The organism is Microbacterium sp. A20 (genome assembly GCF_004794515.1).
In the GTDB taxonomy this organism is placed as follows: Bacteria; Actinomycetota; Actinomycetes; order Actinomycetales; family Microbacteriaceae; genus Microbacterium.
Window position 1 is genome coordinate 55,928 of sequence record NZ_SSDF01000072.1, and the last position, 54,653, is coordinate 110,580.

Sequence of the window (54,653 nt, forward strand, 5' to 3'; positions counted from 1 at the left end):
GGACCAGCACTTCGCGCTCGCGGTCGGTGAGCTCGGCGAGGGCGGTAGCCGAGCGAGGTGCGCGGGGCCTGCGACCGGCGAACTGCTCGATCATGCGTCGGGTGACGCTCGGCGCGAGGAGTGCATCCCCGTCCGCCACGACGCGAACCGCGTGCACGAGCTCCTCGGGCAGCGCGTCTTTCAGCAGGAATCCGCTGGCGCCGGCCTCGAGGGCGTCGTACACGTAGTCGTCGATGTCGAACGTGGTGAGCATCAGGATCCGGGGGACATGGGCGGCCGGATACGACGGACCGAGAATCCGCCGAGTGGCTTCGATCCCGTCGAGTTCCGGCATGCGCACGTCCATCAAGATCACGTCCGGATCCAGACGCGCCGCCAGGGTGACGGCTTCGGCGCCGTTCGCCGCTTGACCGGCCACCCGGATCCCGTCATGGGCATCGAGCAGTGCGGCGAAACCCGCACGCACCATGGCCTGGTCATCGGCGATGAGGACGCTGATCGTCACGGATTCTCCTTGTCGAGCGAAGTGGCCGTCTCTGCGCCGGAGTCGTCGGCGCTCAGGGGGAGCACGGCCTCCACATCCCAGCCGCCATCGGATGCGGGGCCGGCCGAGAGGCTGCCGCCCAGGATCTCGGCACGCTCGCGCATGCCACGCAACCCGTAGCCGCCGCCGGGGCCGTCGGAGGCACGGGGCGGCGCTCCGTTGTGCACCTGGATGCGGATGCTGCGAGCCTCCGCATGCAGCCGTACGGCGATGCGCGCACCGGGAGCATGTCGCACCGCGTTGCTCAGCGCCTCCTGGACGATGCGGAATGCGGCGATCTGCACCGAGGGCGTCGCGGCGGCAGCGGCTTCCCCACCCTCGAGCACGAGGCCGACCTCGACGCCGGCTCGGCGGATGGTGTCGACCAGCGCCGGGATGTCGTCGATGCCCTGCTGGGGAGCGAGTTCGGCGGTCTGATCCTCGGTGCGCAGCACGCCGAGCATGCGCCGCATCTCGGTCAGCGAGCTGCGGGCGGTCGCGGCGATGTCATCGAACTCGGCGGTCGCCGCGTCGCCGAGCTCCGGGATGCGGTACTTGGCGGTCGACGCCTGCACCTGGATCACGGACATGCTGTGCGCGACCACGTCGTGCAGCTCCCTCGCGATCCGCGTGCGTTCCTCCACGAGCGCACGACGGGCTTCCTCGAGAGCGCTGTGCTCCTTCTCGCGCGTCAGTTCGGCCGCGACGCGCACACGCCCGGCGACGAGCGCGGCGATGAGGAAGGTCGCGGAGGCCACCGCGGTCGTGACGATGAGGTCGGCGGTGGCGCTGGCGGAGGACGCGGGCACGGCCACCATGTCGGGGCGGAGCATGGGCGCCAGCAGGGAGGCGATCGCTCCGAGGATCAGTGCGAAGGCTCCGAGTCGAGCGCCGTGGAGGAACGTGACCACGCCGACGAAGAGGGCGAACGTGAGGAGTGCGGGGACGGACCAGGGCCACGGCGACTGGATCGCGAGTTCCGGCACGACCGTGAGCGGCAGGATGAGCGCCCCCGCGGTGAACAGCCCGATGGCCCATACCGGGCGGCTGATCGCGAGAAAGGGCGAGAAGCACAGCACCGCGCCGAGGATGAACGACAGCGGCAGTGGAGTGCCGGACAGGATGGTCTGGAGCGGCACGAGGATCGAGTACAACGCCACGACCGCCCCACCCAGCGCCCAGAGGGCGAAGGTGCGGCGGCTGATCCGTTGGCGCAACGGTGTGCGCTGTCGTCGGCGTGCCATGCCTGTCATCCTGCCAGTTGCGGCTCGGGTGCGCGGCGGCGCCGGGCCGCGGCGATGCGGTCGATCACGAAGCCGATCACCAGTGCGATGACGATGCCGAGACCGGCGCTGAGCAGTGGCTGGTCCTTGATCCAGGCGCCGGCGAGCAGACCGATCGCCAGGCTGAAGATGCTCCAGCTCGCGCCGGCGATCAGGCTCAGAGGCAGGAAGCGCCGCCACGGGAACCCGAGCGCCCCGGCGGACATGTTGACGGCCACGCGTCCGACCGGGATGTAGCGGGCCCCGAGGATGAGGGTGGCGCTGCGCCGATCGAGGGCCTGCTGCGCGTACGCGAACGTCGCAGCCACGCGGGGGCGCCTCATCCAGGCGAAGCGGGTGGTGCCGAGACTGCGGCCGATCACGAACGCGATGTTGTCGCCGATCGTCGCGCCGATCGCGGCGACTGCGCCCAGGAGCAGGAGGTTCCCGTCGCCCGTCGATGCGGCGACGGCCGCGGCCGCGACGAGCACCGTCTCGCTCGGCACCGGCGGGAAGAAGCCGTCGATCACGGTGACCGCGAACAGGACCAGGTACAGCCATGGGGAGGCGATGGCCTGCATGATGAGCTCGTTGAGGATGTCCACTCCTGCACGCTATGCAGCGCGTACCCGAGCGGTCATCCCTCTGCGGTATCGCCCGCCTCACTCTCCGGGCTGATCTTGCTGACCGCAGCTCCCCGCCACGGCGCTTATACTGGGAGGCTGGCCGATCGGCCGAACACCCTCCTTGAAAGAACGGACGTCCGCTGTGCTTGCCGTGCACGACCTCGAGATCCGCGTTGGCGCGCGCCTGCTGATGGAGAACGTCTCGTTCCGCGTCGCCGACGGAGACAAGATCGGACTCGTCGGCCGCAACGGGGCCGGGAAGACCACGCTCACCAAGGTGCTCGCCGGTGATGTCCTGCCCTCCGGCGGCAGCGTGACGCGCTCCGGCGAGCTCGGCTACCTGCCGCAGGACCCGCGCTCCGGCAACCCTGAAGACCTCGCGCGCACGCGCATCCTCGACGCCCGTGGACTGGGACAGCTGAACCTCGGGATGACCGAGGCGGCACTCGCGATGGGCTCGGACGATCCCGCCGTCGCCGACAAGGCGATGAAGCGCTACGCCCGCCTCACCGAGCAGTTTGAGGCTCAGGGCGGATACGCGGCAGAGGCCGAGGCAGCCTCCATCGCGAACAACCTCTCACTCCCGGACCGCATCCTCGACCAGCCGCTGTCGACGCTCTCCGGCGGTCAGCGTCGCCGCATCGAGCTCGCCCGCATCCTCTTCTCCGACGCCGAGACGATGATCCTCGACGAGCCCACCAACCACCTCGACGCGGACAGCGTCGTGTGGCTGCGTGAGTTCCTCAAGGGCTACAAGGGCGGACTGATCGTCATCAGCCACGATGTCGAGCTGGTCGGCGAGACCGTGAACCGCGTGTTCTACCTCGACGCGAACCGCCAGATCATCGACACGTACAACATGAACTGGAAGAACTACCTGCGCCAGCGGGTGGCCGACGAGGAGCGCCGCAAGAAGGAGCGCGCCAACGCCGAGAAGAAGGCGACGACCCTGCAGCTGCAGGCGGCTCGCTTCGGCGCCAAGGCCTCCAAGGCCGCGGCGGCCCACCAGATGATCGCGCGCGCCGAGAAGCTGCTCGCCGGACTCGACGAGGTCCGTCAGGAAGACCGGGTCGCGAAGCTGCGATTCCCGAAGCCTGCGCCCTGCGGCAAGACCCCGATGATGGCGAGCGGCCTGTCGAAGTCGTACGGTTCGCTCGAGATCTTCACCGATGTCGACCTCGCCATCGACCGCGGCTCCAAGGTCGTCGTGCTCGGCCTCAACGGCGCGGGCAAGACCACTCTGCTGCGCATGCTCGCGGGCGTCGACAAGCCCGACACCGGGCAGCTCGAGCCGGGCCACGGCCTCAAGGTCGGCTACTACGCGCAGGAGCACGAGAACCTCGACGTGACCCGCTCGGTGCTGGAGAACATGGTCTCGGCCGCGCCCCACATCACCGAGACCGAGGCGCGCAAGGTGCTCGGCTCGTTCCTGTTCACCGGCGACGACGTGCTGAAGCCGGCGGGAGTCCTGTCCGGTGGCGAGAAGACGCGTCTGTCGCTCGCGACGCTCGTCGTCTCCTCGGCGAACCTGCTGCTGCTCGATGAGCCCACCAACAACCTCGACCCCGCCTCGCGCGAGGAGATCCTCGGTGCCCTCGCGCACTACGAGGGTGCTGTCGTCCTCGTCTCCCACGATCCTGGCGCGGTGCAGTCGCTCAACCCCGAGCGCGTGCTGATCCTGCCCGACGGCGTCGAAGACATCTGGAGCCAGGAGTACCAGGACCTCATCGAGCTCGCCTAGCAGGGGGCGCGGGCGCGTGTCGGTGACCCGTTGTAGCGTGACGGCATGAGTATGGGTCACATCCGCGCCGTGTGCTGGGACTGGAACGGCACACTGCTCGACGACGCGGAGATCTGCCGTCAGGTGATGAACGCCGTGCTCGAGGAGCACGGTCTCGATCCTCTGACCGATGAGCACACGTACCGATCGGTGTTCCGGTTCCCGATCCGCGACTTCTACGGCTCCGTCGGACTCGGCGACGACAGGTTCGTGGCGGCCGCGACGACCTACCTCGACCTGCTGGCGTCGCGCGTCGGCGAGGCGCCGCTCCACGCCGAAGCGCGTGCCACACTCGCGGCGCTCCACGAACGCGGCATCCGCCAGGTCCTCGCGTCGGCGACCCTTCCCGATGCGTTGGCGCAGCAGATGGCCCCGTACGGTCTGGTCGATGCCTTCGAGGACGTCCTGTCGATCGACGACCCGTATCGAGCGTCGAAGCACGACGTCATCGCGCGGTGGCTGACGGCATCCGACCTCCCGCCGAGCGAAGTGCTCATCATCGGCGACACCAATCACGACCGGGAGATCGCCGACGACCTCGGCACGGAGTTCGTCCACTTCGACGGCGGACACCAGAACTGGTCCGGCGACACCCGTCGGATCGCGACGCTCGGCGAGCTGCTCGACCTGCTGACCCCGATCGCCGATCATCGCGCACTGAGGGAACTCGCCTGAACGATCCGGCGCGTGACCGCTGGTCCCGTGGCATAGTCGGGAGCATGTCGACAGAGCGGGATCTCCTTTCGTCAGAGCTCAGCCGGTGGCTCCGGGCTCAGCCCGCGCTCACCGGCGCGGCTCCGCAACTGGTACTCGCCGATCTTCCTGACGATCCGGTGTCGCTCTTCCTCGACTGGATCGGCACGACGGCCGCCGCGGGCGCTCCCGAGCCGCACTCCGCCACCCTGGCGACGGTCGATGACGACGGCGTGCCGGATGCGCGCACACTCATCCTCAAAGACGTCGATGAGCGTGGATGGGCCTTCGCCGGACCACGGTCGTCTCGAAAGGCTGCGCAGATCGCCGCGCAACCTGCGGCGGCGTTGAACTTCTGGTGGCAGCCGCTCGTGCGGGCGGTGCGGGTCCGCGGACGGGTCCAAGAGGGGTCAGCCGCGGAGAGCGCAGCAGACCTCGCCGCGCGCTCCGCGGCCGCCCGTGAGGGTGTCAGACCAGGGGAATGGGTCCTCTGGCGGATCATTGCCGCACGAGTCGAGTTCTGGCAGGGATCGCCCGAACGCGATCACACGCGGATCGTCTACGAGCGCACGGAGACGGGGTGGACTTGCGTGGTGACCGGGCGAGGGGCCGACAGGCGAGAGAATGTGAAGGAGCCCGCATGAGCGGTTATCAGGTGGTCGAGATCGGAGCGCTCGATCAGTGGCGCACGCACCACGGCGGATTCGATGCGGCGCGGTCGCGGGATGGTCGCCGAGTCGTCGACCATGAGTTGACCATGCAGTACATCGGCATGACCGCGAATGCGCTCGAGCCCGGCGAAGAGGCCGGCTACTGGCACGTGCACCGGAAGATCGAAGAGGTGTACGTATTCCTCGACGGTCGTGGCCAGATGGGGCTGGATGACGACGTCGTCGAGGTGGGACCAGGGACGGTGATCCGAGTGGGGCAGGGCGTCGCTCGCACCTGGCGTGCGCGGCCGGACAGCATCGGCGAGCTGCGGTGGCTGTGCATCCGCGCGGGCGGCGAGGAGCTGCCCCGCCTGCCGGACGACAGCTCGCGATTGCCCGAGCGGCCGATGCCCTGGATAGATTGACGCGGGAACCGTCGGTCAGCGGACGTCGAGCAGCTCGTCCTCGACGTCGGCGTCGTGGTCCTTGCGCCGCGGAGCCTTCACGGGGGCCGGCGCGCCTTCGACCTCCTCGCGGTGCTTCACGATCTCGGTACGGATGATGTAGCCGATGAAGATGAACCCCATCAGCGCGAACAGGATCCACTGGATCGCGTAGGAGAGGTGGGGGCCCGGGTCGTCGGTGGGGGAGTCGAAGCCACCCAGCGCGCCGGATCCGGCCGGCTCCTCGGACACGACGCGGCCGTAGGCGCTGGTGATCACATCCCCGTCGGTCAGCGCGGCGATCGAGGGCAGATGGATGGTCGGCACCTGTCCTTCCGGCGCGCCGCGACCGGATGCGGGCAGCTGTTCTCCGGGTCGCAGGCGCACCGTCACCTCGGCCTCGCCCGGCGGCGGCGACGGCACCGAGTCGGGCTCAGCACCCTCGCCCGGCGCCACCCAGCCGCGATCCACGATGAACACGCGTCCATCGGCGTCGCGGAACGGCACCAGAACCTCGAAGGCGCTCGTCCCGCCGTGCGGGCGGTTGCGCACCAGGAGCTGCTGGTCGGCGAGGTACTCGCCCTGCAACGTGACGGGGCGCCATTCGTCGGAGGGATCGAGTGCACCGTCCTCGCCGATGACATCGGCCAGCGGAACGGGATCCGCGTCGTAGTTCTGCTCGACGAGTTCGATCTGCGCGGCCCGGGTCTCGTTCCGCTCGAACTGCCAGTTCGACAGGAACACGCACGCGATCGCGAAGCCGATCGCGATGAGCACATACACCGCCCAGCGGGTCAGACGCCGGCTCATGCGGGAACACCGTCGCGGACGATCACCGGGAAGTCCCGTGCGGCCAGGTAGTCGCGGAGGAAGTCGACGTGCTCGTCACAGGCCAACCAGACCTTCTCGCGGTCGGCGGCATGGATGCGAGGATTTCGCCACACCACTTGTCTGGTCGCCGCGCTCCGGCAGCCGGCGCGCGAGCACTCGAGGTCTGTCATCGCTCTTTCGGGCCTTCGTGGATCGTGAACACCTGAGGAGCGGATGGCTCGGACTCGATCGGGGCGGGCTCCGGAGCCTCCAACTCTCGCAGGGGGGACTCGGCTGTGGTCTCGTTGCTGTCGCTTCCGGCGTTCGCGAAGACGACGGCGATGTACGGCAGCACGGCGGCCGCGATCCCGAAGACCCAGGTGTACCAGCCGTACGGCTGCACGAGGACCATGAGCCCGAAGCACACGATGCGGATGGTCATCGTCAACGCATAACGGCGCACGCGATGATCAGCCTCATCCCGCGGAGACTGCGGCAGTGAGGTGACGGCCGGGACTTGACGCGCGTTCTTCACGATGCCTCAAGCCTACGCCGGTGCAGCCCTCCCGGCGTGCCGTTCGGTGACTCAGCTCGAGAACAGGAACGGCAGGCTGAAGACCCCGACGAACAGGAAGCTGATGATGGTGCTGACGATCGTGAACGCGCCGATCGCGACCACCGCGTAGCCGAGGATGAGCCCGGCGATGGCGAGTCCTCGTCCTCCGATCCCCGGCTGACGCTTGATCTGCCCGAGAGCCATGTGGCCCGTGATGACGGCGGCGATCGATGCCAGCACCGGGATGATGGCCCAGATCAGGACGACCCCGGCGATGCCGCAGATGAGCGAGGCGACCGCCAGCGGGCTGGTGGGACGAGAGGCGGCGGCGGGAGACCCCGCGCTCGGGTAGGCGCCGTAACCGGGCTGCACAGGCGGCGGGGCATAGCCGGGCTGAGTGGGCGCCGCCCCGTAGCCGGGCTGTGCGGAGGGCGGAGCGTAGCCGGGCTGCGAAGAGGCCGGGGCGTATCCGGGCTGTGCGGGTGGGGGAGCGTATCCCGGCTGGGGCGCCGCGGCCGGGGCGCCGGATGCCGGATATCCCGGAGGTGCGTAGGTCGGCGCGGCTCCCGGGTGGCTCTGCGTCGGCTGTGGGGCGGGCCGCACTGGGTCGGCGGGAAGTGCCGGAGTGGCCGCGGGCGCGGCGGGTGCGGGCGGCGGTGTCAACGGCGGCTCGCCACCGGGAGAGGGGATGCGGTTGTCGCTCACGATGAAGCCTTTCGTCTCGATCAGGGTTCCAGCAGCGTTCCCGTCTGTCAAACGCCACGACGCGGCCGACCCGGGCGCCCGGGAGCAGTCGGCGGCGGCATGGTCGATAGGATCGATGACGGCCCGGGACCGCGGGCCGACCGGCCAGATCAGGAGTGTCCCCCCATGAGTGCTGAGCGCGTCGTCCTCGTCACCGGCGGCAATCGCGGCATCGGCCGCGCCATCGCGGAGCGCTTCGTGCGCGACGGCTACCGCGTCGCCGTCACGGCCCGCAGCGGCGAAGGCCCGGAGGGGACTCTCACCGTCCGTGCCGACGTGACTGATGCCGCAGCTCTCGACGCGGCGTTCACCGAGGTGGAGCAGCAGCTCGGTCCGGTCGAGATCGTCGTCGCGAACGCCGGCATCACCAAGGACACGCTGCTCCTGCGCATGAGCGAAGACGATTTCGACAGCGTCGTCGCAACGAACCTCGGCGGTACCTTCCGCGTCGTCAAGCGTGCATCGAAGGGCATGCTCCGCGCACGTTTCGGTCGCATCATCCTGATCTCGAGCGTCGTCGGACTGTACGGTTCCGCGGGGCAGGTCAACTACTCCGCTTCGAAGAGCGCGCTCGTCGGCTTCGCACGTTCGATCACCCGCGAGCTCGGCGCGCGGGGGATCACAGCCAACGTCGTCGCCCCGGGGTTCATCGAGACCGACATGACGGCGGAACTCCCGGAAGAGACGCAGAAGCAGTACAAGGCGAACATCCCGGCCGGACGGTTCGCCACCCCCGACGAGGTCGCGGGGGTCGTGACCTGGCTCGCGGGCGACGATGCCGGCTACATCTCCGGTGCGGTCATCCCCGTGGACGGCGGCCTCGGGATGGGGCACTGACCCCACCCTGCGCCGTCAGCGGGTGATCGCCCCGATCAGCAGTTCGGCGAGACGATCGGGAACGGTGAACTGCGGCCAGTGGGCGGAGCTGATCCGGACGACCTCGGCGTCTTCGATCGCGCGATACTCCTCGGCGAACGGTCCCCATTGGTCGATCATGCCCTCGAAGGTCGCCTGGTCGAGGTCCCCCATGAGCAGTGTCACCGGCACCCGGTAGCGCGCGGGGTCGGTGAGGGAGATGCCGTCGGTCGGCACTCGTGCGGGGACGCTGGATGTGAGCGGCGCCGTGCGCGCACGAGTGTCCTCATCGAGGTCGTGCACGTCTTCGTCCTCGAAGAAATCCCAGCCGGGAAAGGGAACGACCCCGTCGACGATCGGGAACTCGCTGATCCCGTTTCCGGGCGGGGGAGGGACGGTGTCGACGAAGATGACGCGGCTCACGCGGTCGGGGCGCGCATCGGCGACACCCCATGCGACGTTGCCGCCTCCGCTGTGGCCGACGACCACGACATCGCCGTCGACCTCGTCGACCGCGGCGACGGCGGCGTCGACCCAGTCGGCGATGCCGATGTCGGAGGTGACAGCCTCAGGCTCACCGAGCCCCGGCATGGTGAGAGCGTGCACGCGGTGCCCCGCCCGTTCGAGGGCGGGGATCACGTCGTCCCAGCTCGAGGCGTCGAGCCAGAGTCCGGGGATGAGGATGATGTCCATGTGCCGACGCTAGCGGCGGGGGCGGACATCCACCAGAGGCCCGGACTACGGCAGGAGTGCGATGACCTCGGACAGGTCCTGCGGTCCGATGACGAGACTCGCGGCCTCGCGGACGGCGGGCTTGGCGTTGAAGGCCAGACCGAGTCCGGCGACCGCCATCATCTGCAGGTCGTTCGCCCCGTCGCCGATCGCGATCGTCGCGTGCGGGGGCACGCCGAGTTCCGCCGCCCATTCCTGGAGCGAAGTGGCCTTGGCCGCCCCGTCGACGATGCCGCCGTCGACGCGACCGGTGAGTTCCCCGTCGGCGATCTCGAGACGGTTGGCGCGCCATCGGTCGACGCCCAGCCCCGGCGCGACGTCGTCGAGGATCTCGTGGAAGCCCCCGGATACGACTCCGACGACGCCGCCGCGGTCGTGGACGGCCGCGGTGAGCTCGTGCACTCCGGGCGTCGGTTCGATCCGTGCACGCACCCGCTCGAACGCGGCGACCGGTACGCCCTGGAGGGCGGCGACGCGGGAGCGGAGGCTCGCGGCGAAGTCGACCTCGCCGCGCATCGCCGCCTCGGTGGCCGCCTGCACCTCCGCGCGGCGACCTGCCTCATCGGCGAGCAGCTCGATCACCTCGTTGCGGATCAGGGTGGAATCGGCATCGAGGACGACGAGGAAGCGCGCGGCGGTCACCCGTCGAGCCTATCGATCACCGGGCGGTCCGACGCGCCGCGTGACGCCGTCAGCGCTCGATGAAGACGCCCTTGCCGACGACCGTGATGCCGGACTCCGTCACGGTGAAACCCCGTGCGAGGTCCCGCTCGCGGTCGACGCCCACCGTGGCCCCGTCGGCCAGCACCACGTTCTTGTCGAGGATCGCCCGGTGGATGCGCGCACCCTGCCCCACGTGGACGTGGTCGAAGACGACGGAGTCCGTGATTGTCGAACCGCCGCCGGCGAGCGTCCAGGGGCCGACCACGCTGCGCTCCAGGTGGGTGCCGGACAGCACCGACCCGAGCGAGACGATCGAGTCGATCGCGTTGCCGATGCGGCCGACCGAGTCGCGCACGAACTTCGCGGGCGGGGAATTGACCGCCTGCGAGTGGATCGGCCACTCCATGTTGTAGAGATTGAACACGGGCAGAGTCGAGATCAGGTCGCGGTGCGCGTCGAAGAACGAGTCGATGGTCCCCACATCTCGCCAGTACGAGCGATCGCGCGGCGAAGACCCGGGGACGTCGTTCTGCTTCATGTCGTAGTAGCCGGCCTCGCCGCGGTCGACGAAGTACGGGACGATGTCGCCGCCCATGTCGTGCCCGGATGTCGGCGACTCGCCGTCGGCCTCGACGGCGGCGATGAGCGCGTCGGCGTCGAAGATGTAGTTGCCCATCGAGGCCAGCACCTCGTGCGGGGAGTCCTCGAGGCCGGCGATGTCGGTCGGCTTCTCCAGGAACTGCTTGATGCGCCCGGATTCGGCGTCGGCGTCGATCACCCCGAACTGCGAAGCCAGCGCGAGGGGCTGACGGATGCCGGCGACCGTCGCCTTCGCACCGGATTCGATGTGCGCCTCGAGCATCTGCCGGAAGTCCATGCGGTACACGTGGTCGGCGCCGATGACCACGACGATGTCGGGCTTCTCGTCGTTGATCAGGTTCATGCTCTGCAGGATCGCATCGGCGGATCCGGAGAACCATCGCTTGCCGAGTCTCTGCTGCGCGGGGACCGAGGTCACGTACGAGTCGAGGAGTGCCGACATGCGCCATGTCTGCGAGATGTGCCGGTCGAGGCTGTGCGACTTGTACTGCGTCAGCACGACGATCTGCCGGAGCCCGGAGTTGATGAGGTTGGAGATCGCGAAGTCGATCAATCGGTACTGTCCGCCGAAGGGCACTGCGGGTTTCGCGCGATCCGCCGTGAGCGGCATGAGGCGCTTGCCCTCGCCGCCGGCGAGGATGATCCCGAAGACCTTCTTTGGAGCGGACATGGCTCCACCATAGATGCGTTCGCGGCCGCTGTACTAGCGTTCAGACATGCGAGTCGAAATGATCACGAAGGAGTACCCGCCCGAGGTCTACGGCGGTGCCGGAGTGCATGTCGCGGAACTCGTCGCCGCGCTTCGAGAGCACGTCGACGTGCGGGTGCGCGCGTTCGGCGCGACGCGCGACGAGCCCGATACCTTCGCCTATCGCACGCCCGCGGAGCTCGCCGGAGCGAACCCGGCGCTGCAGACTCTGGGCACGGATCTCGAGATCGTTTCCGCCATCGCCGACGCCGACCTCGTGCACAGTCACACCTGGTACGCCAACTTCGCCGGTCACCTCGCCTCGCAGCTGCACGGCATCCCGCATGTGCTCACGGCACACAGCCTGGAGCCGCTCCGTCCGTGGAAGGCCGAGCAGCTGGGCGGCGGGTACGCGATCTCCAGCGGCATCGAGCGCCTCGCGTACGAGAACGCCGCCGCTGTGATCGCGGTGAGCGCCGGCATGCGCGCCGACATCCTCCGCAGCTACCCCCAGGTCGATCCTGCGAAGGTCCGCGTGATCCACAACGGCATCGACGTCGAGCGCTGGCGTCCGGTGCAGGACGCGGCCTTCCTCCAGTCGATCGGGATGGACCCCGCGCGACCGTCGGTGGTGTTCGTCGGTCGGATCACGCGGCAGAAGGGGCTGCCGTATCTGCTGCAGGCCGCCCGACTCCTTCCGCCCGAGGTGCAGCTGGTGCTGTGTGCCGGGGCCCCGGACACCCCGGAGATCATGGCCGAGGTGCAGGAGGGAGTGCGGCTGCTGCAGGAGACGCGGGACGGCGTGATCTGGGTCGAGCGGATGCTGCCGCGCGATGAGCTGTCGGCGATCCTCACCGCCGCGACCACGTTCGTGTGCCCCTCCGTCTATGAACCGCTCGGCATCGTGAACCTCGAGGCGATGGCGTGCGGTGCGGCGGTCGTCGGCACCGCGACCGGGGGCATCCCCGAGGTCGTTTCCGACGGTGTCACGGGTCGGCTCGTGCCGATCGAACAGCTGCAGGACGGCACCGGTACGCCGGTGGATCCGGAGCGCTACGTGGCGGATCTGGCTGCCGTGCTCACCGAGGTGGCCATGGATCCTGAGCGGGCGCGGGCCTACGGCGAAGCCGGACGCGAGCGCGCACGGGACGACTTCAGCTGGTCCGCCATCGCGGAGACGACGCGCGCGCTCTACGCGGAGCTCACCGCCTGAGCCGATAGGCTGGAACCATGCCGAGCGCTCTGGAATTCACCGACGTCGTCGTGCGCCGTGAAGGACGCAACATCATCGATCACGTGACCTGGGAGGTCGACGACGATCAGCGATGGGTGATCCTCGGACCGAACGGGGCGGGCAAGACCACGCTCCTGCAGCTGGCCGACACGCTCATGCACCCGACCTCCGGTACCGTCACCGTGCTGGGGGAGACCCTGGGTCGTACCGACGTGTTCGAGGTGCGCCCGCGCATCGGCTTCGCGTCGTCCGCGATGGCCAAGCGCGTTCCCCGTGACGAGACGGTGCTCAACACCGTGCTCACCGCGGCGTACTCGGTGCTCGGTCGCTGGAACGAGAACTATGAGGACATCGACGAGCGCCGCGCGCTCCGCGTCCTCGCGGACTGGCGCCTCGACCACCTGGCGGACCGCACGTTCGGCACGCTGAGTGACGGCGAGCAGAAGCGCGTGCAGATCGCGCGCGCCGTGATGACCGACCCGGAACTCCTGCTGCTCGACGAGCCGACCGCCTCGCTCGATCTCGGGTCGCGTGAAGAGCTGCTGGCGCTGCTCAGCGGGTACGCGTCCTCGCCGACGACGCCTGCGATGCTGATGGTGACGCACCACGTCGAGGAGATCCCGGTGGGCTTCACGCACGTGATGCTGATTCGCGACGGCGCGATCGTCGCGGCCGGACCGATCGCCCAAACGCTCACGGCCGAGGCGCTCACCGACACGTTCGGCATGCCGATCGTGCTCAGCAGTGAAGACGGCCGCTACGCCGCCCGCGCAGCATCCTGATCCAGGTCTGATAGAATCGACCCTTGGTGCTTCCGCACCGCAGACTTCCCTCGTCCCTGGCACAATCCAGGGCAGCAACTAAGGAATCCCATGAAGACTGACATTCACCCCGAGTACAAGGCTGTCGTGTTCCGCGACCTCGGCTCGGGCGAGACGTTCCTCACCCGTTCGACCGTGACCGGCGACAAGACCATCGAGCTGGACGGCGTGGAGTACCCCGTCATCGATGTCGAGATCTCGTCCGCGTCGCACCCGTTCTACACGGGCAAGCAGCGCATCATGGACTCGGCCGGCCGCGTCGAGAAGTTCAACCAGCGCTTCAAGGGCTTCGGCGGCTCGTCCAAGTAACGACTGCCACGAAGAAGGCCCCATGCTCCTCGGAGCGTGGGGCCTTCTTCGTTCGTCTGGCGCTTCGGCTGGTGGTCTCAGACGTCGATGACGATGCGGCCGGCGTCGATGCGGCTCGGCGGGTCACCGGGCGAGGGCGCCGGCGCCGTCCGCTGCGTCTGCCGGTCGCGCTCGAGCGCGGCCTCATATGCTGACGGCATCCAGATCGCATCGAAGGAGCCGCCGAACCCGCCGCCTGCGCCGTCGTACTTCTCTTCTACGGGCTTCCGGGAGAACGTGTGCGCGATGCCGAAGGCGACGAGACCCGGCCCTGCGATGAGGACGATCGCCACATAGGTCCAGCCGAACACCTCGTTCATGACGATAGCGTAAGCCAGATTCAGCGAGAGTCCATCCCCCTCAGGGTGGACATGCTCAGCGGATGCGGCGGCCCTGTGCGAGGTCGATGAGGCGCGACAGCACCGGCCCCGAGCGCAGCCCGTTATGCTCGTGCTCGCTGGTCACCCAGAGCTTCACGTCGGGGAGCAGGCGTGCCGTCTCGAGGGAGAACTCCATCGGCACGTACACGTCGTCGACGTAGACGGCGGCGGCGCCTGTCGCCCCGGACGCGGCGATCGCCTCCGCGTCGTAGATGCTCGGCCATTCGTGCTCCGCGAGCGCGAGGGTGACGTCGCGCCACGGCTGGAACGCGGGGACCGTCTCGGTCCACTCGCGCCGGATGTGCTCACCGGTGAAGAGCGTCGGGTCGTCGCGGAAGTCGGAGGGCTCCGTGCGCTCGGCCGACCATCGCGTGGCGTGGCCGTCGGCATAGCTGGACTCGTGGAACGCGAAGTACAGCGGATTGCGGCCGTCGAAGGGCATCGCGTGCATCAGGTCGTACCGGAAGGCATTGGAGGCGGGATCGCGCTCGAGCAGTGACCAGACGGTCTGCCAGCCGTCGTTCGTGCCGAGGGCCGAGCCCATCGACCGCAACCGCGATCGGGACACGACCTCGCCGTCGGGGAGCACGATGTCGCCGGCATCCACCAGGTCGACGAGCCGTCGCATGGCGTCGCGGTGCTCCGGGAATCGACGGTAGTACCGCTCGGACGCCGTGCGCATCTTCTCGTAGCAGAGCGCATACACATCATCGGGGTGTCGCCCGATCGCGCTGAGGCCTCCCGTGATGAAGACGTCCTGCAACGAGGACGCGTCCGTCGAGAGGTAGGCCAGCGTCGTGAAACCGCCGAAGGACTGCCCGAGCACGCTCCAGGTGGCAGCACCCAGGTGTTCGCGGATCGCCTCGCAGTCACGCACGATCGAGTCGGCGCGGAGATGGGTCAGGTGCTCGGCCACGGCCTCGGCGCCGCGGGCGAGATCGTGATCGCCGACCGGGGTCGATTGCCCCGTGCCGCGCTGATCGAGGAGCACCAGGCGGTAGTGGGCGAGGGCTTCATCCAGCCAGGCCGGCGATGTCGAAGAGTGGAACGGGCGGGGAGCCTCGTGCCCCGGTCCGCCCTGCAGGAAGACCAGATAGGGGAGGGCCTCACCGCCTTCGCGGGCGACCACGCGCGCGAAGATGTCGATGGTGCGGGAGTCGGCGGCGTCGTCCCAGACGAGCGGGACGGTGAGCGTGTGCTCTTCGACGGTGAGATCCAGCAGCTGGCGGACGACGGTGGTCATGGTCACATCACATTCCCGATGTAGGAGTATTTGACGAAGACCTCCGAGGCGATGCCCGACTCCTCGAGCACCCCCTGCACGGCGGTCATCATGTAGTTGGAGTCCCAGCCCATGTAGAGGAAGTGGGATTCGTCGAGCTCGTCCCACTGGCCCTTCCAGGCCATGTCCTGGTAGATCGGTCCGCCGTGGGCGGCGCAGTAGGCGAGTGCAGCGGCCCTCGTGTCGGTCCATGCGCGCCGGAACACCCGGTTGAAGAGATACTTCACGTCGGGCACCTCCCACCGCTCACCGCGGTACTCGACGTAGTCGAACTCGCGTTCCCAGCCGGTGGGCCAGCCGCGCCGGCGCACGGCATCCAGGATCGGGGTCAGACCGTCGTCGTCGATCTCCGGCAGCGCGGGACGCGCCCAGATGCGGATCAGGTCGGACGTGAGCGCGACCGTGCGTTGCGTGATCGCGGCCGTGTTCCACGCGGCGACCTCGGACAGCTCGCGGGTCGCGGGCACCGCGCTGCGGGCGTATGCCTCTGCGCGCTTGACCGGGAACGAGGCGCCGAAAACGCGCTCGGTGAGTGGCTGCTCGAGCAGGGTCAGGTTGCCGAGAGTCGGGGCGAGCGCCCGGTGGCTGTTCTGCTCGTCCTCGGCGTAGTCGCTCCAGGGGCGCTCTCCATCGCCCGACCAGGCGTCGCCGGGGACGGTGGGCACGATGTGCTCGACGTCGAACCCGTCTACGTCGTCGACGCCCTCCAGGCGGCCGAGCACGTACGCGGGGTGGGGGAGTTCGCTGTACTTCAGCACGGCGCTCACGCGCTCGTCGGAGGGGGTGATGCGGGCGAAGGCGCGCGCGAGCGAATCACGACCCTCGCGTCGTGCCCGGCAGAGTCGGGCGATGAGCCGTTCGGCAGGAAGGTTGACCAGCGCGCGGCGGAGGTACAGGGCCTGGATCCACTCCAGCGTCTCGATGAGCTCGACGCGATCGATCACTCCCCGGGCGTGGTCGCTGTAGACGCTCATCACGAGGGGGTACGACGAGCGCCCGAAGGTGTTGACGTGTCGCAGCTGTCGCGCGATCTCGGGATCCTTCTCCCGCGAGGGATCGAGGAGGATGCCGTACACCTCGGCGTAGTGGCGCCACTCGGCCGCATCCGCCTGCAGGTGGGCGACGTCGACGCGGGGGAACGACTGCCGGAACGCGCTGTACACGCCGTGCTCGCCGTTCGCGGCCACCTCCCGGCCCGTGACGAGCACGAGATAGTGCCGCCAGAAAGCGCCGATGGCCTCACCGGTGTGGTGCTCGATCGGCACCCAGAAGCGGGCTTCGACATCGACCTGCTCCGCGTGGCTGAGCCCCATCAGGATGTAGTTGTGGATGAGTTCGTGGTCGCGCAGCGGCTCACCCGTCGAGTTCAGGCTCTCGAAGATCTGCTGGGCGTTCGCCTGGGCTCCGAGAGTGATCGACACGTGCTCGAGCTTCTGCAGCCCGCGCCAGATGAGCGGGACCTCATCCACGTGGATCTGGCTGCGGAAGAAGGCGTAGTTGTCGTCGAAGCGGGACTCGCGATCGGCGTCGTCCCGACGGTCGAGCACGACGGACTCGTACAGGTCGGCCCACGCATCGTGCGGACGCAGCTTGGTGCGGCCGGGTGAGTCGGCGCGGACGAGAACCCGTTCCAGCGCAGCTGCGAGGGCGGCATCGGTGTCGCGGACCGAGTGGTGCAGCGCGGCGACCAGCAGCATCAGCGTGGTGATGCGCTGCTGGCCGTCGATGAGGATCAGGTCGGAATCGGCCGATGTGCCGTCTTCGGCGGAGAGGATCGAGCCGATGAAGTGGCGGTGTGCGTCGTCCTCCCGCGCGACGGCGCGGATGTCGGAGAGGAGGCGTTCGCACCCGCCGATGTCCCAGCGGTACTGCCGCTGGTAGACGGGGACGACGATGGTGGTGGTACCCGCCGCGAGCCACTCGATCGTGTTGACTGCCGTCGCCTCGACGTTGGTCGCGGTGCTCATTCTGGTGTCTCGTCCTCCCATAGCGACGGGTGCCGAGGACTCGCCGGGCGCCCCGATCAGTCTATTCGGTTATCCACGGCCGACCTCCGAAGGGCTCGCGGGCTTCGCTGTTAGGCTTGCCTAATCAGGGCCTGTTAAAACGTGCTGGCCCCCGATGAAAGGAACATGACTCGATCATGGGTTACATCAAGTCCGCTGCCCTCGAGGAAAAGGGATTCGTCGTCCTCGACAGCTACAACCAGGAGCTCGACCCCAAGGAATGGCTCGACATCGAGTACAACGACTGGAAGTCGTCGGGTGACACCCGCTTCGCGCCGCTCGCCAGCGCTTTCGGCGACATCGAGTGCAATGGGTTCTGGAACCACAAGCCGCCGCGCACCGACAAGGACGGCGTCTGGATCGACTCGCAGATCGAGAAGGCTCCGAACCTGACGCGTCGCGCACAGGAGCCCGGCGCCAACGTCGGCCGGTGTCGCGTGATCGAGCTGCAGCCGACCCCGTACGGCGAATGCCTCTACAACCTCCACCAGGACGACAACAACCGTCTGAACCCCGACGGCACCGGCTGGGTGGTCCGCGGCTTCTTCAACCTCACGGACGACAAGGACAGCTACTTCGTCCTGCGCGAGAACCGCACCGACCCGAGCATCGAGTACCGCATCGCCCTTCCGGCCGGCGCGCAGCTCATCGTCGACACGCAGCGTCTGTGGCACGCCGCCACGCACAACGGCACCGAGCCGCGCTACTGCCTCATCACGTCGTGGACCTCGGGCCCCGAGCTCGACGCGTACATCGAGAAGTACCACGGCACCGACGACGTCCCCAACTACGAGGTCGACCAGGAGACGCTCGAGTTCGGCTACGCCGAGCAGGCGCGCAAGGATGCTGCTCGCGCGGCCTACTACGCGGCGAAGGGCCAGCAGGTCAAGCAGGCCATGAGCGAGGCCTGATCCTCCTCTGATCACATCGAAGGCCCCGGTCCCCGTGACCGGGGCCTTCGTCGTGGAATCACATGCTTGTGATTTCCGTCGAACTCCGCGAGAATGGGCCCACAACCGCATATTCTCGCCACTTCGTGGTTCAGGTCGTTGGGGAAGACGCACCTGATGAAACGGAGAGATCATGGCGACGGCTTACGCACGCGGAGTGGTGTTCATCCACTCTGCGCCTCGCGCGCTCTGCCCGCACCTCGAATGGGCGGTGGGTCGCGCTATCGGGCGTGCGGTGAATTTCGACTGGACCGAGCAGCCCGTCCTCGAAGGTGCCCGGCGCGCCGAGTTCTACTGGGACGGCCCCGTCGGCACCGGTGCTGCTCTCGCGACCTCCATCCGCGGGTGGGAGCACTTGCGGTTCGAAGTGACCGAAGACCCCACGCCGCGCAGTGATGGCGGGCGCTGGCTGCACACGCCCGACCTCGGCATCCACTACGCGCAGACGGATGCCGCAGGCAACATCGTCATCGGCGAGGACCGGATCCGCTACGCGATGGAGATCGCCGCGGGGAGTGCGATCGAGTTGCAGCGCGAGCTCGACATCGCGCTGGGATCGGCCTGGGACGAGGAGCTGGAGCCGTTCCGTCATGCCAGCGACGACGCCAGGGTCGTCTGGCTGCACAAGGTCGGCTAGCCGACACCACAGACCGGGAGCGGGGGAGGCGTGAGTATCGGATGCCGGTGAATCATCCCGGACGCTGAGAAGACGTATCCCCGCTTCGCACGACGAGGACCCCGCCCCGGAAACGAGGCGGGGTCCTCGTCGTGCGGAGGTGGGCCGCCGGTCAGATGACCGCGGTGTGCTGCAACTCGTCGGTGTGGGACCGCGCGCCTCCGCGCACATCGTCCCAGGCCAGTGCCAGTCGTTGCATGGCCTCGGCTGTCCGCTCCGGCGGGAGGGTGATGGGGATGCGCAGGCGACGTTCGAGTACTCCTCCGGTGGTGAAGCGGGGGCCCGGGGGCAGGATGACACCGCGCTCACGCGCCGCGAGCGACAGTGAGGTCGAGAGTGGCGCGCCGATGTCGATCCATGCCGAGAGGCCGCCCGGGGTCGGCGGCATCCGGAAACCGGGAATTCCGGAAACGCCGCGCTCCACCGCGTCGCGTCCGGCGAGCAACCTGCGGCGGACATGAGACGTCAGTGCCGGCATGTCGTCGAGCAGTTCCACGGCGATGCACTGCTCCAGCAGGGCGGTACCCAGTTCGAAGGAGGGGCGCACGGCGAGCAGTCGAGCGATCACCGAGCGTTCCGCGCGGATCCAGCCGATACGCATCCCGCCCCAGGCGATCTTCGACATCGATCCGACAGTGATGACGTTCGGCCCGCTCGCGGCCATCGGCGCGGGTGTCCATCCGCGATCGATGTCGAGTTCTGCAGTCGTCTCGTCGACGATGAGGTGGGTGCCGACGTTCCGAGCCGTCGTGACGATCCGCGAGCGCTCATCGTCGGGCAGCGTCGCGCCGGTGGGGTTGTGGAAGTCGGGGATGAGGTATGCGATGTGCGGACGCGACCCGAGGAGTGTCTCGTTCAGATGGCGGGTGTCCCAGCCGTCGACGTCGACGGGCGTGGGCACCAAACGGTAGCCGTGCCGATGCAGCGCTTCGAGCGCGTGCGGGAACGTCGGCTGCTCGACCAGCGCTCGCTCGCCTCGACGTCCGATGGCCGTCAGGATCAGGTTCACCGCGTTGAGTGCCCCCGAGGTGATGATGATCTCGTCCGCGGAGGTCGGGGCTCCGCGATCGCGGAAGCGCTGCGCGACGGCCTCTCGCAGTTCGGGGAGGCCTCGCAACGAGTAGCCGCTGGTGCCGCGCAGGGCAGCGAGGCGGGGAAGGGAACGTACCGTTGCGTCATACAGTCCGGGGGTCGAATCCATCGAGGCGATCGAGAGGTCGATGGCGTCGTCATCGGGCTCCGTGCTCCCCGCATCCTGACCGTGGGGGAGCATCACCCGGGTGCTTCCTCCATGTAGGCGGGAGACATACCCATCGGTCTCGAGCAGTCCGTAGGCGCGAGTGATGGTCGAACGCGAGCGCCGCAGTTCGAGCGCGAGGGCTCGTTCACTCGGCAGACGCTCGCCGACCGTGAGACGACCGTCGAGGATCAGTGCCCTGATGCGATCAGCCAGCGTCATCGCCGTCGCTCCTGCGACATTGTTCGCCCCGAGCTGCTCGACGAGTCGTGATCCCATGCCTCCATCCTGGCGCAAAGTGGTCTGATGTGCGCATGCCACTTTGCGGCGAGTGGATTCGCCTCGGAGCCGGTGCGACGGGCCAGAGTGGAAGGATGCTCCTCCGCTCTGTGTTCCTTCCTGTGGCCGCCGCCAGCCGGCGTGACCTCGTCGAGAGGCTCGTGCAGCTGCTCGTCGGCCTCTTCCTCTATGGCGTGGCGCTCGGCTTCATGGTGCGCGGCGGCATCGGGGTGGCGCCGTGGGACGTGCTGGCGCTGGGCCTCGCCGGCCAGACCGGAGTCGGATACGGCGTGATGACCGTGCTCGTCTCGATCGTGGTGCTGCTGCTGTGGATTCCGTTGCGTCAGCGGGTCGGGCTGGGGACCGTTCTGAACGCGCTCCTGGTCGGCCCCAGTGCCGATCTCGCGCTGTTCCTGATCCCGCAGCCGGCCTCGGTCTGGATCGGCGCCCCCATGTTCGTCTTCGGTCTCCTCCTCCTCGCCTTCGCAACGGGTCTCTACATCGCCGCCGACTTCGGTCCCGGTCCGCGCGACGGCCTGATGACCGGGTTGGTCCGACGCACCGGGTGGGCGGTGTGGCTCGTCCGCACGCTGATCGAAGGCGGCGTGCTGCTCGTCGGCTTCCTCCTCGGCGGTCCTGTGGGCGTCGGGACGGTGCTCTTCGCGTTCGGTGTCGGCCCGCTGATCGGGTGGTTCCTGCCGCGCATCACACGCATCCGCGAAGCGCGCTCGCGCCGGCTCGGGGCGCTGCGCGCCTGACCGCGATCGGAACCAGGTCACGGGCGATCGACGGCCTGCAGACACGAAGAGAGGCCCCCGGAATCCCGAGGGCCTCTCTTCGTGTCTGCAGCGTCAGTCCGCGCTGGCGACGACCAGCACGGCGTTGTGTCCGCCGAACCCGAACGAATTGCTGATCGCGATCTGCGGACCGTCGCCGAGCGGCGTGGCCTCGCCGGAAAGGCGGAACGGGACCGCCGGGTCGGGCTCGGTCATGTTGATGGTCGGGGGAGCGACGCGGTCGCGCAGGGCGAGCAGCGAGAAGATCGCCTCCAGGGCACCCGTACCACCGAGCAGGTGACCGGTGGAGGCCTTGGTCGCCGACACGGGAATCTCGTCGATCCGGTCGCCGAAGACCTTCTTGAGAGCGACATACTCATTCGGGTCACCGACCGGTGTCGACGTGGCGTGCGCGTTGATGTGGGTGACCTGGTCGGCTGTGACGCCGGCCTCTTCGAGCGCCTGCGTGACGGCCCGTGCTGCGCCGTTGCCCTCGGGGTCGTTCCCGGTGATGTGGTACGCGTCGGCTGTGACTCCGCCGCCGAGCACGTAGCCGTAGATCTTGGCGCCGCGAGCCTTCGCGTGCTCCTCGGTCTCGAGGATCAGTGCGGCTGCGCCCTCGCCCATGACGAACCCGTCACGGTCGATCGCGCCGGGGCGTGACGCGTGGGCCGGGTCGTCGTTCCGACGCGACAGCGCCTGCGCCGACGCGAACGAGGCCATCGTGATCGGGTGGATCGCGGACTCGGTGCCACCGGCGATCACGACGTCGGCGAGGCCGTCCTGCAGGTGGTGGAAAGCGTGGATGATCGACTCCGTGCTGGAGGCGCACGCGCTGACGACGGTCTGCGCATAGGCGCGAGCCTCGAACTGCAGCGAGAGGTTGCCCGCAGCGGCGTTCGGCATGAGCATCGGGACCGTCAGCGGCATGACCCGTCGCGGGCCCTTCTCGCGAAGCGTGTCCCAGGCGTCCAGGAGGGTCCAGAGTCCGCCGATGCCGGTGGCGAAGTCGATGCCGAGTCGCTCGGGAGCGACTTCGGGGGAGCCGGCGTCCGCCCACGCCTCGCGGGCCGCGATGAGGGCGAACTGCGACGACGGATCGAGGCGCTTGGCCTCGTGGCGGGGGAGCACCTCTTCCGGGCGCACGATCGCCTCGGCGGCGAAGGTGACGGGCAGCTCGTACTGCTGCACCCAGTCGTGTTCGAGCGTGCGGGTGCCGGACATGCCGGCCAGCAGGTTCGTCCAGTTCTCCGGGGCCGTGCCGCCGATGGCGGACGTGGCGCCGATGCCGGTGACGACGATGCGCTTGGTCATGGGGTGTGGTTCCTTGTCGAACGTCGAAGGGGATGAGAGGGCAGGGCGGAGGATGCCACTCCCGCGCGGTGCGGGGGTGGCATCCTGCCGGGATTACTCCTGGCCCGCGACGATGAAGTTGACGGCGTCGCCGACGGTCTTCAGGTTCTTGACCTCGTCGTCGGGGATGGTGACGCCGAACTTCTCCTCGGCGTTGACGACGATCGTCATCATCGAGATGGAGTCGATGTCGAGGTCATCGGTGAACGACTTCTCGAGGGCGACCTCGGAGGCGTTGATGCCGGTCTCGTCGGTGATCAGCTCTGCGAGGCCTGCGAGGACCTCATCGTTGGTGAAAGCCATGTGGTCTTCCTCTTTCTTGCGGGTTGTATTCGGAACCGTGGAACAGTCTAGAGAAGGTCAGCGCATTCTCAGGGAAGGACGACGACCTGTGCGGCGAACACGAGTCCGGCGCCGAAGCCGATCTGCAGCGCGAGACCGCCGGAGAGCTCGGGGTGCTCGGCCATCAGACGGTGACTCGCCAGCGGGATCGATGCCGCCGAGGTGTTGCCCGTGGTCTCGATGTCGCGGGCGATCACCGTGGTCTCCGGCAGCTTCAGCTGCTTCGCGAACTCGTCGATGATGCGCATGTTCGCCTGGTGGGGGATGAAGGCCGCGATGTCGGAGGGCTCGACGCCCGCCTTGTCCAGTGCCTCGCGTGCGACCTTGGCCATCTCCCAGACGGCCCAGCGGAAGACCGTCGGGCCCTCCTGGCGCAGCGTGGGCCACGGCACCACACCGTCGCGGAAGTCGGTGAGCGTGCCGTTCATCCCGACCGCGTCGGCCTTGGAGCCGTCGGACCCCCAGACGGCGGGGGCGATGCCCGGTGTCTCGCTCGGGCCGATCAGCGCGGCCCCCGCCCCGTCGCCGAGGAGGAAGGAGATGCTCCGGTCGGTCGGGTCGACGACGTCGGAGAGCTTCTCGGTGCCGATGACCAGGGCGTAGCGGGCTGCCCCGGCCTTGATCAGCGCGTCGGCCTGGGCGATCGCATAGGCGTATCCGGCGCAGGCCGCATTGATGTCGTAGGCAGCGGCGGGGTTCGCACCGACGCGGTCGGCGACGATCGCCGAGACCGACGGGGTCTGCTTCGGGTTGCTGATGGTCGCGACGATCACCAGGTCGACCTGGTCGGCCGGCACACCCGACTTCTCGATGGCCTCGGCTGCTGCCGTGGTGGCGAGGTCGATGGCGTCGGTGCCCTTGTCGGCCCGGGCACGGGTGATGATGCCGGTGCGCTGGCGGATCCACTCGTCGCTGGAGTCGATCGGCCCGATCAGGTCTTCGTTCGGAACGGCATTCTCGCCACGGGCGGCACCGTACGAGTAGATGCGCGTGTAGGCGGGGCCGGTGACCTGGGCGAGGGTGACGCTCATGCGGCTTCTCCGTTCAGCAGCGCGACGGCTGCATCGAGGTCTTCAGGGGACTTCACTGCGACGGTCGGAACGCCGCGCAGGCCGCGCTTGGCGAGCCCGACGAGAGCACCAGCGGGCGCGAGCTCGATCACGCCGGTGACCCCGGCGTCGGAGAACGACTGCATGCACAGGTCCCAGCGCACGGGGGAGGAGACCTGGTCGACGAGATAGCTGAGCGCTTGTGTGCCGTCGGCGACAACGGAGCCGTCACGATTGGTCCACAGCGTGATGTCGGGGTTCGCGGGCGCGACGTCGGCGACCGCGTCGCGGAGGGCCGAGACCGCAGAGGCCATGTAGCGCGTGTGGAATGCACCCGCGACCTGGAGCGGGATCACGCGAGTGCCCTTGAGAGGATCCTCAGCGAGAGCCGCGAGGGCCGGAAGCGCGCCGGCGACCACGATCTGACCGCCGCCGTTGTAGTTCGCGGGGAACAGGTCGAGTTCGGCGAGCCGTGCGAGGAGCGCTTCTTCGTCGCCGCCGAGGACTGCACTCATGCCGGTCTGCTCCTGCGCCGCGGCGTCGGCCATCGCGCGACCACGGATACCGACGAGGCGCATGCCTGTCTCGGCATCGATCACGCTGCTCCCGACGAGCGCCGCGATCTCGCCCACCGAGTGTCCGGCGATTCCGTCGGCGCGCCGCCCGGCCTTCTGCACCAGGGCGTCACCGGCGATCAGGGAGGCCGCGACGATCAGCGGTTGCGCGATGCGCGTGTCGCGGATCGTGTCGGCATCCGACACCGTGCCGTGTTCGCGGAGATCGACCTCTGCGGCATCCGAGTACGCGGCGAGGCGCTCGGCCACTCCGTCGAGCTCGAGCCAAGGAGCGAGGAAACCGGGGGTCTGCGAGCCCTGACCTGGGCATACGACGACAATCACCCACCCAGTCTGTCAACGATTGCGGCGGAGCGGTGGATGATCCATCACAAGATTGCGAGAAACCCTTGTGTGTGGCGTACAGATCCGCCGGTCTCAGCGCTGCGGGCGTCGAAGCGGGACCCGTCGCCGCACCTGTTCGGCGGTCCCGATCGAGCCGAGGATCAGCGCTGTCTGCAGGATGAGCGCCTCGCGGGGACCGGTGGCATCCCACCCGATGACCTCGCTCACGCGCTTGAGTCGGTAGCGCACCGTGTTCGGGTGCACGAAGAGCTCGCGGGCCGTCGCCTCGAGGGAGCGGCCGTTGTCGAGGTAGCTCCAGAGCGTCGTGACCAGGTCTGTGGAGTGCGCCTGCAACGGACGGAAGATGCGCTCGATCAGAGTCTGCTTCGCGAGCGGGTCGCCGGCGAGGGCTCGCTCGGGGAGCAGGTCGTCGGCCTCGACCGGGCGGGGAGCGCTGCGCCAGGCGCGGGCCACCGCGAAGCCGGCGAGAGCGGCGCGGGCGCTCTGACTCGCGTCGACGAGGGCCGCGACGGCAGGGCCGAGCACGACGTAGCCCGGTCCGAACGACGGCTCGAGTCGGGTCGCGATCTCCTGGAACCCGAGCTCCTCTTCCTCCCCTTCGGCCCCTTCAGCGCGCGCACGCCCGAGGACGAGGACGAGTCGAGAGCCCTGCACACCGATGAGGACGTCGACGGCGAGCTTCCTGGCGGTTCGGCGGACGAGATCCACATCGAACTGCGGGGGTGTGGTGCCGACCAGGACGGCGACCTCGCCGTGGCCGTGCCAGCCGAGTGCCGCGATGCGGCTCGGCAGTTCCTCGTCGGCTTCGCCGGTGAGGATGGAGTCGACGACGAGGGCTTCGAGCCGGGCGTCCCACAGGCCGCGCGCCTCGGCGGCCCTCGCGTACACGTCGGCCGCGGCGAAGGCGACATCGCGCGAGTAGAGCAGGATCGCCTCGCGGAGATCGTTGCCTCTGCCGGCGACGCGTTCCTCGGTGACCTCGACGGTCACCCGGATCAGCTGGAGCGTCTGCTGGAGGCTGACGCTCCGCAGCAGCTCACGCGGAGCCGCAGCGAAGATATCGGCCGCGATCCATGGCGTGGAGGTGGGGTCTTCGTACCACTGGATGAACGACGTGATACCCGCCTGGGCCACCAGCCCGACCGCGGAGCGGCGGGCTGGTGGCATGTCGGCGTACCACGGGAGGGTGTCCTCCAGGCGCTTGATCGTCACCGAGGCGATATCACCGGAGATCCGGCGCAGCCAGGTGAGCGTCGCGGCCTTGTCCATGCCGGAAGGAGAAGAACCTGTCACCGAGGGCTCAGCTTTCGCCGCCCGCGTTGCCGCTGGTTCCGGCGTTCACATCGTGCAGACGGTACTTCTCGATCGCCTGAGCCGCGAGCGAGCGGTCGACCTTGCCGTCTTCGGCGAGCGACTGCAGCGTGCGGACCACGATCGACGGGCCGTCGATCTTGAAGAAGCGACGAGCGGCTGCGCGGGTGTCCGAGAAGCCGAAGCCATCGGCGCCGAGCGTGGCGAAGCGGTTCGGGACCCACGGGCGGATCTGGTCCTGCACGGCGTGCATGAAGTCGCTGACCGCGACGACCGGACCTTCGGCGCCCTGGAGCTTCTGAGTGAGGTACGCGGTGCGCGGCTCGGCTTCGGGGTGCAGGAAGTTGTGCTCGTCGGCGGCGAGGCCGTCGCGGCGCAGCTCGGTCCAGGAGGTGACCGACCACACGTCGGCGATCACGCCCCAGTCGTTCTTCAGCAGCTCCTGGGCCTCGAGAGCCCAGGGGAGTCCGACACCCGACGCGAACAGCTGTGCGCGGTGGCCCTCGCCCTCGCCGACCGAGACGCGGTGGATGCCGCGGACGATGCCGTCCACGTCCACGTCCTCCGGCTCGGCGGGCATCACGAGAGGCTCGTTGTAGAGCGTGATGTAGTACATCACGTTCGGGTCTTCGTGGTTGCCGCCGTACATGCGCTCGAGACCGGAGCGCACGATGTGCGCGATCTCGTAGCCGTAAGCCGGGTCGTACGAGATCGTCGCCGGGTTGGTGGCGGCGAGCAGGTGCGAGTGGCCGTCGGCGTGCTGGAGGCCTTCACCGGTGAGGGTGGTGCGACCGGCGGTGGCGCCCATGATGAAGCCGCGGGCCATCTGGTCTCCGGCAGCCCACTGAGCGTCGCCCGTGCGCTGGAAGCCGAACATCGAGTAGAAGATGTAGACCGGGATGAGGGGCTCGCCATGCGTGGCGTAGGAGGTTCCGGCGGCGGTGAAGGCCGCGAGTGCGCCGGCCTCGTTGATGCCGACGTGCACGATCTGGCCCTGCGGGCTCTCCTTGTAGGCGAGGAGCAGCTCACGGTCGACCGACGTGTAGTGCTGGCCGTTCGGGTTGTAGATCTTCGCCGAGGGGAAGTACGCATCCATGCCGAACGTGCGCGCCTCGTCGGGGATGATCGGCACGATGCGGTGGCCGAAGTCCTTCGAACGCAGCAGGTCCTTGAGCAGACGGACGAACGCCATCGTGGTGGCGATCTCCTGCGTGCCGGAACCCTTCTTGGGAAGCGCATATGCGGTGTCGTCCGGCAGCGACAGGCCGACGTGCGTCGAGCGGCGCTCCGGCAGGTAGCCGCCGAGTGCCTGACGGCGCTCGAGCATGTACTGGATCGTCTCGTCCTGGGGTCCCGGGTTGTAGTACGGGGGCAGGTACGGGTTCTCCTCGAGCTGCGCGTCCGTGATCGGGATGTGCATCGCGTCGCGGAACGTCTTGAGGTTGTCCAGCGTCATCTTCTTCATCTGGTGGGTCGCGTTGCGGCCCTCGAAGTGCGGACCGAGGCCGTAGCCCTTGACGGTCTTCGCGAGGATGACGGTGGGCTTGCCCTTGTGCTCGGTAGCTGCCTTGAACGCGGCGTAGACCTTGCGGTAGTCGTGGCCACCGCGCTTGAGGTTCCAGATGTCGTCGTCGGAGTAGTCCTTGACGAGGGCGGCTGCGCGCTCGTCGCGGCCGAAGAAGTGCTCGCGGACGTATGCGCCGGACTCGGCCTTGTACGTCTGGTAGTCACCGTCGGGGGTGACGTTCATCAGGTTGAGCAGAGCGCCCTCGGTGTCGCGGGCGAGAAGGTCGTCCCACTCACGGCCCCAGACGACCTTGATGACGTTCCAGCCGGCGCCGCGGAAGAACGACTCCAGCTCCTGGACGATCTTGCCGTTGCCGCGCACCGGGCCGTCGAGGCGCTGCAGGTTGCAGTTGACGACGAAGGTCAGGTTGTCGAGACCCTCGTTGGCGGCGACCTGCAGCTGGCCGCGGCTCTCGACCTCGTCCATCTCGCCGTCGCCCAGGAACGCCCAGACGTGCGACTGGGACGTGTCCTTGATGCCGCGGTTCTCGAGGTACTTGTTCGACATCGCCTGGTAGATCGCGTTGATCGGGCCGAGGCCCATCGACACGGTCGGGAACTGCCAGTAGTCCGGCATCAGGCGCGGGTGCGGGTAGGACGGGATGCCGTGCGGCGCGTGCGACTTCTCCTGGCGGAAGCCGTCGAGCTGGTCCTCGCTCAGGCGTCCTTCGAGGAAGGAGCGGGCGTAGGTGCCGGGGGAGGCGTGCCCCTGGATGAAGATCTGGTCCGCACCGCCGGGGTTGTCGGCACCCTTGAAGAAGTGGTTGAAGCCGACTTCGTACAGAGCCGCCGACGAGGCGTAGGTCGAGATGTGACCGCCGACGCCGATACCAGGGCGCTGGGCACGGTGCACCGTGATGGCGGCGTTCCACCGGATCCAGGCGCGGTAGCGGCGCTCGATCTCCTCGTCACCGGGGAACTCGGGCTCGTTCTCGGGAGCGATGGTGTTGATGTAGTCCGTCGTCGGGACCATCGGCACGCCCAGGTGCAGCTCCTTCGAGCGCTTGAGCAAGCTGAGCATGATCTCGCGGCCTCGGCCGTGCCCCTTGGCATCGACCAGCTCATCGAGGGACTGCTGCCACTCGCCGGTCTCCTCCGGATCGCTGTCGAGGGGGCCCTGGGAATAAGGATCCTGGTCGTGCACGGTCACGGGGCGAACCTTTCGTCAAGCTGGCAGGTCATGCCAAGGAAACGGGAAGCGACACGGGCAGCCTTGTCAGCTGTGCACAACGCGCGCCGCAATCAGCCTATCCCTCTTCTACGACACGGGTGCGCATCGGGTGGCCGATACACTGGGTGCACCAGGGCCTTTAGCTCAGCTGGTAGAGCGCCACGTTTACACCGTGGATGTCGTCGGTTCGATCCCGGCAGGGCCCACATCCTCACCGCGACCCCTGGTGGTCGCCGCCCTGCAGTCCTAGGCTCCCCGCATGGGTACCCTGACCTTCTGCATCAACGTCACCCTCGACGGCTGCGTCGATCATCGGGAGGGGATCGCCGATGAGGAGACTCATCCCCTCTTCACGCGGCTCCTGGATGAAGCTGGCGCGATGCTCTGGGGGCGCACCACCTACGAGATGATGGAGAGCGCCTGGCCGGCGGTCGCCCGCGGAGACGTGGAAGCGGACGCCACGATGCGCGAGTGGGCGGTCAAGCTCGACGCCAAGCCCAAGTACGTGGTGTCATCCACCCGCGAGGACTTCCCCTGGGCCAACAGCCACCGCATCATCGGTGATCTGCGCGAGGGCGTGCAGAAGCTCAAGGACGACACGCCGGCCGGAGTGCTTCTCGGCAGCGCCTCGCTGGCGACCGAACTCGACCGGCTGGACCTGATCGACGAGTACCGGTTCCTGGTCCATCCGCGGATCGCCGGGCACGGCCCGACCCTTTTCGAGGCCGGTCTGCCGAGTACTCGGCGACTCGAGTTGGTTTCCGCGACTCCGCTCCGCAACGGGGCGATCATGACGCACTACCGACGGGCTGATTGACTCCTCGCAGCGAGGAGCGACCTACCTCGACCGAGTCCTCAGCGCAAGGCCTGCGGGCGCTCGCGTCTCCAGCGCGTACCCTCGGATGCACGGCAAGACTCGATGATCGAGGGACGGGGAGGTCTCACACGTGGCGCGACGCATCGTCATCAGCGGAGCATCGGGACTGATCGGTTCAGCGCTCGTGTCTTCGCTCCGCGCTGACGGAATCGAGGTGACGACTCTCGTCCGACGCGCTCCGCGAGCGGAGAACGAGACGCAATGGGAACCGGGGGAGCGCGCCCTCGATCCGGACGTCCTCGCCGGAGCCGAAGCGATCGTCGCACTGGGTGGTGCCAGCGTCGGCCGTCTGCCGTGGACCAAGCGCTACCGTCGTGAGTTGGTCGACTCGCGTCTGCAGGCGACCAGGACGATCACGACCGCTCTCCGTTCCCTGCGGTCCGACGCCCCCGCACTCGTCTCGGCATCCGCCGTGGGCTACTACGGCTCCGCCCCGGGCGAGATCCTCACGGAGGACTCCGCCGCCGGTCAGACCTTCTTGGCGGACCTCACGGTGCGCTGGGAGGCCGAGGCCCGTCAGGCCGAGGACCACACCCGGGTCGCACTGCTGCGCACGGCCCCGGTCATCCACCGGCGCGGCGTCCTCAAGCCCCTCATCCAGCTGACTCGGTTCGGCGTCTCCGGTCCGCTCGGACGAGGGACGCAGATGTGGCCGTGGATCTCGCTCGATGACGAGGTGGCAGCGATTCGTCATGTGCTCGATCACAAGATCACCGGACCCGTGAACCTGACCGGACCCGCACCGGCGTCCGCCAACGACATCGGCCGTGCCCTCGCCACCCGCATGCACCGTCCGTTCTGGCTCCCGGCACCGGCGTGGGCGCTCCGCCTCGCGCTCGGCGACGCCGCGGAGTCGCTGCTGCTGCCGGACGCGGACGTACGTCCCCAGGTGCTGGAGCGCACGGGGTTCCGGTTCGCGCACGCGACCGCGGCTGCCGCCGTCGCGGCGGCGCTCTGAGGTTCTCACGGGACCACCACTCCCGGAGCGGGACCCTCCACTGCAAGACTGAGCGCATGGAGATCATCGAGAACTCGAAGCTCACGGTCGTCGGCGCGGGAAGCGTGGGATCGAGTGTCGCCTACGCGGCACTGATCCGCGGATCGGCGCGCCACGTCGCGCTGTACGACATCGCGACCGAGAAGGTCGAGGCCGAGGTGCTCGACCTCGCGCACGGGACGCAGTTCACCGGTTCGAGCGACATCATCGGGGGAAGCGACATCTCGGTGGCGGCGGGCTCGCACGTCGTGGTGATCACCGCCGGGGCGAAGCAGAAACCGGGTCAGACCCGCATCGAGCTCGCCGAGGTGAACGCGGGCATCATCCGCCGCATGATGCCGGATCTGCTCGAGGTCGCGCCGAACGCGATCTACGTGATCGTCACCAACCCCTGCGACGTGCTGACCGTGATCGCGCAGGAGGAGACCGGGCTCCCGCCGGAGCGGATTTTCGCGTCAGGCACTGTGCTCGACACCTCCCGACTGCGCTGGAAGCTGGGGGAGCGCGCCGGAGTGTCGACCGCCAGCGTGCACGCGTACATCATCGGTGAGCACGGCGACACGGAGTTCCCGCTGTGGTCGCGCGCGACCATCGGCACGGTCCCGATCCTGGAGTGGGAGACGCCGGACCACCCGCGATTCACCCTCGATGAGCTGCAGGACATCGCGGTCGACGTGCGCGATGCCGCATACAAGGTCATCCAGGGCAAGGGCGCGACCAATTACGCGATCGGTCTGTCCAGTGCGCGGATCGTCGAGGCGATCCTCCGCGACGAGCACGCGGTGATGCCCGTGAGCACCGTGCTGCGCGACTTCCACGGACTCGACGGCGTCGCTCTGTCCGTCCCCTCGATCGTGAGCGCGAAGGGTGCGGTTCCGATCCGGAACACCTCGTTCTCGAGCGACGAGCTGGCGCTGCTGCGCCAGTCGGCGGATGCGCTGCAGGCGGCCGCCGCGGATCTGCGCCGCTGAGAGGCACCGGCGCGAACCGGTGCCTCTCGCTCTCACCGGCCGTGCGGATCCGTGCGGTTGAGGGTGGCGACGACCTGGTCGTAGTCACCCCGGGCTTCGCCGTACCGGAGGAACTTCACGCGCTCGACCTGGATCTCCGCCGCATCCGGTTGCGACTCGAACAGCCCCATCACCTCGTCGATGAACTCGTCGAGCGGCATCGCGGCCTCGTTCTCCTCATGCCCGGGCATGAGGGCGGTGCGCACCGCCGGCGGTTCCAGCTCGAGAACCGACACCGTCGTATCCGCGAGCTGCAGGCGCAGAGATTCGCTGAGCATGTGGATCGCGGCCTTGCTCGCGTTGTACGTGGGCGTCACCCGGAGAGGGGCGAAGGCGAGTCCGGAAGAGACCGTCATGATCGTCGCGTCCGGCTGCGCGCGCAGGTGCTCGATGAAAGCGGCGATGAGGCGGATCGGCCCGAGGATGTTCGTGGTGACCGTCTCCTCAGCCGTGGCGAGGAAGCTCGACGGGGCTGTCCAGTCCTCGGTGCGCATGACACCGGCCATCGTGATGAGCACGTTCAGTTCGGGGTGCTCGGCGAGTACCGTGCGTGACGCGTCGTCGATGCTGCCCGCATCCGCCGTGTCGATCCGCACCGTGTGGATGCCGGGATGTTCGGTGGCGATCGCCGTGAGGCGGTCCTGGCGACGCCCGCCCACGATCACCGTGTTGCCACGGTCGTGGAGGCGCACGGCGAGCGCGAGCCCGATGCCGCTGGTCGCACCGGGGATGAAGATGGTGTTTCCGCTGATGTTCATGTCCCCAGCCTCGGCGCCGCCCGGCTGCTGCTCCAGAGAGCGGTCATCCAGGGATCGGCGGTCCCTGGAACGTGCGCCGATGCCGGTGGATACTTCAGGAATGGATCGTGATGCTCTCGCCGAGTTCCTCCTCCGTCGGAGGGAGTCACTGACCCCTGCAGACGTGGGGCTCTCCACGGGCGCGCGCCGTCGTACCGCGGGGCTGCGCCGCGAGGAGGTGGCCCAGCTGGCGATGATGTCGACCGATTACTACACGCGCCTCGAACAGCGGCGAGGACCGCAGCCCAGCGTGCAGATCCTCACCTCGCTCGCCCGTGCGCTGCGGCTGACCGAAGACGAGCGCGACTACCTGTTCCGGCTCTGCGGACACAGTGCTCCTGACCGCGCCCGCGTGACCGACTATGTGCGGCCCGGCATCCTGCGCGTGCTCGATCGACTGCACGACACCCCCGCCTTCGTCGTCTCGCTGCTCGACGAGGTGCTCGTGCAGAACGATGCCTCCCGCGCGCTCGTGGGCGACGCGAGCGCGCTCACCGGGCTCGACCGCAGCGGCATCTACCGGTGGTTCGCCTATCCGGACGATGAGCGGCGCCGGTATCGCGAGGTCGATCACCCCCGACAGGCACGCGCGCTCGTCGGGTCGCTGCGTGCGGCCCACGGCGTGATGGGGGCTCGATCACGAGCGGGTGAAATCGTCGCAGAGCTGACGGCCCGCAGCCCGGAGTTCGTCGAGCTGTGGGACGCGCATGAGGTGAGCCGCCGGTTCGAGCAGCACAAGGTCATGGTGCACCCCGAGCTCGGTGAGATCGAGGTCGACTGTCAGGCGCTCTTCACCGAAGACGAGTCGCAGGCGCTCATCGTGCTCACGGCGGCGCCGGGCAGCGAGGCAGCGAGCAAACTCGAGTTCCTGCGGGTGCTGGGGACCCAGAACGTCTGACCCGACGCCGGTCAGGACTCCTCGTGGGTCCTCGGGTCGGCGTCGAACAGCCGGCCGTCGGGGCGTCCGAGTGCGGTGATCGCAGACACCTCGGCGTCATCGAGCACGATCTCGGCCGCCGCGAGGTTCGCCTCCTGGTGCTCCCGCGACGACGCCTTGGGGATCGACACCGTGCCCCGGGCGACGTGCCACGCGAGGACCGTCTGCGCCGGGGTCGCACCGTGCGCTGCGGCGACCTCATGGATCACCGCCTCGTCGAGCAGCTCCTTGGCACGCCCGAGAGGGCTCCACGCCTCGGTGAGGATGCCGTGCTCGCGGTGGTACGCGAGCTGCTCCTCCTGCGGGAAGTACGGGTGCACCTCGATCTGGTTGACGACGGGGCGCACGCCGGTCTCGCGCTCGATGCGCTCCAGGTGCTCCGGCAGGAAGTTCGAGACGCCGATCTGCCGCACCACCCCACGCGCCTGCGCATCGACGAGTGCTGCCCACGCCTGGACGTACTCGTCCTGGCTCGGGTTCGGCCAGTGGATGAGGTGCAGGTCCGTCGCGTCGAGCCCGAGGCGCGAACGGCTCTCCTCGATGCTGGTGCGCGCCTTCGCGGATGGGTGGTGGCGTCCGGGCAGTTTCGTGGTGACGATGATCTCCGAGCGGTCGACGCCGGACGCGGCGACGCCTCGGCCGACCGATCCCTCGTTCTCGTAGTTGAAGGCCGTGTCGATGAGGCGGTATCCCGCTCCGATGCCCCCGGCGACGGCATCTGCTCCGGCATCGCCGTTGAGCGCATACGTGCCGAGCCCGATCGCCGGGAGGGCGAAGCCGTTGTGGGCGGTGAAGGTGGGGACAGTGGTCATCGTGACTCCTCCGGTGCGTTTCCTCCGAGCGTACGCTGGGGGAATGACAGCGGAGGCGGACATGGCGTCGGATGACATCGTGATCGAGGATGCGGCGCGATGCCCGTGCTCGTCGGGCGATGTGTTCGGATCCTGCTGCGGTCCGCTGCTGCAGGGCGCGCCGGCTCCGACCGCCGAGCGCCTGATGAGGTCGCGGTACACGGCGTTCGGTCTGCGCGACGCGACGCACCTGCTGCGCACATGGCACCCGACGTCGAGACCGCGCACGATCGACTTCGAGCCGGATCTCGAATGGCGGCGACTGCTGGTGCTCGATCGTCTGGCCGGCGGTCCGTTCGACGACCAGGGTGTCGTGGAGTTCGAGGCCCTCTGGAGCCAGGGCACCGAGCGAGGGTCTCTGCATGAGCGCAGCCGCTTCGTCCGCGAGGATCGGCAGTGGTACTACGTCGACGGCGACGTGCGCTGACGGGCGGATGTCGCCGCAGCGACTAGATTTGAGAGCGTGAACGCCAGCCCCGAGAACCAGCGCACCCTGCTCGACATCGCCGACCTCGACCGGCGCATCGCGCAGGCCGAGCGCGCCCGCACCAAGCCGAGCCAGGCGGGGCGGATCACCGAGCTCGTCTCCATCCGTCAGGAGCAGCTCCGCGAGCTCACGACACTCACCGGTACCCGCGACGACGTGCGCACCGAGCTGAAGCGGCTGGAGTCCGATGTGGCCGTGGTCGAGGCGCGACGCAACCGTGACGCCGAACGACTCGCCGCATCGACCAACTCGAAAGACGCGCAGGCGCTCGAGCACGAGCTCGCCAGCCTCGCCCGGCGGCAGAGCGACCTCGAAGATGCCGAGCTCGACGTCATGGGACGGCTCGAAGAGGCAGAGGCCGCGGTCGCAGCACAGCAGGCGCTCCTCGAGACGACCACTTCCGAGGGGTCGGCCCTGACCGCGCAGGCCAAGGCCGATGTCGCCGCGGCGACCGAATTGGGAGCGCAGCTCGCCCGCGATCGGGCAGCCGTGGCCGAGGGCGTCTCGCCGGAACTCCTGGCCGAGTACGCGCGTCGCGCGACGAACAGTGCCGGCGCCGCACTTCTCACCCGCGGCACCTGCGAGGGCTGCCGCATCCTGCTTCCCAGCACCGATCTGAACGACATCCGCCGCGCGGCGGACGACCTCGTGGTCTCCTGCCCCGAGTGCGGCTGCATCCTCGTGCGCACCGAGGAATCCGGGCTCGCATGAGCGGTGCCTGCGCCCGCCACCGATGACAGCGCCGGCGTCGGGCATCGAACGACGAATCGCGCTCATCTCCGTCGGTCCGCAGGAGTATGTCGCGATCGAGCTCGACGCGGATGACGAGGAGCAGAACCGTACGTCTCTGCGTGCCGAGGAGCTCCCGGGGTGGGTCCGCTCCGCCGAAGACGCCGATGCTCCGCGGTGGATCATTCGCACCGCTGCGGAGACCTATGCCTTCCTTCTCGGCGACGGCGTCCGCATCTCTCGCAGTCACGATCTGGTGCTGTGCCACGCGATCCTGCGCGACACCTCCGCCGTGCCCACCCCGCTTCCGGGAGCGCACGAGTGGGAACGGCGCGAACCGACCGTTGCCGCGCCGTCGCTGTTCGACGTGTTCGATGACGCGAGCGGAGACGATCCGATCGGCACGATGCTCGATCAGTACCGAGCCCAGCGCGAAGTGATGGCCGCAGCGCCGGATGGACGCCTCACGCTGCTGTGCGCGGCGGAGTCGGCGGGCGGACTCATCGCGGAGGAGATGCGGGCCGCGGGATTGCCCTGGGACGAGGGCGTGCACGATGCGATCCTGACCGAAACGTTGGGCACCCGCCCGGTCGCCGGCGGGACGCCGAGCCGCATGGTCGAGCTCGGCGATCGGGTGCGGGAGCTCCTCGGCGACCCCTCACTGCATCTGGACAGTCAGCAGAAACTGCTCAGAGCGCTGCATCGCGTCGGAGTGCAGGTGGAGTCCACGAGCCGGTGGGAGCTCGCCGAGCACGATCACCCGGTCGTCGAACCGCTGCTCGCATACAAGAAGCTCTCCCGTCTGCTCAGCGCCAACGGCTGGGCCTGGCTCGCCGAGTGGGTGCACGAAGGTCGCTTCCGTCCCGTGTACATCCCCGGCGGCGTGGTCACCGGGCGCTGGGCCTCTGCCGGCGGAGGCGCGCTTCAGCTTCCGCGGAGTCTGCGCCCCGCGGTGCGGGCCGACCCCGGATGGACTCTCATCGTGGCGGATGTCGCGCAGCTGGAGCCGCGGATGCTCGCGGCCATGGCCTCGGATGAGGCGATGGCCCGGGCGGCGCGGGGGAGCGATCTCTACGCCGGTGTCGTCGCCTCCGGAGCAGTCGCCACGCGGGAGGAGGCGAAGTACGCCGTCCTCGGGGCGATGTACGGTGCCACGACCGGTGACAGCGGGCGGCTCGTCCCGCGTCTGAGGAAGGTCTATCCGCGCGCCATGGCACTCGTCGATGCGGCGGCGCGCACGGGCGAGGACGGCGGCATCGTGTCCACCTGGCTCGGCCGGTCGTCACCCCGACCTTCGGTGGAGTGGATGCGTCTGCAGGCGGATGCCACCGGCGCCGATGCCGATCCGGCGGTCGTGGCACTCGCCCGCCGCCGGGCCCGCGACTGGGGGCGGTTCACCCGGAACTTCGTCGTGCAGGGCACGGCCGCGGAGTGGTCGCTGATCTGGCTCGCCGAGATCCGTCATCGCCTGCGGCAGATCCCCGAGGGGTACACCACGGCCGCAGCATCCGCTCCCTTCGCGCAGGCACCGCACCTGGCGTTCTTCCTTCACGACGAGGTCATCCTGCACGTGCCGCAGGAACACGCTGAGACTGCTGCCGACGCCGTCCGCGAGGCGGCCGCCGTCGCGACGACCCGTCTCTTCGGCTCGTTCCCGATCGACGTGCCCCTGGACCTCCGGATCGCAGAGTCCGCCGAGAAGTAGGAATGACCTCCCGAGAAGTAGACTGGGAGTGCGAATGGGTCGACTGGACGGCCGCGTGGCGGGTGACCGCACCGAGGAACGTCCGGGCTCCTCAGGGCAGGACGGTGGGTAACGCCCACCCGGAGCAATCCGCGAGAAAGTGCCACAGAGAGTAGACCGCCCCGCAAGGGGTAAGGGTGAAAGGGTGGTGTAAGAGACCACCGGGGGCCATGGTGACATGGCCCGCCAGGTAAACCTCGTCCGGAGCAAGGTCAGACAGAGGATGATGACGCGGCTCGCCGAGTCCTCGGGTAGACCGCTAGAGTGCCACGGCAACGTGTCGCCGAGAGAGATGGCCGTCGAAGGGGCGAAGAACCCCGGAACAGAACCCGGCGTACAGGTCGGCCCATTCGCACAGCACAATTTGACGGGTGTTCGTCCGGACCACTGTCGTCGCCGGCGCGCAGGATCATGCCGTCACGCAGGCGGTGTGTACATCCACGTCGTCTGGCTGGCTGCTCCACCTGAACTCGCCCAGTCGGCTCCACCGAGAACGATCAGCTTCTCGTCTGCCCACAGGGCAGGGCCGGCCGCGAGTGCTGCGCCATCCGGTCGCCCCAGGACGGTCCAGCTGTCCCGTTCACCGTCGTAGAGATAACCGCCGCTGAGCGCGAACCGTCCGGACGAGATCACCTCGGAGATCCAAGCGTCCTGCAGGGGCGCCGGCGGATCGGTCAAAGGCGACCAGGATCCATCCGGCAGGGTCATCGATCCGCCGTACGGATATGTTCGTCCCCAACTCCCCGCCTCGCCACCGTCAGCGCCGCCGAGGTGCGGGTCCACGAGACGGCTGCCCGTCCACATCCAGGTCCACCCGCCGATCTGCCGTGTGTCCGGCAATCGCGCCCATCGGCCCGACGCCCTGTCATAGAGCGCCGCGATCGTGAGAGCGGGTTCATCGGAGCCCGGACTGGGGACAAGCTCTTTGGCCGTCAGGACCAGACCCGTCGGTGTCGGGGTGATCAGTCGGTCGAACGTGAGACCGAGGGGGTCAGGGGGAAGTTCTGACCATCGGCCCGATATCGCGTCCAGCACCAGATCTGCCGAAGTACCGTGCTCATCGGAACCAGATAGGAAGAGGACTCGATCACCATCAGCTAGCAATGTGCGTGGCACCGAGTCGGGCGCATCCAACGTGTCCCACCGATCCGCCCCCACGTCGTACGCAAGAAGGACGGATCCGGAAGACCCGCGGGTGACCGAGATGAACAACCGTCCGCCAGCGAACGCAGCCGGTGACGGTGGGATGTCGATGGGGGCCTCGCGCAGCACTCGCCACGTGCCCAGCACCGGGTCGAACGCGGCACCGTCTCGAGCGAACTCTCCCCACTCGCAGTCCGCGTTCGGCGGACACGCCCGCCCGGTGCCACCTCCCACCACGAACACCTCCGAACCAGACCAGGCGAGAGTCGTCAGCGTCCGCGCAGGCAAGGGGAAATCGTCCACCTGACTCCACCCGGTCGACGCCTCGGTGGCGTCTATTGCTTGTCCCGGTCCAGCGCACCCGCCGAGCCCGAGAACAGACGCGACAGCGACCGCGACCAGTCCGATCCCTGCCCGCGGCACGCCCATACCCAACAGTGTCGTCGCATCGACGATCGTCTCGCGCAGACAGCAGAAGGCCCCGATGACATCACAGTCATCGGGGCCTTCCTCGTCAGGAGTGGTGGTATCTCAGTCGCCGGCGAGAGATGCCGCGCCGATGATGCCCGAGTTGTTGCGGTGGATCGCCGGGACGATCGGGGTCTTGAGGTCGAGCAGCGGGAGGAAGTCCCCGGCGTTCTTCGAGACGCCGCCGCCGACCACGAACAGGTCGGGGCTGAACAGGAACTCGATGTGCGAGTAGAACGCCTGCAGGCGCTCCGCCCACGCGGCCCAGCTGAGACCCTCACGCTCGCGCGCCGAGGTCGCGGCGTACGTCTCGACGGACTCGTACTCACCGAAGTTGAGGTGGCCCAGCTCGGTGTTCGGCAACAGCACGCCGTCGTAGAGGAAGGCCGAGCCGATGCCGGTGCCCAGGGTCGTCAGCAGGGTGAAACCGCGCACGTCCCTGGCCGCTCCGTGGCGAGCCTCGGCGACGCCGGCGGCATCCGCGTCGTTCACGAACACGATGTTGCGGCCGAGGCCGTCGCGGAAGAAGCGCTCCGCATCGAAGTCGATCCATTCCTTCGACACGTTCGCCGCGGAGAGCGTCTTGCCGCGCTTGACGATCGCCGGGAAGGCGACACCGAGCGGGAGGGTCGAGTCGTGCACGTCGAGAGTCTTCAGAACGGTCTGCACGGCGTTCAGGACATCCTGCGGCGATGCGCCTTCAGGAGTGGGGACACGCACCCGGTCGGATGCCATGATTCCGTGCTCGAGGTCGACGATTCCTGCTTTGATTCCCGTGCCGCCGATGTCGACGCCGATCGCTTTTGCCATGGGCGATAGCTTAGCGACAGCGGTGCACGCCAGTAGGATCGATGACATCACGTGAAGAAGGGACAGGCATGTCTGACGGTGACCACAAGTACTGGTACAACTCCGAGACCGGCGAGGTCGAGTTCGGCATGATCTCGCCCTCCATCGACCGGATCGGGCCCTTCGACACGGAGGCCGAAGCCCGCCGTGCGCCCGAGGTGCTCCAGGAGCGCTCGCGCGCCTGGGCCGAGGAGGAAGCCGTGGAGCAGGGCTGGGACGTCAAGGGCTCTCAGAACGCGGGCGACGCAAAGGGCCAGGGCGCAGAGTAGCCATGGACAAGCAGAGGGACTTCGTCCTCCGGACGATCGAGGAGCGCGGCGTCAAGTTCGTGCGACTGTGGTTCACCGACGTGATCGGCACCCTCAAGTCCGTGGCGATCGCTCCGGCCGAGGTCGAGGGTGCATTCGCTGAGGGCATCGGGTTCGACGGCTCGGCCATCGAGGGACTGACGCGCACCTACGAGTCGGACCTGCTCGCGCAGCCGGATCCGACGACGTTCCAGACGCTGCCGTGGCGCGGCGAGATCGATCCGACGGCGCGGATGTTCTGCGACCTGACGACGCCCGACGGTCAGCCGGCGGTGGCCGACCCGCGGCACGTGCTCAAGCGCACGCTCGCGAAGGCCGCGGATGCCGGGTTCACGTTCTACACGCACCCCGAGATCGAGTTCTACCTGCTCAAGTCGTCGTCGTTCGGACCCGACGGTCCCGTCCCGGTCGACTCGGCCGGTTACTTCGACAACGTTCCCGGTGGAACGGCCCACGACTTCCGTCGCCGGTCGGTGCGGATGCTCGAAGACCTCGGCATCTCCGTCGAGTTCAGCCACCACGAGGGTGGACCCGGCCAGAACGAGATCGACCTCCGCTATGCGGATGCCCTCACCACGGCCGACAACATCATGACTTTCCGCACGGTGATCAAGGAGGTGGCGATCGAGCAGGGCGTCTACGCGACGTTCATGCCGAAGCCGCTCAGCGATCAGCCCGGCAGCGGCATGCACACCCACATGTCGCTCTTCGAGGGCGACCAGAACGCCTTCTACGAGGAGGGCGCGAAGTATCAGCTCTCCAAGACCGGTCGACACTTCATCGCGGGTCTTTTGCGACACGCGAACGAGATCTCCGCCGTCACGAACCAGTTCGTGAACTCCTACAAGCGGCTCTGGGGAGGCGACGAGGCACCGAGCTTCGTCACCTGGGGGCATGCGAACCGCTCGGCCCTCATCCGCGTGCCGATGTACAAGCCGAACAAGAGTCAGTCGTCGCGCGTCGAGTACCGCGGCATCGACTCCGCCTCGAACCCGTACCTCGCGTACGCGCTGCTGCTCGCGGCAGGACTCAAGGGCATCGAGGAGGGCTACGAGCTGCCGCCCGAGGCGGAGAACAACGTGTGGTCGCTGAGTGACGCCGAGCGGCGTGCACTGGGATACGAGGCGCTGCCCGCGAGCCTCGATCACGCCCTCGAGTACATGGAGGCGTCCGAGCTCGTCGCCGAGACGCTGGGGGAGCAGGTCTTCAACTACGTGCTGCTCAACAAGCGCAAGGAATGGGAGGCCTACCGCGGCCAGGTCACCCCGTTCGAGCTGAAGAGCAACCTCGAACTGCTCTGACCTGCGCCGATGGCCCGACCGGACGACTCCGTCTCCCTCTCCGCCCTGGCCAGGCTCGGTTTCGCCGAGTTGAGCGAAGCGGCGGCATCCCTGTCCGAGTTGGCGACGGTTCTCGGAATCCCGCGATCAGCGCTTCTCGAAGGTGCGGATGCTGCCGACCCCGACGCCGCGGTGCGGGGAATGGTCCGTGTCGCGCGTCGGGACGCAGGACCCCTGAAGGCACTGCTCGACAGCGCTGAGACGCGTCACCGCGTGTGGCGGGTCTTCGGCGCCTCGGAGGGGCTGGCAGACTTCTTCCTCCGCCATCCCGATCAGCTCTCGGTGCTGGGGGAGCCCCTCGACACGTTGCCGTCGCCGGAGTCGCTCCGTGCGCAGCTGCTGGCCTCGGTCGGCACCCGAGATGGCTTCGCGAAGTCGGCGGACGACGCGGCGGTCGTGGCCGTGCGTGTCGCCTACCGCCGCAGCCTCGCCGCCATCGCCGCCTATGACCTGACCCACCCCGAGCCGAAGACCGTGGTTGCCGCGGTGTCCGCCGCGCTGTCGGATGCCGCCGGAGCGGCATTGGAGGCCTCGCTCGCGATCGCACGCGCGCGTCTGAGCGAGACCACCCCGAAGGAGCAGGTGGCGGCGACGCGGCTCTCGATCATCGGCATGGGAAAGGCCGGCGCCCGCGAGCTCAACTACGTCAGCGACGTGGACGTGATCTTCGTGGGCGGCACCAGCGATGAGGGGGTCGTGACGGAAGCGCGCGCGATCGACATCGCGACGCGGCTGGCCCGCGAGACGATGCGCGGTCTCGACAGCATCGAGGTGGAGCCCCCGTTGTGGGAGGTCGACGCCAACCTGCGGCCCGAGGGCAAGCAGGGTGCCCTGGTGCGCTCGCTCGCCTCGCACCTCGCCTATTACGATCGCTGGGCCAAGAGCTGGGAATTCCAGGCGCTCCTCAAGGCACGGCCTCTCGCCGGGGACTCCGATCTGGGCGCCGAGTACATCGAGGCGGTGCAGCCGAAGATCTGGTCCAGCGCTGCCCGTGAGGATTTCGTCGAGAGCGTCCAGCGGATGCGCGAGCGCGTGACCGAGCACATCGATCCGGACGACGCTCCGTATCAGCTCAAGCTCGGCGCGGGCGGTCTCCGCGATATCGAGTTCACCGTGCAGCTGCTTCAGCTGGTCCACGGCCTCACCGACGAGTCGATCCGCACGCGCGGCACGCTGGAGAGTCTCGATGCTCTCGTCGCCGGCGGCTACATCGGACGAGCGGATGCCGCGACGTTCGCTGACGACTACCGCATCCTGCGACTCATGGAGCACCGCCTGCAGCTGCGCGAACTGAGCCGCACGCATCTGCTTCCGCGCACTCCCGCGGGCCTGCGCGTGCTGGCGCGCGGCACGGCCCTCGCCGAGAGCGGCGACGGTGTGTGGACACGATGGGAGGCGTTGCGCCGCGAAGTGCGCGAGATCCACACTCGGCTGTTCTACCGTCCGCTTCTCAGTGCCGTCGCCAGTCTCCCCGAGGAGGAGCGCACGCTCTCCACGGCGCAGGCACACGACCGTCTGGCTGCCATCGGGTTCCGCGATCCCGCGGGCGCTCTGCGGCACATCGGTGCGCTCACGACCGGGCTCAGCCGCAAGGTGACGATCCAGCGCGCGCTGATGCCCATCATGGTGCGGTGGTTCGCCGACGGAAGCGATCCGGACTACGCGCTTCTCGCCTTCCGCCGGATCAGCGAACGCCTCGGCGACACCCCGTGGTTCCTCCGGATGCTGCGGGACTCCTCAGGTGCCGCGGAGAGCCTCACACGCCTGCTCTCCTCCTCGCGCTACGTCGGGGAGCTGCTGGAGTGGATCCCCGAGTCCGTCGCCTGGCTCGACAGCACCGACCGGCTGCGTCCGCGCGGGGCGGCCGCGCTCGACGAAGAGGCACGGGCCATCCAGACCCGTCACGAGACCATCGGCGACGCCCTGCGCGCGGTGCGGGCTCTGCGCCGTCGGGAGCTGCTGCGCACCGCGATGGGCGCCGTCCTCGGCGCGCTCACGATCGAGGAGGTGGCTGTCGCCCTCACGGAGATCACCGAGGCGACCATCCAGGCAGCCCTGCGCGCCGTCATCCGCGACGTCGTCCCCGACGATGCCGCAGAGCTCGACTTCGCCGTCATCGCCATGGGGCGCTTCGGAGGTGCCGAACTCGGTTTCGGGTCGGACGCCGACATCCTCTACGTGTACGACGCGAATGGGGTCGACTCGCAACGGGCGCAGAAGCTCGCCACGCAGATCGTGGCAGGACTCCGTGAGCACCTGACCGATCACCGGGTCCCGCTCGATCTCGACGCCGACCTCCGGCCCGAGGGGCGCAACGGACCGGTCGTGCGATCGATCGTGGCGTATGCCGAGTACTACCGGCGCTGGTCGCTCTCCTGGGAGGCGCAGGCCCTGCTTCGTGCGCGGGGTGTGGCCGGCAGCGCGAAGCTCATCGAGCGGTTCACGGCTCTCGCCGACACGATCCGCTACCCGGAATCGCTCGACCTTCAGGGCACGCGTGAGATCAAGCGCATCAAGGCCAGGGTCGAGGGGGAGCGGCTGCCGCAGGGCGCCGATCCGCGGCGCCATCTGAAGCTGGGCCCCGGCACGCTCAGCGATGTCGAGTGGCTGGTGCAGCTGCTCCAGTTGCAGCACGCGTATGCGATCCCCGGCCTGCGCACGACATCGACCCTCGGCGCGCTCGATGCCGCCGTCGCAGCCGATCTCGTGGAGGAGGGCGACGCCGAGCGGTTGCGGGAGGCGTGGCGCCTGTCCAGCAGGCTCCGTTCCGCGATCACCCTGCTCACCGGGCAGACGAGTGACCTTCTCCCGGCGGATCGGCGCCAGCTGGACGCGATCGGCAGCCTGCTCGGGTACCCCGACCGCTCGGCGACCGAGCTCGAGGAGGACTACCTCGGCGTCACCCGCCGTGCGCGCAAGACGTTCGAGGACCTGTTCTACGGATAGTCCGCCCCCGTCGGTTTGCAGTATCGGGCGAGGTGTCCCAAGCTGACGATATGACCCATACGCGCATCGGAATCGTCTGGAATCCCTCCAAGGTCGAGGAAGAGGTTCTCCAGGACGCCGTGAGCGACGTGTTCGACGAGCAGTACGACATCCGCTGGTGGGAGACGACGCCCGAGGACCCGGGCCGCGGCATGGCGCAGGAGGCACGTGAGGACGGCCGGGGCATCGTCATCGCCGTCGGTGGCGACGGCACGGTCCGTGCGGTCGCCGAATCGCTCGCAGGGACGGATACCGCCCTCGGAATCGTCCCGCAGGGCACGGGGAACCTGCTCGCACGCAACCTGGAGGTCCCGCTCGCCGATATCCCCGCCGCGCTCGAGCGGGTGCGGGATGCGGAGCCCCGACGCATCGATCTCGGTTGGGTGTCGTACGACGGCACCGAGCACGCCTTCGCTGTCATGGTCGGCTTCGGGATCGACGCCCAGATGCTGGTCGAGACCGACGACGACCTCAAGTCGAAGGCCGGCTGGTTGGCCTACGTCGAGGCGATGGGTCGGGCCTTGGCCGGTACCGAGATGACCGACATCACTCTGGCGATCGACGGCGAGAAGGCGGTCGCGGTGCGCGGTCACACGATGCTGATCGGCAATTGCGGGATGGTGCAGGGCGGCATCCGCCTGCTTCCCGACGCGGTTCTCGACGACGGCAAGCTGGATGTGCTGATGATCAGCGCCGACGGCGCACTCCAGTGGCTCGACACCCTGCGGTCGTTCGTCTGGGACAACGGGATCCGACGCATCTTCGGGGCGACGGATGAGGCCGTCAGCACAGATTCCGCACGTCATCTGCCCGTCGAGCACATCTCGGTGCAGTTGGACACACCCCTGGTTTTCGAGATCGACGGCGAGGAGATGGGGGAGGTCTCGCAGTTCGACGTCCGCGTGCAGCCGGGGGCCCTGCTCATCCGCTGAGACGCGTGTGCACCGCGACCTCCGCCGGAATCATCCTCACGGTACGGTGATCACCGGCGGGGCCTTCTTGCGGTCCTGTGTGGGGAAGACCACCTTCTGCACGATGATGATGATGCTCGCGGCCACCGGGATCGCGACGAGTGCGCCGAGGATGCCGCCGAGTGCGCCACCGGCGACCGCGGCGATCACGACCAGGGCTCCCGGCACGGCCACGGCACGGCTCATGATGCGCGGCGAGAGGACGTACGCCTCGATCTGCATGTAGACGAGGTAGTAGCCGAAGGCGATGAGCGCCGTCACCGGCGAGACGAACAGACAGATCAGGGAGTTGATGATGGAGGCCGTGAGGGTGCCGACGAGCGGGATCATCGAGCCGACGAAGGCGATGAGCGCGAGGAGTGCGGGCACCGGTGCGCCGATGATCGACAGGACGATCAGACTGAGGACGCCGTTGATGAGTGCCAGGCTCGCCTGCCCCATCACGTAGCGTCCGACCGCACCGGACACATCCTCCAGAAGCTCGCTGAAGGTCTCGCGCTGGTATGCGGGCACGAAGCGGCCGGCCGTGCGCTTCATGCTGCGCAGCGAGGCCATGAAGTAGAGCGTGAGTATCAGGACGATCGTGATGCCGGTCAGGCCCCCGGCGATGCCGGCGCCCACGGCGAACACGCCGCCTCCGATGTCGAGGAAGTTGTCGGGGTTCTGGACGAAGTCGAGCACTCCCTGGGCCGCGTCCTTGATGGTCGTGCCGAACTGGCCGCTCACGTCCTTGAACCACTGGCTCTCCATGAAGTCCTCCACCATCTTCGGACCGTCCTTGATGAGGTTGCCGATCTGCTCGACCAGCACCGGGACGATCGCGAGGATGATGCCTGCGAAGGCGAGGACGACGCCCGCGACGACGATCGTCACGGCCGCAGCGCGGGGGAGCCGCTTCTCGATGAATCGGACGATCGGATCGAGACCGAGAGCGAGGAACAGCGCCACGCCGACGTACACGAGCACCGTGGCGAGCTGATCAACGATCCCGCCGATGGCGAGGGCGACGAGCACGCCGAGAGCCCCGAGGAGCCCGAACATGAACGGATTGGCGCGCGCGGCGGCCGCGGCGGTGGTGGTGGATCTGCGCTGGGCCGGGACCGTCTGCGGCTCGTTGGGCGCGATCACTCTCTTGCGGCGCATGGGCCCTCCCTCTTTCAGACTCAGTCGATCATCCTCCACACGGGGTGCCCACGTGCTGAGCGACACCCGGCGGAGCCTGCGCGCCTCGGCGGACGGGATAGCCGGTCACGTCATCGGGAGAGCTTCTCGAGCCGTCGCCCCGCCGAAACGTCACGGTGTCTTTCGCACACGACCGGGTCGTGCGCCCGTATCGCTCGGCGCAGCTCGCGTGCTCCCATGCCCGTGTACCGGAGCAGATGGCATCGCAGCGTCGACGGGTCGGAGAACCCCGCGGCGACGGTGAGGTCTGCGACCGGGGTCTCCGGGGCGGCGAGCATCAGCGCGACCGCTGAGGCGACCCGGGTTCGGGCGAGGAGTTCCGTGGGACTCACGTGACCTGCGAAGCAGCGGTAGAGCTGGCGGACCGAGAGGTGGAGCTCATCCGCCAGTGACGACGAACACTTCTGCAAACGGAATCCGGCCCAACTCCCGTAGTTCGGGAATTGGGCCGGATGCTGATCCGAAGGGGGTCAGACGCCGAAGTAGAGCTCGTACTCGAACGGGTGCGGGCGCTGCGCCATCGGCAGGATCTCGTTCTCGTACTTGTAGGAGATCCAGGTCTCGATGAGCTCCTTGGTGAACACGCCGCCCTCGAGGAGGAACTGGTGGTCGGCCGCCAGGGCGTCGAGCGAGTCGAGCAGCGAGTTCGGGACCTGAGGGATGTCCTTGGCCTCCTCGGGCGGGAGCTCGTAGAGGTCCTTGTCCACCGGCTCGTGCGGCTCGATGCGGTTCTTGATGCCGTCGAGGCCCGCCATCAGCTGCGCAGCGAAGGCGAGGTACGGGTTGCCGGAGGCGTCGGGTGCGCGGAACTCGATGCGCTTGGCCTTGGGGTTCGAGCCCGTGATCGGGATGCGGATCGCGGCGGAGCGGTTGCCGGCCGAGTAGACCAGGTTGACCGGGGCCTCGAAGCCCTTGACCAGACGGTGGTAGCTGTTCAGCGTCGGGTTCGTGAAGGCGAGGAGCGCGGGCGCGTGCGCCAGGATGCCGCCGATGTACCAGCGCGCGATGTCGCTGAGCTGACCGTAGCCGGCCTCGTCGTAGAAGAGCGGCTTGCCGTCGCTCCACAGCGACTGGTGCGTGTGCATGCCCGAGCCGTTGTCGCCGTACAGGGGCTTGGGCATGAAGGTCGCGACCTTGCCCCACTCCTCGGCCGTGTTCTTGACGATGTACTTGAACTTGAGGATGTCGTCCGCCGCGTGGACCATCGTGTCGAAGCGGTAGTTGATCTCCTGCTGGCCGCCGGTGCCGACCTCGTGGTGCGAGCGCTCGAGGATGAAGCCGGCGTCGATCAGCTTGAGGGTGATGTCGTCGCGGAGGTCAGCGGTCTTGTCGACCGGGCTCACCGGGAAGTAGCCGCCCTTGTACGGGGTCTTGTTGCCGAGGTTGCCGCCCTCTTCTTCGCGGCCGGTGTTCCAGGCGCCCTCTTCCGAGTCGACGCTGTAGAAGCTGGAGTTCGAGGTGACGTTGTAGCGGACGTCGTCGAAGATGTAGAACTCGGCCTCCGGCGCGAAGAACGCGGTGTCGGCGATGCCGGTGGAGGTGAGGTACTTCTCCGCCTTCTTGGCGACCTGACGCGGGTCCTTCGAGTAGATCTCGCCCGTGCGCGGGTTGTAGATGTCGAACAGCATCACGAGGGTGCTGGCCTCGCGGAAGGGGTCGACGTACGCCGTCGTGACGTCGGGGATGAGCTGCATGTCGGACTCGTGGATGCTCGCGAAGCCGCGGATCGAGGAGCCGTCGAACAGCTGACCGTCGGTGAAGAAAGCCTCGTCGACCGTCGATGCAGGAATGTTGAAGTGCTGCTGCACACCCGGGAGATCGGTGAAACGGATGTCAAGGAACTTGACGTCGTTCTCCTTGATGTAGCTCAGTACCTCGGACGAATCTTTGAACATGTACGACTCCTGTAATGCGGATCGATGGCTTCACGGCCACTCTGCAGAGTACGGACGGGGGATTTCTCTACGGTATCCGCTTTGTTTCGGGCGTGTTACGGGAGCCGGGGACGAACACGGTATTTCACGCTCGGTAAACTGGGGGAGTGACGGATGCTGTGAACACATACCCCGGTGAGCGACTCGGACTCCCGGAGTCGGGTCCCGGCAGCATCGCCCGGCCGGGCCGCCGCATCGGGGCCCTGCTCATCGACTACCTCGCCGCGACCATCATCGCCACCGCCTTCCTCGGCTACGACCAGTTCGCGCTTCCCACCGAAGCCGGTCTCACGCAGTTCGCCCCGATGCTGGTGTTCGCCGTGCTGCAGATCCTCTTCATCCCGACCGCGGGAGGCAGTCCGGGTCACCGGATCCTCGGGATGCGCGTGGTGCGCCGCGACGGTGGCTGGGTCGGGCTGTGGCGCCCGATCGTCCGCACACTGTTGCTCGTCGTCGTCGTGCCGGCGGTGATCTGGGACGCCGACCAGCGCGGCCTCCATGACAAGGCGGTCGGCACCATTCTCATCCGCGCCTGAGCGCCGCGCTCAGATCTTGCCGCGGTTGCGGCGCCGCGCCTCCCGAGGTGCTCGCCCCCCGAGGAAGGATCGTGCCGGGTCGACCGAGAACCCCTGCCGCAGTGCTTCTCTTCCGATGAGCATCCGGAAGCCCATCTCGTCGCGGTTGCTCAGCGTCACCTCGGCGAGCACCTCGCGGTCCACGAGGCGGATCAACAGCTCCACCACGAGGCGCTGCTGCGCGTGCCCGGACGAGCTGCGCACGGCGCGACGGTCGTGGACCGGGCACTCGACGACCACGGCGTCCTCCTGGCTGTCCTGCCAGGGCTTGACCTTGAAACGGACCCAGGGCTGATCGTCCTGCTCGAACTCCACGATGTCGAACGCGTGCAACGAGGAGGTGCGCGCACCCGTGTCGATCTTGGCCTTCAGCCAGTCGACTCCGAGATCGGGCAGGCTCACCCATTCTCGCCACCCCGTAAGGGTGTTTGAATGGGGGGTAGTCCTACTCACCTGATACATCCTGGCAGGAAAATTCCCCCGTGAAGATCGCAGTGCTCTCCCGTGCGCCCCAGGCGTACTCCACCCAGCGACTGCGCGCGGCCGCGCTTCAGCGAGGACATAACGTCAAGGTGCTCAACACCCTGCGCTTCGCGATCGATCTCACAGCCGATGAACCCGACCTCCACTATCGGGGCCGTCAACTCAGCGACTACGACGCGATCCTGCCGCGCATCGGCAACTCGATCACGTACTTCGGCACAGCCGTCGTCCGGCAATTCGAGCAGATGGACGTGTACACGCCGAACACCGCGAACGGCATCTCCAGCGCCCGCGACAAGCTGCGTGCGAACCAGATCCTGTCACGGCACAACATCGCGATGCCGCCGACCGCGTTCGTGCGCAACCGGGCAGACGTGCGCCCGGCGATCGAGCGCGTCGGTGGAGCGCCGGTCGTGATCAAGCTGCTGGAGGGTACTCAGGGAATCGGCGTCATCCTCGCCCCCCAGGTGAAGGTGGCCGAGGCGATCATCGAGACGCTGCACTCCACCAAGCAGAACGTGCTGATCCAGAAGTTCATCTCGGAGAGTCGCGGACGTGATATTCGAGCGCTCGTGGTGGGCGACCGAGTGGTTGCGGCGATGCGCCGATCCGCTGCCGGCGATGAGTTCCGCTCGAACGTGCACCGCGGTGGATCGGTCGAGGCCGTCGAGCTCGACCCCGTCTACGAGCGCGCCGCCGTCCGTTCCGCGCAGATCATGGGTCTGCGGGTCGCCGGTGTGGACATGCTCGAGGGAGACGACGGCCCGTTGGTCATGGAGGTCAACTCCTCGCCGGGGCTGCAGGGGATCGAGACGGCGACGAAGCTCGACGTGGCCGGCGCGATCATCGACTACATCGCCGGTCAGGTCGCATTCCCCGAGATCGATGTGCGGCAGCGCCTCACCGTGTCCACGGGATACGGTGTCGCGGAACTCATGGTGCACGGCGCGGTCGACCTGGTCGGCAAGACGCTGGGGGAGGCGGGCCTCTGGGAACGGGACATCACCGTCCTCACGCTCCACCGTGGGGTGAGCGTCATCCCCAACCCGCGCAAGCATGTCGTCCTGGAAGCCGACGATCGGCTGTTCTGCTTCGGCAAGCTCGACGAGATGCGCTCGATGGTTCCCGAGCGGCGTCGTCGCCGTGCGAAGGTCCGCCGCCTGCCCCGCCAGCCGCTCTCCGAATGAACGAGAGCGCGGCCGCCCTCCGAGGAGGACGGCCGCGCTCTTCGTCTCGGCGTGCGGGGCTCAACGAGGTCGCTGCGAGCGCACCTTCGTCGGGTCGATTCCCTTGGGGATCGGCAGCGAGGACAGCGACTGCGAGACCGAGTCGACGCGGCGGATGACCGCTGCCATGGTGGTCTTGTCGATGGCCTTCGGAAGCTTCTTGATCGTCTTCGCCAGGTCGGCGATCGCGACCTCGTCCTCGCCGTGTCCGACGTAGAGGACCGTGACGGGCACGCCGTGCGCGACGCGCTGGGCCTTGCTGCGCTCTTCGTTGACGAGGCGGGTCAGGCGGCCGCGTGCACCTTCACCCACGACGACGATGCCGCCGCGACCGATGGTGCGGTACACCGCCTCCTGCGTCTTCGGGTTGATCCCCACGGGCGTCTCCGAAGCCTGCCAGCTGCGGCCGAGGCTGGTGCTGAGCACGTGGCCGGTGGCACCGGGCATTCCGTCGATCTTCGTGTACATGGCCGACGTCGACAGGCGGGTCATGAGGAAAAGCGCGCCGAGGACGCCGAGCATGAGACCCGTGATGCCCCAGAGGACGAGGGTCCAGATCTGGAACGGCGGGATCAGATAGCCGGCGACGAGACCGAGGAGGACGCCGCCGACCAGGATCGCGAGCTGAGCCCACGGAAGCCATGAGTAGGCCTCACGGGTGAACCGGAAGAGGGACTTGATCTGGGAGAAGAACCCAGGACGCTTTTCGGGTTCAGGAGCACGCTTTGCCATGGAGTCCAGCCTACCGAGTTCACAGCCGCTGTGATGCCGTCGTTCGCGTCAAGCGGAGTCGGATGCGACGGCACTGTTCCTGCACAATCGCGGCCTCGGTCGGAACCTGTTCGCTGTGGCCCCGATCACGGAGAATCCAGGCTGCGGTGGGCTGTGATGGAGGCATGACAGACATCGGCACCCGTGATGCCCGGGGGACGGCCCTCCTGCCGGGGGCGCATCGCGTGGTACGGGTTCTCGACGCGGATGAGGGTCCGTTCGAGGGCGCGCTGGTCACTTCAGGGGACGCAGTGGCGGTGCGGATGGATGTCTCGGCCCTCGGCGGTTGGATCGGATGGCGGTACTCGGGCGCGGAGCATGTCGCCGCCCCGATCGACGTCATCCGACGCCGCGGCGGCCACGACGTGCTGCTCCCGTGGTGCCCGGATCAGGTCCTGGGGTTCCTGATCCGTCGTTCGGCCACGGGGGCAGCGCTGAGGCCCGGGGAGTGCAGCACGCTCGTGGTCAGCCTGCTCCGCGGTCTCGACGAGATCGGCGAGGGCGGCGAGCCCGGCGAGGGTGTCGAGAGCACGCGCACCGGCGTGTGGTGGGTGACCGACGGCGGGCGTCCGGTGTTCGTTTTCGGGCCTGGTCAGGATGCACGGGCCGGGGCCGAGGAGATCGTTCGACGCCTGGGCGAGGGCGCTTCGGACAAGGTGCTCAAGCGGGCGCTCAACACGGTCGCCAATGGCCTGGAGAAGGCATCCGTCCAACCTCGCATCCCACGAAGACTCCTCGACATCTGGGAGCAGGAGCTCCTGAACGTCGCCGCCCCTCAACCCCTCGATCGAGGGGCGCATCCTCCGGAGCAGGCGCAGGACGTCGCGCAGGTCGTCACGACGCGCGAGTCGATTCTGCCGCGGAATGGTCAGCGGCTGCGGTCGGATCGTCGCAGGAAGAGCCGCGGAATAGTGGCTGCCGTCGTGACCGTCGCCGGCGCGGGGAAAGAGCTCTTCGGGATCGCGGCCGCGCGGATCGCGGCGGTGATCCGGGGGCGGCGAGAGCGCAGAACGCGTGCGGCTGAGGATGCGGGTACTCGGTCGCACCCTCGGCGACGTCCGTTCATCGTGGCGGCAGCCGTGGCTGCCGCCGTGCTCGCCGCAGGGCTGCTCTGGCCCGAGGGCGGCGACCCGGGCGAAGCTGATGCCGGACGGCGACGGGCGGGCGAAACGGCGTCGGTGATGTCAGGGGATGCGCCTTCGGCGACGCCCGTGCCGGAGGCTGCCGACGGGCAAGAGGCAGCCGAGGGGGCGGACACGAGGAAAGCGGCGGATGAGTCGAGGGCAGCGGAAGATGCGGAGAGGAGCAGCACGTCGCTGGGAGACGATCCTGTGGCCGCAGCGGAGGCTCTGTTCACGACGATCACGGAGTGCCGCGTACGCGCGGACTCTGCCTGCCCTGACGCCGCGGCCCCCGGATCCGACGGTGTGGTCAACGAGCTCGTGGCGGCAGCGCAGGGGACAGCCGTCGAGTTGGTCGACGAATACGGGGACGTCGCCGTGGTGCGGCTCGACGTCGATGACGCGGACAGCGAGATGATAGAGCCCGGAACCAGTCAACCGAGGCACCAGGTGGTCGTGCTCATCCGCGCAGAAGAAAAATGGCTGGTCCGCGACGTCTATGACGTCGCGGACCAGCCATGAGGCTCTCTCTCGGGTCAGGCGCCGAGCTGAGCGGCGAACTGCGCCGACTCGAGGCGGGCCTTCACCGCGCCCAGGAACCGGGCCGCATCCGCACCGTCGATGATCCGGTGATCGTACGAGAGCGCGAGGTACACGTAGGAACGGATCGCGATGGCATCCGCACCGCCGACCTTCACGAGGCCGGGACGCTTGACGACCGTGCCGGTGCCGAGGATCGCGGACTGGGGAAGGAAGACGACCGGAGTGTCGAACAGCGCGCCCCGCGAACCGGTGTTGGTCAGCGTGAAGGTGCCGCCGGCGAGCTCGTCGGGCTTCAGCTTGTTATCGCGCGTGCGAGCGGCGAGATCAGCGATCTCGTGTGCGATCTGAGCGATGTTCTTCGAGGCCGCGTCGCGCAGCACGGGCGTGAGCAGGCCGCGCTCGGTGTCGACCGCGATCGACACGTTCTCGCTCGCCGGGTACACGATGTTCTCGCCGTCGACCGTCGCGTTCACGATCGGGAACGCCTGCAGCGCCTCAGCGGTCGCCAGCGCGAAGAACGGCAGGAACGACAGCTTGTCGCCGGTCTTCTCGAGGAACGAAGCCTTCACGCTGTCGCGGTAGTCGGCCAGCGCCGTGACGTCGACCTCGACCACCGTGGTCAGCTGGGCGGTCTGCTGCATGGACTCGACGGCACGCTTGGCCAGAACCTTGCGCAGACGCGACATCGGCTGCGTGGTGCCGCGCAGCGGGGAAACCTCGAGCGGTGCCGGTGCCGGCGCCGATGCAGCGGCCGCAGCGGGTGCCGTCGCGGTCTCAGCGGCCTTGAGGACGTCTTCCTTGCGGATGCGACCACCCACGCCGGTTCCGGTGACGGAAGCGAGGTCCACGCCCTGCTGTGCGGCCAGGCGCCGCACCAACGGAGTCACGTACAGGTTGTCGTTCTCGGTGGGCAGCGCGAGCTTCTGCGCGGCGGGAGCCGGAGCAGCGGCGGGTGCCGGAGCGGCGGCGGGTGCCGGAGCGGCGGCGGGTGCCGGAGCG

Annotated in this window: 55 protein-coding genes, 1 tRNA gene and 1 other RNA gene (1 of these 57 cut by a window edge); 27 read left to right on the plus strand and 30 right to left on the minus strand. The window is 68.3% G+C overall.

Going from position 1 to position 54,653, the window contains the following annotated elements; all coding sequences use genetic code 11:
* The 3 genes in view from DW298_RS08630 to DW298_RS08640 are tightly spaced (at most 5 nt apart) and all read right to left on the minus strand, a layout consistent with a single transcriptional unit that may run on beyond the window.
* Positions 1-505, minus strand: the 5' portion of a protein-coding gene (locus tag DW298_RS08630) for a response regulator transcription factor (RefSeq protein ID WP_136042042.1). Its footprint begins 167 nt before the window's first position; only the first 505 of its 672 coding nucleotides appear in the window; its start codon is at positions 503-505; the stop codon falls past the left edge of the window.
* Positions 502-1,767 (minus strand): histidine kinase, encoded by a 1,266-nt coding sequence (locus DW298_RS08635; protein ID WP_136042043.1) that lies wholly within the window; start codon positions 1,765-1,767, stop codon positions 502-504. Before DW298_RS08635 ends, DW298_RS08630 begins: the two co-directional genes overlap by 4 nt.
* Positions 1,768-1,772: 5 nt before the next feature.
* Complete coding sequence (locus tag DW298_RS08640) at positions 1,773-2,390, minus strand: DedA family protein (protein ID WP_136042044.1); 618 nt, start codon at positions 2,388-2,390, stop codon at positions 1,773-1,775.
* Between the two features lie 163 nt (positions 2,391-2,553).
* On the opposite strand from DW298_RS08640, the gene abc-f reads away from it, so the two are divergent.
* From abc-f to DW298_RS08660, 4 genes are read left to right on the plus strand one after another with little or no spacing between them, the layout of a single operon-like run.
* On the plus strand, positions 2,554-4,152 hold the full coding sequence (abc-f, locus tag DW298_RS08645) for a ribosomal protection-like ABC-F family protein (RefSeq protein ID WP_136042045.1): 1,599 nt from the start codon (positions 2,554-2,556) through the stop codon (positions 4,150-4,152).
* 45 nt (positions 4,153-4,197) lie between these two features.
* Positions 4,198-4,866 (plus strand): HAD hydrolase-like protein, encoded by a 669-nt coding sequence (locus DW298_RS08650; RefSeq protein ID WP_136042046.1) that lies wholly within the window; start codon positions 4,198-4,200, stop codon positions 4,864-4,866.
* Between the two features lie 44 nt (positions 4,867-4,910).
* Positions 4,911-5,528: a pyridoxamine 5'-phosphate oxidase family protein gene (locus tag DW298_RS08655; RefSeq protein WP_136042047.1), complete on the plus strand. Its 618-nt coding sequence runs from the start codon at positions 4,911-4,913 to the stop codon at positions 5,526-5,528.
* Complete coding sequence (locus DW298_RS08660; protein WP_136042048.1) at positions 5,525-5,959, plus strand: cupin domain-containing protein; 435 nt, start codon at positions 5,525-5,527, stop codon at positions 5,957-5,959. Before DW298_RS08655 ends, DW298_RS08660 begins: the two co-directional genes overlap by 4 nt.
* A gap of 15 nt (positions 5,960-5,974) precedes the next feature.
* On the opposite strand, the gene DW298_RS08665 is transcribed toward DW298_RS08660, so the two are convergent.
* From DW298_RS08665 to DW298_RS19510, 4 genes are read right to left on the minus strand one after another with little or no spacing between them, the layout of a single operon-like run.
* Positions 5,975-6,787: an SURF1 family protein gene (locus DW298_RS08665; RefSeq protein WP_136042049.1), complete on the minus strand. Its 813-nt coding sequence runs from the start codon at positions 6,785-6,787 to the stop codon at positions 5,975-5,977.
* Positions 6,784-6,978: a hypothetical protein gene (locus DW298_RS08670; RefSeq protein ID WP_136042050.1), complete on the minus strand. Its 195-nt coding sequence runs from the start codon at positions 6,976-6,978 to the stop codon at positions 6,784-6,786. The genes DW298_RS08665 and DW298_RS08670 overlap by 4 nt, the downstream gene beginning before the upstream one ends.
* Positions 6,975-7,322: a DUF3099 domain-containing protein gene (locus tag DW298_RS08675; protein ID WP_136042051.1), complete on the minus strand. Its 348-nt coding sequence runs from the start codon at positions 7,320-7,322 to the stop codon at positions 6,975-6,977. The genes DW298_RS08670 and DW298_RS08675 overlap by 4 nt, the downstream gene beginning before the upstream one ends.
* A gap of 51 nt (positions 7,323-7,373) precedes the next feature.
* The gene (locus DW298_RS19510) at positions 7,374-8,048 is read right to left on the minus strand and encodes a DUF4190 domain-containing protein (RefSeq protein ID WP_136042052.1); all 675 of its coding nucleotides are present in this window, start codon (positions 8,046-8,048) and stop codon (positions 7,374-7,376) included.
* Between the two features lie 165 nt (positions 8,049-8,213).
* Between DW298_RS19510 and DW298_RS08685 the strand changes: the two genes are divergently transcribed.
* Positions 8,214-8,924 carry a beta-ketoacyl-ACP reductase gene (locus tag DW298_RS08685; RefSeq protein ID WP_029261772.1) on the plus strand — a complete coding sequence of 237 codons (711 nt, stop codon included), beginning with the start codon at positions 8,214-8,216 and terminating at the stop codon, positions 8,922-8,924.
* Positions 8,925-8,939: 15 nt separating this feature from the next.
* Here the strand turns inward: DW298_RS08685 and DW298_RS08690 are convergent, their stop codons facing one another.
* Genes DW298_RS08690 through glgC form a run of 3 tightly spaced genes read right to left on the minus strand, consistent with a single transcriptional unit; the run spans position 8,940 to position 11,607 of the window.
* Positions 8,940-9,635: an alpha/beta fold hydrolase gene (locus DW298_RS08690; RefSeq protein ID WP_136042053.1), complete on the minus strand. Its 696-nt coding sequence runs from the start codon at positions 9,633-9,635 to the stop codon at positions 8,940-8,942.
* 45 nt (positions 9,636-9,680) lie between these two features.
* Positions 9,681-10,316, minus strand: coding sequence for a phosphoserine phosphatase SerB (serB, locus tag DW298_RS08695; protein ID WP_136042054.1), 636 nt, complete (start codon positions 10,314-10,316; stop codon positions 9,681-9,683).
* Between the two features lie 49 nt (positions 10,317-10,365).
* Positions 10,366-11,607: a glucose-1-phosphate adenylyltransferase gene (gene glgC, locus DW298_RS08700; protein WP_136042055.1), complete on the minus strand. Its 1,242-nt coding sequence runs from the start codon at positions 11,605-11,607 to the stop codon at positions 10,366-10,368.
* Positions 11,608-11,653: 46 nt separating this feature from the next.
* Between glgC and glgA the strand changes: the two genes are divergently transcribed.
* The 3 genes from glgA (at position 11,654) to DW298_RS08715 (ending at position 13,989) form a co-directional block, all read left to right on the plus strand.
* Entirely contained in the window at positions 11,654-12,838 is a 1,185-nt protein-coding gene (glgA, locus tag DW298_RS08705) for a glycogen synthase (RefSeq protein ID WP_136042056.1), read from the plus strand.
* A gap of 17 nt (positions 12,839-12,855) precedes the next feature.
* Positions 12,856-13,641 carry an ABC transporter ATP-binding protein gene (locus tag DW298_RS08710; protein WP_136042057.1) on the plus strand — a complete coding sequence of 262 codons (786 nt, stop codon included), beginning with the start codon at positions 12,856-12,858 and terminating at the stop codon, positions 13,639-13,641.
* Between the two features lie 90 nt (positions 13,642-13,731).
* Positions 13,732-13,989: a type B 50S ribosomal protein L31 gene (locus tag DW298_RS08715; protein WP_028501712.1), complete on the plus strand. Its 258-nt coding sequence runs from the start codon at positions 13,732-13,734 to the stop codon at positions 13,987-13,989.
* A gap of 77 nt (positions 13,990-14,066) precedes the next feature.
* Here DW298_RS08715 and DW298_RS08720 read toward each other — a convergent pair whose 3' ends face one another.
* The 3 genes from DW298_RS08720 to DW298_RS08730 are packed head-to-tail and all read right to left on the minus strand — an operon-like array spanning position 14,067 to position 17,657.
* Positions 14,067-14,348: a hypothetical protein gene (locus tag DW298_RS08720; RefSeq protein ID WP_136042058.1), complete on the minus strand. Its 282-nt coding sequence runs from the start codon at positions 14,346-14,348 to the stop codon at positions 14,067-14,069.
* 55 nt (positions 14,349-14,403) lie between these two features.
* Positions 14,404-15,657: an alpha/beta fold hydrolase gene (locus tag DW298_RS08725; RefSeq protein WP_136042059.1), complete on the minus strand. Its 1,254-nt coding sequence runs from the start codon at positions 15,655-15,657 to the stop codon at positions 14,404-14,406.
* The gene (locus DW298_RS08730) at positions 15,654-17,657 is read right to left on the minus strand and encodes a DUF262 domain-containing protein (protein WP_136042060.1); all 2,004 of its coding nucleotides are present in this window, start codon (positions 17,655-17,657) and stop codon (positions 15,654-15,656) included. Before DW298_RS08730 ends, DW298_RS08725 begins: the two co-directional genes overlap by 4 nt.
* Positions 17,658-17,833: 176 nt before the next feature.
* On the opposite strand from DW298_RS08730, the gene DW298_RS08735 reads away from it, so the two are divergent.
* On the plus strand, positions 17,834-18,607 hold the full coding sequence (locus tag DW298_RS08735) for a hypothetical protein (protein ID WP_136042061.1): 774 nt from the start codon (positions 17,834-17,836) through the stop codon (positions 18,605-18,607).
* A gap of 172 nt (positions 18,608-18,779) precedes the next feature.
* On the plus strand, positions 18,780-19,283 hold the full coding sequence (locus tag DW298_RS08740; RefSeq protein WP_136042062.1) for a DUF3145 domain-containing protein: 504 nt from the start codon (positions 18,780-18,782) through the stop codon (positions 19,281-19,283).
* A gap of 151 nt (positions 19,284-19,434) precedes the next feature.
* Here DW298_RS08740 and DW298_RS08745 read toward each other — a convergent pair whose 3' ends face one another.
* Positions 19,435-20,838, minus strand: a complete 1,404-nt coding sequence (locus DW298_RS08745; RefSeq protein WP_136042063.1) for a PLP-dependent aminotransferase family protein — start codon at positions 20,836-20,838, stop codon at positions 19,435-19,437.
* Between the two features lie 95 nt (positions 20,839-20,933).
* On the opposite strand from DW298_RS08745, the gene DW298_RS08750 reads away from it, so the two are divergent.
* Entirely contained in the window at positions 20,934-21,596 is a 663-nt protein-coding gene (locus DW298_RS08750) for a hypothetical protein (protein ID WP_136042064.1), read from the plus strand.
* Positions 21,597-21,689: 93 nt separating this feature from the next.
* Here the strand turns inward: DW298_RS08750 and DW298_RS08755 are convergent, their stop codons facing one another.
* From DW298_RS08755 to aceE, 6 genes are all read right to left on the minus strand, one after another.
* Positions 21,690-22,928 (minus strand): beta-ketoacyl-[acyl-carrier-protein] synthase family protein, encoded by a 1,239-nt coding sequence (locus DW298_RS08755; protein ID WP_091036792.1) that lies wholly within the window; start codon positions 22,926-22,928, stop codon positions 21,690-21,692.
* Positions 22,929-23,021: 93 nt separating this feature from the next.
* Complete coding sequence (locus DW298_RS08760) at positions 23,022-23,270, minus strand: acyl carrier protein (RefSeq protein ID WP_017202249.1); 249 nt, start codon at positions 23,268-23,270, stop codon at positions 23,022-23,024.
* Positions 23,271-23,338: 68 nt separating this feature from the next.
* Positions 23,339-24,340: a beta-ketoacyl-ACP synthase III gene (locus DW298_RS08765; protein WP_136042065.1), complete on the minus strand. Its 1,002-nt coding sequence runs from the start codon at positions 24,338-24,340 to the stop codon at positions 23,339-23,341.
* On the minus strand, positions 24,337-25,257 hold the full coding sequence (locus DW298_RS08770) for an ACP S-malonyltransferase (protein WP_136042066.1): 921 nt from the start codon (positions 25,255-25,257) through the stop codon (positions 24,337-24,339). The genes DW298_RS08765 and DW298_RS08770 overlap by 4 nt, the downstream gene beginning before the upstream one ends.
* A 93-nt stretch (positions 25,258-25,350) precedes the next feature.
* Positions 25,351-26,547, minus strand: coding sequence for a helix-turn-helix domain-containing protein (locus tag DW298_RS08775; RefSeq protein ID WP_136042067.1), 1,197 nt, complete (start codon positions 26,545-26,547; stop codon positions 25,351-25,353).
* A 31-nt stretch (positions 26,548-26,578) separates the two neighbouring features.
* Complete coding sequence (gene aceE / locus DW298_RS08780; RefSeq protein ID WP_136042068.1) at positions 26,579-29,305, minus strand: pyruvate dehydrogenase (acetyl-transferring), homodimeric type; 2,727 nt, start codon at positions 29,303-29,305, stop codon at positions 26,579-26,581.
* 154 nt (positions 29,306-29,459) lie between these two features.
* On the opposite strand from aceE, the gene DW298_RS08785 reads away from it, so the two are divergent.
* The 4 genes from DW298_RS08785 to DW298_RS08800 all read left to right on the plus strand — a co-directional run bounded on the left by DW298_RS08785 (position 29,460) and on the right by DW298_RS08800 (position 32,171).
* Positions 29,460-29,532, plus strand: a tRNA-Val gene (locus tag DW298_RS08785).
* A gap of 53 nt (positions 29,533-29,585) precedes the next feature.
* Positions 29,586-30,143 carry a dihydrofolate reductase family protein gene (locus tag DW298_RS08790; protein ID WP_136042069.1) on the plus strand — a complete coding sequence of 186 codons (558 nt, stop codon included), beginning with the start codon at positions 29,586-29,588 and terminating at the stop codon, positions 30,141-30,143.
* Positions 30,144-30,273: 130 nt separating this feature from the next.
* Positions 30,274-31,161: a TIGR01777 family oxidoreductase gene (locus DW298_RS08795; protein ID WP_136042070.1), complete on the plus strand. Its 888-nt coding sequence runs from the start codon at positions 30,274-30,276 to the stop codon at positions 31,159-31,161.
* Between the two features lie 56 nt (positions 31,162-31,217).
* Complete coding sequence (locus tag DW298_RS08800; protein WP_136042071.1) at positions 31,218-32,171, plus strand: L-lactate dehydrogenase; 954 nt, start codon at positions 31,218-31,220, stop codon at positions 32,169-32,171.
* A 32-nt stretch (positions 32,172-32,203) separates the two neighbouring features.
* Here DW298_RS08800 and DW298_RS08805 read toward each other — a convergent pair whose 3' ends face one another.
* A complete protein-coding gene (locus DW298_RS08805) occupies positions 32,204-32,968 on the minus strand; it encodes an SDR family NAD(P)-dependent oxidoreductase (RefSeq protein ID WP_136042072.1) in 765 nt (254 codons plus the stop codon).
* Positions 32,969-33,068: 100 nt separating this feature from the next.
* On the opposite strand from DW298_RS08805, the gene DW298_RS08810 reads away from it, so the two are divergent.
* Positions 33,069-33,905, plus strand: a complete 837-nt coding sequence (locus DW298_RS08810; RefSeq protein ID WP_136042073.1) for a helix-turn-helix transcriptional regulator — start codon at positions 33,069-33,071, stop codon at positions 33,903-33,905.
* A gap of 11 nt (positions 33,906-33,916) precedes the next feature.
* Here DW298_RS08810 and DW298_RS08815 read toward each other — a convergent pair whose 3' ends face one another.
* Positions 33,917-34,756: an aldo/keto reductase gene (locus tag DW298_RS08815; protein WP_136042074.1), complete on the minus strand. Its 840-nt coding sequence runs from the start codon at positions 34,754-34,756 to the stop codon at positions 33,917-33,919.
* A 43-nt stretch (positions 34,757-34,799) separates the two neighbouring features.
* Here DW298_RS08815 and DW298_RS08820 point away from each other — a divergent pair, with 43 nt between their 5' ends.
* The 4 genes from DW298_RS08820 (at position 34,800) to rnpB (ending at position 38,108) form a co-directional block, all read left to right on the plus strand.
* A complete protein-coding gene (locus DW298_RS08820; protein ID WP_136042075.1) occupies positions 34,800-35,222 on the plus strand; it encodes a YchJ family metal-binding protein in 423 nt (140 codons plus the stop codon).
* Positions 35,223-35,258: 36 nt separating this feature from the next.
* Positions 35,259-35,993, plus strand: coding sequence for a C4-type zinc ribbon domain-containing protein (locus DW298_RS08825; RefSeq protein WP_136042076.1), 735 nt, complete (start codon positions 35,259-35,261; stop codon positions 35,991-35,993).
* Positions 35,994-36,015: 22 nt separating this feature from the next.
* On the plus strand, positions 36,016-37,716 hold the full coding sequence (locus tag DW298_RS08830) for a bifunctional 3'-5' exonuclease/DNA polymerase (RefSeq protein WP_136042077.1): 1,701 nt from the start codon (positions 36,016-36,018) through the stop codon (positions 37,714-37,716).
* A 35-nt stretch (positions 37,717-37,751) separates the two neighbouring features.
* Positions 37,752-38,108, plus strand: an RNA gene (gene rnpB, locus DW298_RS08835) — RNase P RNA component class A.
* Positions 38,109-38,172: 64 nt separating this feature from the next.
* Here rnpB and DW298_RS08840 read toward each other — a convergent pair.
* Positions 38,173-38,463: a hypothetical protein gene (locus DW298_RS08840; RefSeq protein WP_136042078.1), complete on the minus strand. Its 291-nt coding sequence runs from the start codon at positions 38,461-38,463 to the stop codon at positions 38,173-38,175.
* Positions 38,464-39,429: 966 nt separating this feature from the next.
* Complete coding sequence (locus DW298_RS08845) at positions 39,430-40,176, minus strand: ROK family protein (protein WP_029261802.1); 747 nt, start codon at positions 40,174-40,176, stop codon at positions 39,430-39,432.
* 68 nt (positions 40,177-40,244) lie between these two features.
* Between DW298_RS08845 and DW298_RS08850 the strand changes: the two genes are divergently transcribed.
* The 4 genes from DW298_RS08850 to DW298_RS08865 are packed head-to-tail and all read left to right on the plus strand — an operon-like array spanning position 40,245 to position 45,780.
* A complete protein-coding gene (locus tag DW298_RS08850; protein WP_136042079.1) occupies positions 40,245-40,484 on the plus strand; it encodes an SPOR domain-containing protein in 240 nt (79 codons plus the stop codon).
* Positions 40,485-40,486: 2 nt separating this feature from the next.
* The gene (gene glnA, locus DW298_RS08855) at positions 40,487-41,824 is read left to right on the plus strand and encodes a type I glutamate--ammonia ligase (protein WP_029261804.1); all 1,338 of its coding nucleotides are present in this window, start codon (positions 40,487-40,489) and stop codon (positions 41,822-41,824) included.
* Between the two features lie 9 nt (positions 41,825-41,833).
* Complete coding sequence (locus DW298_RS08860) at positions 41,834-44,809, plus strand: bifunctional [glutamine synthetase] adenylyltransferase/[glutamine synthetase]-adenylyl-L-tyrosine phosphorylase (protein WP_136042080.1); 2,976 nt, start codon at positions 41,834-41,836, stop codon at positions 44,807-44,809.
* Between the two features lie 50 nt (positions 44,810-44,859).
* The gene (locus DW298_RS08865; protein WP_136042081.1) at positions 44,860-45,780 is read left to right on the plus strand and encodes a diacylglycerol kinase family protein; all 921 of its coding nucleotides are present in this window, start codon (positions 44,860-44,862) and stop codon (positions 45,778-45,780) included.
* 36 nt (positions 45,781-45,816) lie between these two features.
* Here the strand turns inward: DW298_RS08865 and DW298_RS08870 are convergent, their stop codons facing one another.
* The 3 genes from DW298_RS08870 to glnA (DW298_RS08880) all read right to left on the minus strand — a co-directional run bounded on the left by DW298_RS08870 (position 45,817) and on the right by glnA (DW298_RS08880) (position 48,896).
* The gene (locus DW298_RS08870; protein ID WP_136042082.1) at positions 45,817-46,962 is read right to left on the minus strand and encodes an AI-2E family transporter; all 1,146 of its coding nucleotides are present in this window, start codon (positions 46,960-46,962) and stop codon (positions 45,817-45,819) included.
* A 110-nt stretch (positions 46,963-47,072) separates the two neighbouring features.
* Positions 47,073-47,411 (minus strand): helix-turn-helix domain-containing protein, encoded by a 339-nt coding sequence (locus DW298_RS08875; protein ID WP_136042083.1) that lies wholly within the window; start codon positions 47,409-47,411, stop codon positions 47,073-47,075.
* Positions 47,412-47,471: 60 nt separating this feature from the next.
* The gene (gene glnA, locus DW298_RS08880) at positions 47,472-48,896 is read right to left on the minus strand and encodes a type I glutamate--ammonia ligase (protein WP_021200702.1); all 1,425 of its coding nucleotides are present in this window, start codon (positions 48,894-48,896) and stop codon (positions 47,472-47,474) included.
* A gap of 146 nt (positions 48,897-49,042) precedes the next feature.
* On the opposite strand from glnA (DW298_RS08880), the gene DW298_RS08885 reads away from it, so the two are divergent.
* Positions 49,043-49,471: an RDD family protein gene (locus tag DW298_RS08885; protein WP_136042084.1), complete on the plus strand. Its 429-nt coding sequence runs from the start codon at positions 49,043-49,045 to the stop codon at positions 49,469-49,471.
* Between the two features lie 9 nt (positions 49,472-49,480).
* On the opposite strand, the gene DW298_RS08890 is transcribed toward DW298_RS08885, so the two are convergent.
* Positions 49,481-49,972, minus strand: a complete 492-nt coding sequence (locus DW298_RS08890) for a RimK/LysX family protein (protein WP_205820314.1) — start codon at positions 49,970-49,972, stop codon at positions 49,481-49,483.
* 20 nt (positions 49,973-49,992) lie between these two features.
* On the opposite strand from DW298_RS08890, the gene DW298_RS08895 reads away from it, so the two are divergent.
* The gene (locus DW298_RS08895) at positions 49,993-51,180 is read left to right on the plus strand and encodes a RimK family alpha-L-glutamate ligase (RefSeq protein WP_029262827.1); all 1,188 of its coding nucleotides are present in this window, start codon (positions 49,993-49,995) and stop codon (positions 51,178-51,180) included.
* Between the two features lie 60 nt (positions 51,181-51,240).
* On the opposite strand, the gene DW298_RS08900 is transcribed toward DW298_RS08895, so the two are convergent.
* Positions 51,241-51,951, minus strand: a complete 711-nt coding sequence (locus DW298_RS08900; protein WP_136042085.1) for a DUF4191 domain-containing protein — start codon at positions 51,949-51,951, stop codon at positions 51,241-51,243.
* A 164-nt stretch (positions 51,952-52,115) separates the two neighbouring features.
* Between DW298_RS08900 and DW298_RS19630 the strand changes: the two genes are divergently transcribed.
* Positions 52,116-53,633, plus strand: coding sequence for a hypothetical protein (locus DW298_RS19630; RefSeq protein ID WP_240745074.1), 1,518 nt, complete (start codon positions 52,116-52,118; stop codon positions 53,631-53,633).
* A gap of 14 nt (positions 53,634-53,647) precedes the next feature.
* Here DW298_RS19630 and DW298_RS08910 read toward each other — a convergent pair.
* The coding region (locus DW298_RS08910) for a 2-oxo acid dehydrogenase subunit E2 (RefSeq protein WP_205820315.1) at positions 53,648-54,653 on the minus strand (1,006 nt) is incomplete at its 5' end.

Excerpts from the sequence above, each read along its gene's own strand:
- DW298_RS08805 (WP_136042072.1), bottom strand. The coding sequence starts at position 32,968 with ATGAACATCAGCGGAAACACCATCTTCATCCCCGGTGCGACCAGCGGC.
- DW298_RS08790 (WP_136042069.1), top strand. The coding sequence starts at position 29,586 with ATGGGTACCCTGACCTTCTGCATCAACGTCACCCTCGACGGCTGCGTC.
- DW298_RS08870 (WP_136042082.1), bottom strand. The coding sequence starts at position 46,962 with ATGCGCCGCAAGAGAGTGATCGCGCCCAACGAGCCGCAGACGGTCCCG.
- DW298_RS08810 (WP_136042073.1), top strand. The coding sequence starts at position 33,069 with ATGGATCGTGATGCTCTCGCCGAGTTCCTCCTCCGTCGGAGGGAGTCA.
- DW298_RS08865 (WP_136042081.1), top strand. The coding sequence starts at position 44,860 with ATGACCCATACGCGCATCGGAATCGTCTGGAATCCCTCCAAGGTCGAG.
- DW298_RS08850 (WP_136042079.1), top strand. The coding sequence starts at position 40,245 with ATGTCTGACGGTGACCACAAGTACTGGTACAACTCCGAGACCGGCGAG.
- glgC (WP_136042055.1), bottom strand. The coding sequence starts at position 11,607 with ATGTCCGCTCCAAAGAAGGTCTTCGGGATCATCCTCGCCGGCGGCGAG.
- DW298_RS08655 (WP_136042047.1), top strand. The coding sequence starts at position 4,911 with ATGTCGACAGAGCGGGATCTCCTTTCGTCAGAGCTCAGCCGGTGGCTC.
- DW298_RS08890 (WP_205820314.1), bottom strand. The coding sequence starts at position 49,972 with ATGTATCAGGTGAGTAGGACTACCCCCCATTCAAACACCCTTACGGGG.
- DW298_RS08685 (WP_029261772.1), top strand. The coding sequence starts at position 8,214 with ATGAGTGCTGAGCGCGTCGTCCTCGTCACCGGCGGCAATCGCGGCATC.
- glnA (WP_029261804.1), top strand. The coding sequence starts at position 40,487 with ATGGACAAGCAGAGGGACTTCGTCCTCCGGACGATCGAGGAGCGCGGC.
- DW298_RS08710 (WP_136042057.1), top strand. The coding sequence starts at position 12,856 with ATGCCGAGCGCTCTGGAATTCACCGACGTCGTCGTGCGCCGTGAAGGA.
- DW298_RS08765 (WP_136042065.1), bottom strand. The coding sequence starts at position 24,340 with ATGAGCGTCACCCTCGCCCAGGTCACCGGCCCCGCCTACACGCGCATC.
- DW298_RS08740 (WP_136042062.1), top strand. The coding sequence starts at position 18,780 with ATGGCGACGGCTTACGCACGCGGAGTGGTGTTCATCCACTCTGCGCCT.
- DW298_RS08635 (WP_136042043.1), bottom strand. The coding sequence starts at position 1,767 with ATGGCACGCCGACGACAGCGCACACCGTTGCGCCAACGGATCAGCCGC.
- DW298_RS08760 (WP_017202249.1), bottom strand. The coding sequence starts at position 23,270 with ATGGCTTTCACCAACGATGAGGTCCTCGCAGGCCTCGCAGAGCTGATC.
- DW298_RS08820 (WP_136042075.1), top strand. The coding sequence starts at position 34,800 with ATGACAGCGGAGGCGGACATGGCGTCGGATGACATCGTGATCGAGGAT.
- DW298_RS08800 (WP_136042071.1), top strand. The coding sequence starts at position 31,218 with ATGGAGATCATCGAGAACTCGAAGCTCACGGTCGTCGGCGCGGGAAGC.
- DW298_RS08745 (WP_136042063.1), bottom strand. The coding sequence starts at position 20,838 with ATGGGATCACGACTCGTCGAGCAGCTCGGGGCGAACAATGTCGCAGGA.
- DW298_RS08750 (WP_136042064.1), top strand. The coding sequence starts at position 20,934 with ATGCTCCTCCGCTCTGTGTTCCTTCCTGTGGCCGCCGCCAGCCGGCGT.
- DW298_RS08815 (WP_136042074.1), bottom strand. The coding sequence starts at position 34,756 with ATGACCACTGTCCCCACCTTCACCGCCCACAACGGCTTCGCCCTCCCG.
- DW298_RS08650 (WP_136042046.1), top strand. The coding sequence starts at position 4,198 with ATGAGTATGGGTCACATCCGCGCCGTGTGCTGGGACTGGAACGGCACA.
- DW298_RS08735 (WP_136042061.1), top strand. The coding sequence starts at position 17,834 with ATGGGTTACATCAAGTCCGCTGCCCTCGAGGAAAAGGGATTCGTCGTC.
- DW298_RS08775 (WP_136042067.1), bottom strand. The coding sequence starts at position 26,547 with ATGGACAAGGCCGCGACGCTCACCTGGCTGCGCCGGATCTCCGGTGAT.
- DW298_RS08840 (WP_136042078.1), bottom strand. The coding sequence starts at position 38,463 with ATGACCCTGCCGGATGGATCCTGGTCGCCTTTGACCGATCCGCCGGCG.
- DW298_RS08660 (WP_136042048.1), top strand. The coding sequence starts at position 5,525 with ATGAGCGGTTATCAGGTGGTCGAGATCGGAGCGCTCGATCAGTGGCGC.
- glnA (WP_021200702.1), bottom strand. The coding sequence starts at position 48,896 with ATGTTCAAAGATTCGTCCGAGGTACTGAGCTACATCAAGGAGAACGAC.
- DW298_RS08845 (WP_029261802.1), bottom strand. The coding sequence starts at position 40,176 with ATGGCAAAAGCGATCGGCGTCGACATCGGCGGCACGGGAATCAAAGCA.
- DW298_RS08900 (WP_136042085.1), bottom strand. The coding sequence starts at position 51,951 with ATGGCAAAGCGTGCTCCTGAACCCGAAAAGCGTCCTGGGTTCTTCTCC.
- DW298_RS08830 (WP_136042077.1), top strand. The coding sequence starts at position 36,016 with ATGACAGCGCCGGCGTCGGGCATCGAACGACGAATCGCGCTCATCTCC.
- DW298_RS08720 (WP_136042058.1), bottom strand. The coding sequence starts at position 14,348 with ATGAACGAGGTGTTCGGCTGGACCTATGTGGCGATCGTCCTCATCGCA.
- DW298_RS19630 (WP_240745074.1), top strand. The coding sequence starts at position 52,116 with ATGACAGACATCGGCACCCGTGATGCCCGGGGGACGGCCCTCCTGCCG.
- DW298_RS08755 (WP_091036792.1), bottom strand. The coding sequence starts at position 22,928 with ATGACCAAGCGCATCGTCGTCACCGGCATCGGCGCCACGTCCGCCATC.
- DW298_RS08860 (WP_136042080.1), top strand. The coding sequence starts at position 41,834 with ATGGCCCGACCGGACGACTCCGTCTCCCTCTCCGCCCTGGCCAGGCTC.
- DW298_RS08690 (WP_136042053.1), bottom strand. The coding sequence starts at position 9,635 with ATGGACATCATCCTCATCCCCGGACTCTGGCTCGACGCCTCGAGCTGG.
- DW298_RS08665 (WP_136042049.1), bottom strand. The coding sequence starts at position 6,787 with ATGAGCCGGCGTCTGACCCGCTGGGCGGTGTATGTGCTCATCGCGATC.
- DW298_RS08715 (WP_028501712.1), top strand. The coding sequence starts at position 13,732 with ATGAAGACTGACATTCACCCCGAGTACAAGGCTGTCGTGTTCCGCGAC.
- glgA (WP_136042056.1), top strand. The coding sequence starts at position 11,654 with ATGCGAGTCGAAATGATCACGAAGGAGTACCCGCCCGAGGTCTACGGC.
- DW298_RS08670 (WP_136042050.1), bottom strand. The coding sequence starts at position 6,978 with ATGACAGACCTCGAGTGCTCGCGCGCCGGCTGCCGGAGCGCGGCGACC.
- DW298_RS08730 (WP_136042060.1), bottom strand. The coding sequence starts at position 17,657 with ATGAGCACCGCGACCAACGTCGAGGCGACGGCAGTCAACACGATCGAG.